57 protein-coding genes, 1 tRNA gene and 1 pseudogene (2 of these 59 running past the window's edge) are annotated in these 55,131 nt (G+C 67.4%); 28 read left to right on the top strand and 31 right to left on the bottom strand.

All coding sequences use genetic code 11. From position 1 onward, the window contains the following. The 3 genes in view from AC0662_RS08910 to AC0662_RS08900 are tightly spaced (each overlapping or abutting the next) and all read left to right on the top strand, a layout consistent with a single transcriptional unit that may run on beyond the window. Positions 1–123, top strand: the 3' portion of a protein-coding gene (locus tag AC0662_RS08910; protein ID WP_478299488.1) for a NucA/NucB deoxyribonuclease domain-containing protein. 1,191 nt of this gene lie to the left of the window's left edge; the window shows 123 of its 1,314 coding nt (coding positions 1,192–1,314); the start codon falls outside the window, past its left edge; the stop codon is at positions 121–123. Beyond that, positions 120–650: an SMI1/KNR4 family protein gene (locus AC0662_RS08905; RefSeq protein ID WP_452196742.1), complete on the top strand. Its 531-nt coding sequence runs from the start codon at positions 120–122 to the stop codon at positions 648–650. The genes AC0662_RS08910 and AC0662_RS08905 overlap by 4 nt, the downstream gene beginning before the upstream one ends. Then, positions 647–1,435: a hypothetical protein gene (locus AC0662_RS08900; RefSeq protein ID WP_478299485.1), complete on the top strand. Its 789-nt coding sequence runs from the start codon at positions 647–649 to the stop codon at positions 1,433–1,435. The genes AC0662_RS08905 and AC0662_RS08900 overlap by 4 nt, the downstream gene beginning before the upstream one ends. Positions 1,436–1,631: 196 nt before the next feature. On the opposite strand, the gene AC0662_RS08895 is transcribed toward AC0662_RS08900, so the two are convergent. The 3 genes from AC0662_RS08895 to AC0662_RS08885 form a co-directional block, all read right to left on the bottom strand. Then, complete coding sequence (locus AC0662_RS08895; RefSeq protein ID WP_478299483.1) at positions 1,632–2,510, bottom strand: PIN domain-containing protein; 879 nt, start codon at positions 2,508–2,510, stop codon at positions 1,632–1,634. A gap of 721 nt (positions 2,511–3,231) precedes the next feature. After that, entirely contained in the window at positions 3,232–3,789 is a 558-nt protein-coding gene (locus AC0662_RS08890; RefSeq protein WP_478299481.1) for a hemerythrin domain-containing protein, read from the bottom strand. A 12-nt stretch (positions 3,790–3,801) separates the two neighbouring features. Next, complete coding sequence (locus AC0662_RS08885; RefSeq protein WP_452196738.1) at positions 3,802–4,026, bottom strand: DUF7218 family protein; 225 nt, start codon at positions 4,024–4,026, stop codon at positions 3,802–3,804. A 155-nt stretch (positions 4,027–4,181) separates the two neighbouring features. Between AC0662_RS08885 and AC0662_RS08880 the strand changes: the two genes are divergently transcribed. Continuing rightward, positions 4,182–5,402: a serine/threonine-protein kinase gene (locus AC0662_RS08880; protein ID WP_478299479.1), complete on the top strand. Its 1,221-nt coding sequence runs from the start codon at positions 4,182–4,184 to the stop codon at positions 5,400–5,402. Between the two features lie 20 nt (positions 5,403–5,422). Here the strand turns inward: AC0662_RS08880 and AC0662_RS08875 are convergent, their stop codons facing one another. Then, on the bottom strand, positions 5,423–5,842 hold the full coding sequence (locus AC0662_RS08875) for a hypothetical protein (RefSeq protein ID WP_478299477.1): 420 nt from the start codon (positions 5,840–5,842) through the stop codon (positions 5,423–5,425). Between the two features lie 60 nt (positions 5,843–5,902). Then, entirely contained in the window at positions 5,903–6,277 is a 375-nt protein-coding gene (locus tag AC0662_RS08870) for a VOC family protein (RefSeq protein ID WP_452196735.1), read from the bottom strand. Between the two features lie 137 nt (positions 6,278–6,414). On the opposite strand from AC0662_RS08870, the gene ku reads away from it, so the two are divergent. Further along, complete coding sequence (gene ku, locus AC0662_RS08865) at positions 6,415–7,320, top strand: non-homologous end joining protein Ku (RefSeq protein WP_452196734.1); 906 nt, start codon at positions 6,415–6,417, stop codon at positions 7,318–7,320. Positions 7,321–7,404: 84 nt separating this feature from the next. On the opposite strand, the gene AC0662_RS08860 is transcribed toward ku, so the two are convergent. Further along, complete coding sequence (locus AC0662_RS08860) at positions 7,405–8,184, bottom strand: sigma-70 family RNA polymerase sigma factor (RefSeq protein WP_478299475.1); 780 nt, start codon at positions 8,182–8,184, stop codon at positions 7,405–7,407. 269 nt (positions 8,185–8,453) lie between these two features. On the opposite strand from AC0662_RS08860, the gene AC0662_RS08855 reads away from it, so the two are divergent. Beyond that, positions 8,454–9,275 carry a SigB/SigF/SigG family RNA polymerase sigma factor gene (locus tag AC0662_RS08855; RefSeq protein WP_478299473.1) on the top strand — a complete coding sequence of 274 codons (822 nt, stop codon included), beginning with the start codon at positions 8,454–8,456 and terminating at the stop codon, positions 9,273–9,275. A gap of 73 nt (positions 9,276–9,348) precedes the next feature. On the opposite strand, the gene AC0662_RS08850 is transcribed toward AC0662_RS08855, so the two are convergent. From AC0662_RS08850 to AC0662_RS08840, 3 genes are all read right to left on the bottom strand, one after another. Further along, positions 9,349–10,659 carry an NAD(P)/FAD-dependent oxidoreductase gene (locus AC0662_RS08850; protein WP_452196731.1) on the bottom strand — a complete coding sequence of 437 codons (1,311 nt, stop codon included), beginning with the start codon at positions 10,657–10,659 and terminating at the stop codon, positions 9,349–9,351. A 193-nt stretch (positions 10,660–10,852) separates the two neighbouring features. Continuing rightward, positions 10,853–11,548 carry a GAF and ANTAR domain-containing protein gene (locus tag AC0662_RS08845; RefSeq protein ID WP_452196730.1) on the bottom strand — a complete coding sequence of 232 codons (696 nt, stop codon included), beginning with the start codon at positions 11,546–11,548 and terminating at the stop codon, positions 10,853–10,855. A gap of 243 nt (positions 11,549–11,791) precedes the next feature. Further along, positions 11,792–12,763 carry a TIGR03557 family F420-dependent LLM class oxidoreductase gene (locus tag AC0662_RS08840; RefSeq protein WP_478299471.1) on the bottom strand — a complete coding sequence of 324 codons (972 nt, stop codon included), beginning with the start codon at positions 12,761–12,763 and terminating at the stop codon, positions 11,792–11,794. 220 nt (positions 12,764–12,983) lie between these two features. Between AC0662_RS08840 and AC0662_RS08835 the strand changes: the two genes are divergently transcribed. Further along, on the top strand, positions 12,984–14,087 hold the full coding sequence (locus tag AC0662_RS08835; RefSeq protein WP_478299469.1) for a carboxylate-amine ligase: 1,104 nt from the start codon (positions 12,984–12,986) through the stop codon (positions 14,085–14,087). Positions 14,088–14,120: 33 nt separating this feature from the next. Here the strand turns inward: AC0662_RS08835 and AC0662_RS08830 are convergent, their stop codons facing one another. Next, positions 14,121–14,324, bottom strand: coding sequence for a CDGSH iron-sulfur domain-containing protein (locus AC0662_RS08830; RefSeq protein WP_478299467.1), 204 nt, complete (start codon positions 14,322–14,324; stop codon positions 14,121–14,123). A gap of 314 nt (positions 14,325–14,638) precedes the next feature. Between AC0662_RS08830 and AC0662_RS08825 the strand changes: the two genes are divergently transcribed. Then, complete coding sequence (locus tag AC0662_RS08825; protein ID WP_478299465.1) at positions 14,639–15,655, top strand: DNA topoisomerase IB; 1,017 nt, start codon at positions 14,639–14,641, stop codon at positions 15,653–15,655. 24 nt (positions 15,656–15,679) lie between these two features. On the opposite strand, the gene AC0662_RS08820 is transcribed toward AC0662_RS08825, so the two are convergent. Both AC0662_RS08820 and AC0662_RS08815 read right to left on the bottom strand, forming a co-directional pair. Next, entirely contained in the window at positions 15,680–16,636 is a 957-nt protein-coding gene (locus tag AC0662_RS08820; protein WP_478299463.1) for an iron-containing redox enzyme family protein, read from the bottom strand. Positions 16,637–16,775: 139 nt separating this feature from the next. Then, entirely contained in the window at positions 16,776–17,294 is a 519-nt protein-coding gene (locus AC0662_RS08815) for a GAF domain-containing protein (RefSeq protein WP_452196724.1), read from the bottom strand. A gap of 148 nt (positions 17,295–17,442) precedes the next feature. On the opposite strand from AC0662_RS08815, the gene AC0662_RS08810 reads away from it, so the two are divergent. The 4 genes from AC0662_RS08810 (at position 17,443) to AC0662_RS08795 (ending at position 19,796) form a co-directional block, all read left to right on the top strand. Continuing rightward, the gene (locus tag AC0662_RS08810; RefSeq protein WP_452196723.1) at positions 17,443–18,222 is read left to right on the top strand and encodes a hypothetical protein; all 780 of its coding nucleotides are present in this window, start codon (positions 17,443–17,445) and stop codon (positions 18,220–18,222) included. 47 nt (positions 18,223–18,269) lie between these two features. Next, the gene (locus AC0662_RS08805) at positions 18,270–18,722 is read left to right on the top strand and encodes an SRPBCC family protein (protein ID WP_452196722.1); all 453 of its coding nucleotides are present in this window, start codon (positions 18,270–18,272) and stop codon (positions 18,720–18,722) included. Between the two features lie 17 nt (positions 18,723–18,739). Beyond that, on the top strand, positions 18,740–19,024 hold the full coding sequence (locus tag AC0662_RS08800; protein ID WP_478299460.1) for an LLM class flavin-dependent oxidoreductase: 285 nt from the start codon (positions 18,740–18,742) through the stop codon (positions 19,022–19,024). 67 nt (positions 19,025–19,091) lie between these two features. Then, positions 19,092–19,796, top strand: a complete 705-nt coding sequence (locus tag AC0662_RS08795) for a GAF and ANTAR domain-containing protein (RefSeq protein ID WP_452196720.1) — start codon at positions 19,092–19,094, stop codon at positions 19,794–19,796. 19 nt (positions 19,797–19,815) lie between these two features. Here AC0662_RS08795 and AC0662_RS08790 read toward each other — a convergent pair whose 3' ends face one another. Beyond that, positions 19,816–20,169 carry a hypothetical protein gene (locus AC0662_RS08790; protein ID WP_452196719.1) on the bottom strand — a complete coding sequence of 118 codons (354 nt, stop codon included), beginning with the start codon at positions 20,167–20,169 and terminating at the stop codon, positions 19,816–19,818. Between the two features lie 100 nt (positions 20,170–20,269). Between AC0662_RS08790 and AC0662_RS08785 the strand changes: the two genes are divergently transcribed. The 3 genes from AC0662_RS08785 (at position 20,270) to AC0662_RS08775 (ending at position 22,593) form a co-directional block, all read left to right on the top strand. After that, the gene (locus tag AC0662_RS08785) at positions 20,270–20,998 is read left to right on the top strand and encodes an endonuclease/exonuclease/phosphatase family protein (protein ID WP_478299458.1); all 729 of its coding nucleotides are present in this window, start codon (positions 20,270–20,272) and stop codon (positions 20,996–20,998) included. A gap of 80 nt (positions 20,999–21,078) precedes the next feature. Continuing rightward, the gene (locus AC0662_RS08780) at positions 21,079–21,519 is read left to right on the top strand and encodes an SRPBCC family protein (protein ID WP_452196717.1); all 441 of its coding nucleotides are present in this window, start codon (positions 21,079–21,081) and stop codon (positions 21,517–21,519) included. Between the two features lie 498 nt (positions 21,520–22,017). Next, complete coding sequence (locus AC0662_RS08775) at positions 22,018–22,593, top strand: helix-turn-helix domain-containing protein (protein WP_478299455.1); 576 nt, start codon at positions 22,018–22,020, stop codon at positions 22,591–22,593. A gap of 87 nt (positions 22,594–22,680) precedes the next feature. Here AC0662_RS08775 and AC0662_RS08770 read toward each other — a convergent pair whose 3' ends face one another. The 4 genes from AC0662_RS08770 to AC0662_RS08755 form a co-directional block, all read right to left on the bottom strand. Then, complete coding sequence (locus AC0662_RS08770) at positions 22,681–22,905, bottom strand: hypothetical protein (RefSeq protein ID WP_452196715.1); 225 nt, start codon at positions 22,903–22,905, stop codon at positions 22,681–22,683. 412 nt (positions 22,906–23,317) lie between these two features. Continuing rightward, on the bottom strand, positions 23,318–25,105 hold the full coding sequence (locus AC0662_RS08765; RefSeq protein WP_478299453.1) for a SelB domain-containing protein: 1,788 nt from the start codon (positions 25,103–25,105) through the stop codon (positions 23,318–23,320). After that, a complete protein-coding gene (gene selA, locus AC0662_RS08760) occupies positions 25,096–26,427 on the bottom strand; it encodes an L-seryl-tRNA(Sec) selenium transferase (RefSeq protein WP_478299451.1) in 1,332 nt (443 codons plus the stop codon). The genes AC0662_RS08765 and selA overlap by 10 nt, the downstream gene beginning before the upstream one ends. A 20-nt stretch (positions 26,428–26,447) precedes the next feature. Continuing rightward, positions 26,448–26,542, bottom strand: a tRNA-Sec gene (locus AC0662_RS08755). 83 nt (positions 26,543–26,625) lie between these two features. Here AC0662_RS08755 and AC0662_RS08750 point away from each other — a divergent pair. The 5 genes and pseudogenes from AC0662_RS08750 (at position 26,626) to selD (ending at position 32,609) form a co-directional block, all read left to right on the top strand. Then, positions 26,626–27,186, top strand: a complete 561-nt coding sequence (locus AC0662_RS08750) for a hypothetical protein (protein ID WP_478299449.1) — start codon at positions 26,626–26,628, stop codon at positions 27,184–27,186. Between the two features lie 12 nt (positions 27,187–27,198). Continuing rightward, positions 27,199–29,853, top strand: a pseudogene (gene fdh / locus AC0662_RS08745) (formate dehydrogenase); the annotation flags it as partial. Beyond that, a complete protein-coding gene (locus AC0662_RS08740; protein WP_452196711.1) occupies positions 29,840–30,721 on the top strand; it encodes a 4Fe-4S dicluster domain-containing protein in 882 nt (293 codons plus the stop codon). The pseudogene fdh and the gene AC0662_RS08740, both read left to right, overlap by 14 nt. Before the next feature lie 11 nt (positions 30,722–30,732). Beyond that, entirely contained in the window at positions 30,733–31,620 is an 888-nt protein-coding gene (gene nrfD, locus AC0662_RS08735; RefSeq protein WP_452196710.1) for an NrfD/PsrC family molybdoenzyme membrane anchor subunit, read from the top strand. Beyond that, complete coding sequence (selD, locus tag AC0662_RS08730; RefSeq protein ID WP_478299447.1) at positions 31,617–32,609, top strand: selenide, water dikinase SelD; 993 nt, start codon at positions 31,617–31,619, stop codon at positions 32,607–32,609. The genes nrfD and selD overlap by 4 nt, the downstream gene beginning before the upstream one ends. A gap of 53 nt (positions 32,610–32,662) precedes the next feature. Here selD and AC0662_RS08725 read toward each other — a convergent pair whose 3' ends face one another. Continuing rightward, positions 32,663–32,857, bottom strand: a complete 195-nt coding sequence (locus AC0662_RS08725; RefSeq protein WP_478299445.1) for a CDGSH iron-sulfur domain-containing protein — start codon at positions 32,855–32,857, stop codon at positions 32,663–32,665. Positions 32,858–32,879: 22 nt separating this feature from the next. On the opposite strand from AC0662_RS08725, the gene AC0662_RS08720 reads away from it, so the two are divergent. Next, positions 32,880–33,953 (top strand): iron-containing redox enzyme family protein, encoded by a 1,074-nt coding sequence (locus AC0662_RS08720; protein ID WP_478299443.1) that lies wholly within the window; start codon positions 32,880–32,882, stop codon positions 33,951–33,953. A gap of 5 nt (positions 33,954–33,958) precedes the next feature. Continuing rightward, positions 33,959–35,044 carry a carboxylate-amine ligase gene (locus AC0662_RS08715; protein WP_478299441.1) on the top strand — a complete coding sequence of 362 codons (1,086 nt, stop codon included), beginning with the start codon at positions 33,959–33,961 and terminating at the stop codon, positions 35,042–35,044. Between the two features lie 21 nt (positions 35,045–35,065). Here AC0662_RS08715 and AC0662_RS08710 read toward each other — a convergent pair whose 3' ends face one another. Continuing rightward, a complete protein-coding gene (locus AC0662_RS08710) occupies positions 35,066–35,557 on the bottom strand; it encodes a DUF6328 family protein (RefSeq protein WP_452196705.1) in 492 nt (163 codons plus the stop codon). A 189-nt stretch (positions 35,558–35,746) separates the two neighbouring features. Between AC0662_RS08710 and AC0662_RS08705 the strand changes: the two genes are divergently transcribed. Beyond that, on the top strand, positions 35,747–36,412 hold the full coding sequence (locus AC0662_RS08705; protein ID WP_478299439.1) for an HAD family hydrolase: 666 nt from the start codon (positions 35,747–35,749) through the stop codon (positions 36,410–36,412). A gap of 72 nt (positions 36,413–36,484) precedes the next feature. Here the strand turns inward: AC0662_RS08705 and AC0662_RS08700 are convergent, their stop codons facing one another. Next, on the bottom strand, positions 36,485–37,216 hold the full coding sequence (locus AC0662_RS08700) for a GAF and ANTAR domain-containing protein (protein WP_452196703.1): 732 nt from the start codon (positions 37,214–37,216) through the stop codon (positions 36,485–36,487). 130 nt (positions 37,217–37,346) lie between these two features. Between AC0662_RS08700 and AC0662_RS08695 the strand changes: the two genes are divergently transcribed. Beyond that, positions 37,347–37,727, top strand: a complete 381-nt coding sequence (locus AC0662_RS08695) for a MerR family transcriptional regulator (RefSeq protein ID WP_452196702.1) — start codon at positions 37,347–37,349, stop codon at positions 37,725–37,727. 92 nt (positions 37,728–37,819) lie between these two features. Here the strand turns inward: AC0662_RS08695 and AC0662_RS08690 are convergent, their stop codons facing one another. The 4 genes from AC0662_RS08690 to AC0662_RS08675 all read right to left on the bottom strand — a co-directional run bounded on the left by AC0662_RS08690 (position 37,820) and on the right by AC0662_RS08675 (position 41,751). Continuing rightward, a complete protein-coding gene (locus AC0662_RS08690; RefSeq protein ID WP_478299437.1) occupies positions 37,820–38,758 on the bottom strand; it encodes an aldo/keto reductase in 939 nt (312 codons plus the stop codon). A gap of 62 nt (positions 38,759–38,820) precedes the next feature. Beyond that, positions 38,821–40,071 carry an amidohydrolase gene (locus AC0662_RS08685; RefSeq protein ID WP_478299435.1) on the bottom strand — a complete coding sequence of 417 codons (1,251 nt, stop codon included), beginning with the start codon at positions 40,069–40,071 and terminating at the stop codon, positions 38,821–38,823. Positions 40,072–40,079: 8 nt separating this feature from the next. Continuing rightward, the gene (locus AC0662_RS08680) at positions 40,080–40,715 is read right to left on the bottom strand and encodes a trimeric intracellular cation channel family protein (RefSeq protein WP_452196699.1); all 636 of its coding nucleotides are present in this window, start codon (positions 40,713–40,715) and stop codon (positions 40,080–40,082) included. A gap of 103 nt (positions 40,716–40,818) precedes the next feature. Beyond that, on the bottom strand, positions 40,819–41,751 hold the full coding sequence (locus tag AC0662_RS08675; RefSeq protein ID WP_478299433.1) for a lactate/malate family dehydrogenase: 933 nt from the start codon (positions 41,749–41,751) through the stop codon (positions 40,819–40,821). A gap of 141 nt (positions 41,752–41,892) precedes the next feature. On the opposite strand from AC0662_RS08675, the gene AC0662_RS08670 reads away from it, so the two are divergent. Next, complete coding sequence (locus tag AC0662_RS08670) at positions 41,893–43,314, top strand: META domain-containing protein (RefSeq protein ID WP_478299431.1); 1,422 nt, start codon at positions 41,893–41,895, stop codon at positions 43,312–43,314. Positions 43,315–43,367: 53 nt separating this feature from the next. Next, a complete protein-coding gene (locus tag AC0662_RS08665) occupies positions 43,368–44,270 on the top strand; it encodes an aminoglycoside phosphotransferase family protein (protein ID WP_478299429.1) in 903 nt (300 codons plus the stop codon). Positions 44,271–44,295: 25 nt separating this feature from the next. Here the strand turns inward: AC0662_RS08665 and AC0662_RS08660 are convergent, their stop codons facing one another. The 3 genes from AC0662_RS08660 to AC0662_RS08650 all read right to left on the bottom strand — a co-directional run bounded on the left by AC0662_RS08660 (position 44,296) and on the right by AC0662_RS08650 (position 47,703). Beyond that, positions 44,296–44,943 carry a response regulator gene (locus AC0662_RS08660; protein WP_452196695.1) on the bottom strand — a complete coding sequence of 216 codons (648 nt, stop codon included), beginning with the start codon at positions 44,941–44,943 and terminating at the stop codon, positions 44,296–44,298. Further along, positions 44,940–46,121 (bottom strand): sensor histidine kinase, encoded by a 1,182-nt coding sequence (locus AC0662_RS08655; RefSeq protein WP_478299427.1) that lies wholly within the window; start codon positions 46,119–46,121, stop codon positions 44,940–44,942. The genes AC0662_RS08660 and AC0662_RS08655 overlap by 4 nt, the downstream gene beginning before the upstream one ends. Before the next feature lie 91 nt (positions 46,122–46,212). Beyond that, positions 46,213–47,703: an alpha/beta hydrolase gene (locus AC0662_RS08650; RefSeq protein WP_452196693.1), complete on the bottom strand. Its 1,491-nt coding sequence runs from the start codon at positions 47,701–47,703 to the stop codon at positions 46,213–46,215. A 199-nt stretch (positions 47,704–47,902) separates the two neighbouring features. On the opposite strand from AC0662_RS08650, the gene AC0662_RS08645 reads away from it, so the two are divergent. Next, positions 47,903–49,198, top strand: a complete 1,296-nt coding sequence (locus AC0662_RS08645; protein WP_478299424.1) for an adenylate/guanylate cyclase domain-containing protein — start codon at positions 47,903–47,905, stop codon at positions 49,196–49,198. Between the two features lie 106 nt (positions 49,199–49,304). Here the strand turns inward: AC0662_RS08645 and AC0662_RS08640 are convergent, their stop codons facing one another. The 3 genes from AC0662_RS08640 to AC0662_RS08630 are packed head-to-tail and all read right to left on the bottom strand — an operon-like array spanning position 49,305 to position 52,702. Further along, positions 49,305–49,814, bottom strand: coding sequence for a hypothetical protein (locus AC0662_RS08640; RefSeq protein WP_478299422.1), 510 nt, complete (start codon positions 49,812–49,814; stop codon positions 49,305–49,307). Between the two features lie 39 nt (positions 49,815–49,853). Continuing rightward, the gene (locus AC0662_RS08635; protein ID WP_478299420.1) at positions 49,854–52,283 is read right to left on the bottom strand and encodes a DUF4132 domain-containing protein; all 2,430 of its coding nucleotides are present in this window, start codon (positions 52,281–52,283) and stop codon (positions 49,854–49,856) included. Between the two features lie 23 nt (positions 52,284–52,306). Further along, positions 52,307–52,702 (bottom strand): hypothetical protein, encoded by a 396-nt coding sequence (locus tag AC0662_RS08630; RefSeq protein WP_452196689.1) that lies wholly within the window; start codon positions 52,700–52,702, stop codon positions 52,307–52,309. An 82-nt stretch (positions 52,703–52,784) separates the two neighbouring features. Between AC0662_RS08630 and AC0662_RS08625 the strand changes: the two genes are divergently transcribed. After that, positions 52,785–53,696, top strand: a complete 912-nt coding sequence (locus AC0662_RS08625) for a LysR family transcriptional regulator (protein ID WP_452196688.1) — start codon at positions 52,785–52,787, stop codon at positions 53,694–53,696. Here the strand turns inward: AC0662_RS08625 and AC0662_RS08620 are convergent. Beyond that, positions 53,686–55,131, bottom strand: partial view of an aldehyde dehydrogenase family protein gene (locus tag AC0662_RS08620; RefSeq protein ID WP_452196687.1) — the 3' portion only. Its footprint extends 18 nt past the window's final position; 1,446 of the gene's 1,464 nt are visible here — the last part of the coding sequence; the start codon falls outside the window, past its right edge; the stop codon is at positions 53,686–53,688. The two genes, AC0662_RS08625 and AC0662_RS08620, sit on opposite strands and share 11 nt — an antisense overlap.

Genomic DNA, 55,131 nt, shown 5'->3' with positions numbered 1-55,131 from the left:
GTCGGGGCCTGGTACGCAAAGGACCGGCTGCTGCCGGACGATACCTTCAGGGTCGAGATCTTCGATGGGCCCCACGTGCCCGACCAGAACCCCCCACCACCGAAGGCGCAGGCGAATCGATGAGCCAGAACACCCTGATCGGCGCACTGAGTGAGCTCGAAGCGCTGCTGTCCCAGCATCCGCTGCTCAGCGATCAGCTCCTCCCACCTGCGGACTCGGACAAGCTCGCAGCGATCGCTGAGGCCGCGGAGATTCCACTTCCTGACAGCCTTAAGATCCTCTACTCCTGGCATGACGGTGCCCGTAACAGCGACGATGCGTTACCGACCATGTATCTGTTTCCGGACGACTTCCACTTCATGTTCACGGATTGGATCTCCCAGGAGTGGAGGTTCCCGGTGACCTGGTCACGCGATGCCGGCCACCCCGGCCTGCCGTTCGCGAAGCACGACACTGGCATGTTTTTGGTCAACTGCCCGGATGGCACCGTCTGGCGGACCTCGTGGGACCTCATGGTGCCCGGATGGCCGGACGGAACGATGCGCGGCCTCATCAACGGCGTCTGCAACGTCCTCCGCGCCGAAGACGACGACTACGCGGTCGAGATCTCCGATAGCGGACTCAACTGGATAGAGCTGGAGCAGGAATGAACCGCATCCGTACACGAATGACGATCGGCGCCTGCGCCCTGGCAGGTCTGCTGGTAGCCGGAATCGGCCTCCATGCCTCGCAAACACCGGCCGAGGCCACGACCGCGGCCACAATCACTTGTGCTCTCACCTGGAGTACCGGAACTAATCCCGTCAAATCCGCATCCCAGGCGGCGGCGAATTTGCCGCCGCTCACTGTGGTCGGCGGCAAGGGGTACATCAACGCGCCAGCCGTTACCTTGCCCGCACACAAGACCTGCAGCGGAGGCAGTCCGTTCGAAGCCACCTGGACCGCCTATGCCGGAACCACGCCACTGGGCGACATCTGGTTCCTCGACGAGTCACAGGTGACGGAGTACGTGCTCGACGGCGACCCGCTCGGAGTGCGCTCCTGGAAGGGCCATCTTGAGCCTGACGCCGCACAAACCGACGTCACCTTCGTGAACCCACCCGACATCGACTTCCGACTGTCGTCCACCGGCCAACTCGCATCTTGGGCGTTCGGCACCGGCTGCGCAACCATCACCTTCAATGCCGTATCAACGCGCTACGCTGCCAAGTGGAACGGATACGTCTCCAATACCAGCGCCACCGGCTCCATCCAGTACCGCACCGTCGGAAGCAGCACCTGGACCAACGTGGCCACCTTCACCACCGACGCCGCGGGTAAGGCGGCCGTCAGTCGGTCCTTCCCCGGTATCGGCGACTACCGCGTGTGGATGAATGACACTGCCATCACATGGGCGGGGAGCAGCGCCTGGAAGCGGATTCAAAGCACCTGCTAGGCCACCCACGCGACTCCGTGCGCGAGTAGATGTCTTCCGCCAATCCTCATCACGTCTATCTGCGGCGGTTGTCAGCCTTTTATCTTGGTGTTGGGGCTGGCAACCGCCGGGCCGCTCAGACATCTGTCAGGCTGGCGTTCGTTTCGCCGTGGCCGTCCGCCGGCACCGTCTGTACCGGCAGCTCCCTGGAGCCGTGTCAACGCGCAGCTGACGGACGTTTGACTGGCTCTGGCGCGGGGAGGAGTTGGGCGTCGCACCCGTGATGCTGCGCGCGCAGTTTCATGCCGAAATCTCTCGTTACCAAACGGCACGGCAAGCGAGTGATGGGAGCGAGTCGACGGGCGAAATCGATAATGACGCCGTCGGCGTCGGACGGACGCGTTGGGCCAGGGTGGACATAAACCTCGATCGTGGTGTCTCGCCTGCCGGAGCTAGGAAGCCGCTGCGACGGCTTGTCTGGGTTCCCGGGGAGATGCTCGAGCAGCCATTGAATCGACTTGCGGGCCGCAGTCCCGGTGGTCGAGTTCCCTTGCCGCTCGAGGCGGTCGAGTTCGTGAATGGTGACGAGAGGAACCACCAGTGCTACGCCCGCCTCTGTGGCGTCGAGCGAGGTCTGCCAGTCGATGTCGCCGATAGGCAGGTCCTTCGTCAGGAACATGGTTGTGTCGGGCACAGCCAGTATGCAGCTACGGCGGCCCCAGCGAGCGTCTTCAGCGCGCATCCGGTCACGGAGCTGCGCGAACCGATGTTCCAGAGCCTCGGCCTCTTCATGGATGAAGGCAACAAGCCGAGGCATCGCGATATCGGCACCACGGATGCGCCAGTACTCGTCCGTACGGACGTAATCAGACGTTGGGAGTGCTTCACCGTTGGCGTCTGGAGACTTGTAGTCGAATACCTGGGCGAGACGACGGCTCAGGTCGTCCGTATGTCGCAGGTAGTCGTCGCGGAATCCATCAAGGCCCTGGCCCGGACTCATACTTCTGATGTTGGACGCGATAGCCGCTCCCTCGTCCAGAAGTTGTGCGGCGCGTTGCGCACCGAGTCCGTCGCGCAGAGGGGGCAGATCCAGCATACGTAGATTGAAGCGGATCCGGGAGTTGGACGCGACTCGAATACTGCGTTGGGCCGCTGGCGAGCTCTGGACCGTGACGAACGTGCCCGACGTCCACCCCCGGTACGCGGTTCGTGGGCCGACCGCGAAACCAAGCGAAACCGCGCTGCAAAGTTGCTGGAGGCAAGTTCTAGCTCCGTGACAGCTCCGTCCGAGGTTGGTGAACGGTGGTCATCGTCGAGACGCAGTGCGACATTAGATCGCAGGCCAGAGGACACAATCGACATCCGTTCGGTGGTCGACCGCGAACCTGGAACAGATCTACACCATCTTCGAAGGCACGTCGGAGATCCAGCGGCTGGTGGTCGCACGGGCGATTTCGGGCATGCGAATCCGCTGACGTTTCCGCAGGTCAGAGGTCGATTCCAGGACCGTCGAGGTCCGGGCCGCCGTCCGCCTCCCAGTAGGTTGCTGGGGCGTGGTCGGCAGTCTGTTCCGTGGGAGAAAGTGGAGAAGAGACGAGCTAGTCGTCGACAGCGACCTCCAAGGTCCCGTGCAAACGATGAACGCGGGAGGCGCGGTCGACGATCTACATCGAGCGTCCAGGTCAGCGATCCAGCCGGCGATCTCGGACGGCCTGATGCTCCCCAACTGGTCAAGGTGTCCGCGGTGTGGAAATGAGTCTGGAATGCAATCCCTAAGAGGAATGTGAACGGGCTCTGCCGGCGGCGGCGGAGGAGGTCTAGAGGTCGCCGTGTTTGCGTACTTCCTTCTCCAGTTCGTCCTTGGACAGGCCCGAGGTACCGGAGAGGTCGGCGTTGTTCGCTTGCTGGGCGAGTTCGCTGCGGGTCATGTCGCCGGGCTGGTCGCCGAGATGTTGTTTGCGGCTGGCGATGAAGGCTTCGCCGAGTTGGGAGCGGCGCTGGTCCGAAAGGTTCGACCGCATGCCGGGCAGGACTTTGGTCTCTTCCTCTTCGACGTGGTGCGAGACGGCGTCGATGAGGTTCTGGAGGACTTTGTCGAACTTGTTCGAGGTTGGGTCGGTCTCGGCGAGCTTGGCCAGCAGTTGGTCCGCCTCGATGTGTTCCTGCTGGCTGTGGGACACCTCTTCCTTCTCGCCGGCTTCGGACGCGGCGACCGGGTACACCTCGGCTTCCTCGGCCCGGCTGTGGGCCGTCAGCAGAGTAGTCAGGACCGGTAGCAGGTTCGGTCGCTTCTCCGGGTTGTCCTTCAGTTCGTCGAACAGCCTCTCGACTTCGCGGTGGTCCTGCATGATCAGGTCGACAACGTCGGTACTCATCACGTCTCCTCCTCAGCTCTTGTCTGCTGCGGCCTTTCCACCCTTCCGGCCGGCCTTCTTTTTCTGCGCGGTCGTGCCACCCTGCTTGCTGTCGCCGCCTTTGCCGCTCTGCTGGCCGCCGTGTTTGCTCGACTGTGGCGAGTTGGCGATCTTCGCGGCGCGCTCCTTGGACATCCCCTTGTCCTTCAGCGCTTCGTACTGCTTCTCGTTCTTCACGTTCGCCGACTTCCCGGGCATGACAACCTCCAACGGACTCGACAGGATCGTGCGAGCGGAAACGCGCCGTTCCGGTACCCGCGGGGAATTCGGGCTAACGCTCGGTCGTACGACGGAGGCCCGTTGACGGCTGAACACAGCGAATGGTGCGGTGTGCGCGAGGGTACTGACGTGCCGTGGGGAACACAGATCAGGAGCTGGTTGCCGGCCGCTATCGGCTTCACGATGTGCTTGGACGTGGCGGGATGGGCGAGGTGTACCGGGCCACGGACGAGGTACTCGATCGCCCGGTAGCGCTTAAACTGATGAGGCCGGTTCCAGGTCTGGATTCGTTGGTCCGACCGGACAGATTTCTGCGGGAAGCGCGTGTCACAGCGCGGATCCAGGATCCGCATGTCGTCGCCACCTACGACTTCGGCCGCGAGCAGGACCGCTACTACATTGCGATGGAACTCGTGAACGGCCGGTCCGTGGCCGAGGAGCTGAAACGGAACGGTCCGTTCTCGGTGGAGATGGCGCTCAGCGTCGTCAGGCAAGCTGCGGCCGGTCTCGCTGCCGCTCACGATCTCGGCATCGTGCACCGCGACGTCAAGGCGGGGAACCTGGTGCTGGCTGCGGACGGGACCGTCAAGCTCGCTGATTTCGGGATCGTCAGAGTCTTGGACGACGAGACGACGACAATGACGTCCAAGGGCCAGATCGTGGGTACGAGTCATTGCCTCGCGCCGGAGCGCGCGCTGGGGCACCCGGCCGAACCTCCGGCGGACGTCTACGCGCTCGGGTGCGTGCTCTATCAACTGGTGACAGGTCATCCGCCGTTCATGGCGGAGTCACCAGCCTCGATCATGTACCAGCACGTGCAGGCCGCACCTTCGCTGCCGAGCGAGCTTCGGCCGCATCTCAGCGGCGAGGTCGACGAGCTGATCCTCTGGATGCTCGACAAGGACCCGAGCCGGCGACCGACCGCGCGTCAGGTCGCGAACGGCGTACCTCCGACGACCTTCGCGGACGCGACGACGGCATGTCTGCCGGTACGTCGAAGCGGGTCGAAGCCGAGGCTTGTCGGGGCGGCTGCACTCCTCGCCTTGGTCTTCGTGGCAACCGCGGGGCTCGTCGTGGGAACCCGAGGCGGCGAGCTGCCGGCAACGAACCAGCTCGCGCCCGCCGACGCCGCCGAGCCGCAGAGGGTCCCACCTTCGACACCGACACCAACACCGACCCCGACGCGTGCATCGACGCGGTCGACACCGGAGGCTGAGCGCAGCGCGCGCACGCACGTTCCAACCACCGTTCCGTCCACGGGCAAGTCGCAGGATCGCGGCACGGGAGTGAACGGAGCCAAGCAGCACAAGGCAAAGGCGCCGAAATCCAAGAAGGCCAAGAAGCCGACGAGCTGAGCTCTCCAGAGACTGGATGGTCAGAAGCCGTGATGGGGTTCGCCGGGCGTCGCGCGTTCCCGCTTCATCTCCGCCTCGAGTTGGTGTGGGTGATCTCCGGTCAGCTCGCGCCGGATCGTGCGGTGATGTGCGGCCCAGGGTTCGTAGTACGTCTGCTCGTAGTCCTCGACGATCTGGAACGTCCACCGCCCGTCGTTGACGTTGCGTCCGACGAGTTCCTTCTCCAGGTCGTCGGCTACCTGCTCGTGACCGGCCTCGCGGAGCAGTCGGACTGCCTCGACCAGTTCGTTGTCTGCCTTGCCCGTCAGCTGATGGAACTCGTACAGCGCCCCGCGTGCCCTGATCACGGTCTCCATCGCCGACGTGAAGGCGCCGACCGCCGCGACCGTCGCGTCGTCCACCCCATCGGGCCGAGCGAATACCCCCGGTAGTTCAGTCATACCTCTGCGGTACCCCGACCGGCCGACCGAGATTCTGCGACACTGAGCTCCTGTGAGCCTCTAGTGGCCCGGTAAGAAGAGGCAGAACGGGTGTCCGTCGGGATCGCGCATGACTCGGACGCCTTGTTGCGGCTGGTGTGCGTCGATGGTGGCGCCGAGGTTCTGGGCGCGCTCGACCTCCCGGTCGAGGTCGTCGACCTGGATGTCGAGATGGGTCTGCATTTGCTGGGTTCCTGGACCTTGCGGCCAGACGGGCGGCACATGGTCGGCTTCGAGCTGGAAGCTCAGTCCGGGGCGCTCCGAGTCGGGGTGGCGCAGACGAACCCATTCGGGCTCTCTGCTGACTTCGATCCAGCCGAGCAGGTCGCGATAGAAGTCGGCGAGCGCCGGCGGATCGGGCGTTCCGAGGACGGTGGCGGCGAGGTTCGCTGTCATGTGCGGTGGCCTTTCGCGTGTTCAGGTCCACGCTGTGCCCAGACAGGCCGCAAATATGCTGTGCCTCTGCGGCGTGTGAGCTCGTGCTACCGGGGCGGGTGGGTACTGGTGGGGTCGACACGGAGAGGGGTCGAGGGATGGCGCGGGCGAACTGGAGTGGATACATCAACTTCGGGCTGGTCTCGGTTCCGGTCGGGCTGTACAGCGCGACCCAGGAGCACGAGATCGACTTCCATCAGTTCCAGAAGGGGACCTCGGACAGGGTCCGGTACAAACGGGTCAATGAGCGGACCGGGCGCGAGGTTCCGTACGACAAGATTGTGAAGGGTCACGACGTCGGTGGCGGGGAGTACGTGATCGTCGAGCCGGACGAATTGGACGACATCGCGCCGGGTAAGTCCCGCTCGCTCGAGATCGACACCTTCGTCGACCTCGACGAGATCGATCCGATGCATTTCCAGAAGAGCTACTACCTCGGACCGTCGGATGCCGAGAACGCGTCGTCGTACGCCTTGCTCCGGGACGCGCTGGCGAAGACGAACCGGGCCGGGATCGCGAAGTTCGTGATGCGCGGCAAGGAGTACCTGGCGACGATCCGCGCCGACGGCAAGGTGCTGGTTCTCGAGACAATGTTCTTCGCCGACGAGATCCGCGACCCGGACGACGAGCTCGGCGACCTGCCGCGCAAGAGTGGCGCCGGCAAGCAGTTGTCGATGGCCGTCGACCTGGTCGAGGCGATGAGCGGTGAATGGAAGCCGGCGGCCTACCAGGACACCTACACCGAGCGGGTGAAAGACCTGGTCAAGGCCAAGCACCAGGGCAAGGATGTCGTGTATTCCGAGGAAGAGCCGCAGGCCACCAACCCAACGGATCTGGTCGCCGCCCTGCGAGCGAGCGTCGATTCCGCCCGCAAGGCCCGCTCAGCCCAGAAGAAGACGCCGCAGAAGAAGACGCCGGCGAAGAAGACATCAGCGAAGAAGACGGCAAAGAAGGCGGCCGCGAAGAAGACGGCCGCGAAGAAGAGTGGGAAGAAAGCGGCCTGAGCGCCCTGACCGTGCCTCGCCACCGTCCTCAAGCAAACCATGCTGAGAGTCGCCCACAAGGCGGGCGGGAGGCAGGGATGAAGGTCAGGCGGTGAGGGCGAGTTGCAGGCGTCCCAGGATGGCGCGGAGCAGCCGGGAGACGTGCATTTGGCTGAGTCCGAGTTCGGCGCCGATCTGCGCCTGGGTGAAGTGCTCGACGAAGCGCATCCGCAAGATGGCGCGATCCCGATCGGGTAGTCCGTCGACGACCGGACGAAGTGAGTGGACTTGGTCGACCAGTTCGTAGGTGTTGCTCGGGTCGGCCGTTTCGCGGATGTGCCGAGCTCCGGTGTCCGAGGGGCGCTCGGCGTCCAACGAGGTCGGATGGAAGCAGCCGCGGGCCTGCTCGGCCTCGGTGATTTCGTCGATGTCGATACCAGTGGCGGCGGCGAGTTCCTGGAGGCTCGGCCAATGGCAGAGGTCGGCCGCCAAACCGGTCTGGGCGGCGTTGATGTGGGACTGGATCTCTTGCAGACGGCGCGGGAGCTTGATGGCCCAGGCGCGGTCTCGGAAGTGGTGCCGGATCCCACCGCGGATCGTTGGCAGCGCGTACGACCTGAAGTCCGAGTCGCCGCTCGGCCGATAGTTGCGTACGGCTTTGATCAGATGTTCGAACGCCACCTGTTCGAGGTCCTCGTCGTCGACACCGCGTCCGCGGTAGCGGCTCGCCAGTGTCCGGGCGAGCGGAAGGCCTGCGAGGATCGCTTCGCTGAGGAGCTCTTCGCGCCGGGGCCCGTCGGCGGCGTACGCGGTTCGAAGGAGAGATTCCAGTTTCGCCGACTCCGCGCGGCGTGCGGAGAGGGAGGCCGGCTTGCCAACTGCCATGGATTTGTCCTGGGGGTGTCAGCTCCGGACCATCGCGGCAGGTAGTTGTACCGCCGTCCGGCGCCTGTCGGGTACCCACACCTGAAACGTGAGTCGCAGCCCAAGCCCGCCGAATGGGCTCCTGCAACAGGTGGCGGAGAGCAAGCACTAGCTGGGTTCGCGTGCAGCTCGGTGTCGGTGTGGTGCGGATGGGGTATGTTCCTGTCTGCAGGCATGACCGTGGTCCAGATAAGTGCCACGCCGTGACGACAGTCGCGAGGTCATCCAAAATGGTTATCAGCATCATGGAGCGGGCATCTGCCCGTCGTTCCGCCCCGGCCGATCGGGCCGCACGCGAAGCAGCCACCAGAGAACTCATGCAACGCCGGGCTGCCAGCATCGACGAATCCGAGCGTCAGCAGCTGCTCGAAGAGATCGTCGAGCTCAATCTCGAGATGGCCAAGGGCATCGCGCGCCGCTTCCGCGGCCGGGGTGCGGAGGCCGACGACCTCGAGCAGGTCGCCTACCTGGGGCTGGTCAAGGCAGCCCATCACTACCGCCTGGAGGCGGAGACGCCGTTCATCGGCTTCGCCGTCCCGACGATCCGGGGCGAGGTGAAACGGTACTTCCGCGACTGCGCGTGGACCGTTCGGATCCCGCGCCGGCTGCAGGAGCTGCAGGGCACGATCGCGCAGAAAGTGCCGGAATTGGAGCAGCGACTGAACCGCGAGCCGACGCGTGCGGAGCTGGCCGAGTACCTCGAGGTCGAGGTGGCCGAGGTCGATCAGGCGCTGGCGGCGCGGGGGTGTTTCAACGTGCTCTCGCTGGATCGTCCCGCGGAGGCGGACGCGGACCTGACGCTGGCCGATGTGGTCGCCGATGACGACGACGGCGGGGTCGACCGGTTGGAGACGGTCGAGATGCTGCAGCCGGTGCTTGCCGGTCTCAGCGACCGCGACCGGCGAATCCTGCACCTGCGGTTCGTCGAGAGCCGCACGCAGGCCGAGATCGGTCGTGAGATCGGCGTCAGCCAGATGCAGGTTTCCCGGGTGCTCCGGAGCATCCTCGACCGCCTGCGCGACCAGCTCGACCCGGAGCCGATCGCCGCCTAGCCCGATTCCCCTGAACTCGATTCCGGAGCCTGCTCGTTCAAACCCTGCGTGCGGGCGGGCTCCGGATCGCAGCTCAGGCGGGTCGGCGGGTCGTGACGTGCTCGGGTGACGCGGTTTCGAGGGGGATGTTGTCGGCCGGGATGACGCCGAGCTGGGTGGTTCGGCGCCCGAGGGCAGCGTCGAACAGCCACTCGGTCGCGGTGCGGACGCGGTTCCCGGGCATCGAGAGCAGGTGGTACCCGCGGGTGACGGCCTTGGCAGGAAGCCCCGCAATGGGGAGGTGGAAGGGGTCCGCTGCCGCCTGACCGCCGCCGAGGTCGACGACGAAGCCGAGGTCGTTGTGCTTGTAGGGCCTGAGCTCGCCGGTGCCGAACGTGGCGGCGATGTTGTCCGCGACGTGCTTGCCCTGCCGCTGAGCGTGCTGTGCTGTCATCGGCGTCACCTCGCCTGGCCGGGTCAGATCCGGTACGGCGGCCGCGTCTCCACACGCGAAAACGTCCGGGTGCCCGGGTACGCGCAGGTACTCGTCGACGACAAGTCGCCCCTTCTCGGTCTTCAGACCAAGTCCGTCGACCACGGGGTCCGGACGCACGCCGACGCACCAGATCAGCGAACGCGTCGGGATGCTGGTCTTGTCGGTGAGCCGCACACACTGCTCTTCGGCCTCCTCGACCGACACGCCCATCCGGACGTCGACGTCGCGCCGGCGCAGGACCGAGTCCGCCGTCCGCGAGAGTCGCTCGTCGAGCTCGGGGAGGACCCGATCGGCAACATCGAGCAGCATCCAGCGCACCCGCTGCGAGCGCAGCCGCGGATGGCGCTTCTGCAGCAGGGCGGTGTAGAGGACGCCGTGCGCGGCGACCTCGGTTCCGGTGTAGCCGGCACCGACCACGACGAAGGTACACAACGCGTCGCGCAGCGCCTGGTCGTCGGTCGCGTCCGCGAGTTCGATCTGCTGAGTCAGGTGATCGCGAAGGAACACGGCCTCCGGGATGCCGCGGAACCCGTGCGCGTGCTCGGCGACGCCGGGGATCGGGAGCAGCTTGTTCACGCTTCCGGCCGCGATCACCAGCCGGTCGCACCCGAGCTCACCACGGTTGCCCTCGGGATCGGCGTACCGGACTGTCTTGCGCTCGAGGTCGAGGCCGTCGACCTCGCCGAGGACCAGCCGTACGTCGGGCAGCGTGTCGGCGATCGACACAGTCACCTGCCGGGGTTCGAGAAGGCCGGTAGCCACCTCTGGCAGCAGCGGCACATAGAGGAAGTAGTCGGTCGGGTTGACGACCACGATCTCGGCACGTCCTCCGGCCAGCTTGGACAGCCGCCGGGCGGCATGAAACCCGGCGAACCCTGCTCCGACGATCACCACTCTCGGCAAGCTCATACCTGCTCAGTACCAGCTCGTCCATACCCCAAACCCCCAATGACCATCGGCCGTCGGCACCTCGCGCGCCCGATGGCTGTGCAGCAGGAGGCCGAGTCAACGGTGGCCGTTGACATGCCTCGGTCTCGCGTAAGTTCGTGGCGCCCGTCCGCTCAAGTACGGCACCGCACGTCGCGCGGTCGATTGGCACGAATCAGGCTGATCTGCGTGTGGCGATGATCTTCTGGGCGGTGGCACTGGGTTCGAGGTGGGCGTCTTGTGCGTAGCGGCGCATCACGTCGGAGGCCTGGTCGCTGGTGAGGTCGTTGCGTTCCATCAGGATCCCGATCGCCTGTCCGACGAGTTTGCGGGTGTCCATTGCCTGGATGAGGTATGCCTTGTGACGGACGTCCGCGATGGCGATCGAGGCGTGCGACGCGAGGATGTGCGCGATCTCTTCGTCCTCGTGCCCGAAGGCATGGGGTTTGTCGTGGTAGAGCGACAAGGCGCCGATGGGGAAGGGCCCGGTGGCCAGGGGCACGTGCAGCATCGCGTTGATCGGGTGCTCGGCGACGAGCCGGCTCCACAACGGCCACCGGGTGTCGGTGGCGGGATCTGCGACATGCACAGCGACCGCTGAGGTCACAGCGTGCAGCATCGGTCCGTCGCCGACTTCGAGCTGCCAGTTCAGGACGTACGCCACGATGGGGTCGGTCGCGTGGGCGACCTCGATACCGCCGTCGGGGGCCACCACCGAGATTCCTGCGTGTTCACACAGGTCGAGAACCTGTACGGCGTACCGGCCGATGGTCTCGGCGGTTGCCTCGAGTCCCTCGACGGACTCCAGGTCCAGCGCCAGGCGTCCGAACGTTTCGGCCGGGCCTTCGAGTGCGGTGTTCGCACCGGACATTTGACGTCACCTCCGCAGGGTCTGGACGGACGTGTGCCGCTGGTGTCGCCGGGCGAGGACGTAGCAGGTCGCTACGGTTGCCCGACTATCGGCCCCGTACCCGATCGCGCGCGATGTAAGCCACAACGGCAGAAAGTAGCCGGATTCGCGGTGTCGATACCCCCTGTGACGGGCGGTTGCACTCGGCTCCCGGGCGGCAGCCTGCGCCGCCGCCGGACTCAGTCGTCGGGGTCCCGACCTGAGTCACCTGTCAGTGCGGTGCTTCCGAAGTTCCGGGAGAACCTCGGTGCGGTAGAGATTCATCATGTCGGTGGTGTGCGGGCCCATGTTCGCGACGTACACCTCGTCGAAGCCGGCATCGGCGTACGGCGTGAAGGCGTCGAGGTGCACGTCCGCCTTGGGTCCGCAGGCGACGGACCGTGCTGTGGACGCCTCGGTCACCAATTGGCTGGCCTGTTCGAAGTGTCGCGGTGAGGGCAGCACCTGGGCGAGTTCGCCGGGGAGTCCGGAGTTGGCCCAGATCCGGTGTGCCTGCTCGACACCTTCGTCGGCCGTCGGTGCGTAGCTGACCTTGAACCCGGCCTGCGCCGGCTTGCCGCCACCGCCGTGATCGCGGAACCGCCGCAGCAGCCCACGATCGGGTGACGTGGTCAGATACCCGTCGGCGATCCGCGCTGCCACATCTGTTGCCTCCGGCCCGAATCCGGACATGTAGATCGGCAGTGGTCCCTCCGGCCGCGTGTAGATCCGTGCGGTGTCGACCGTGTAGTGCTTGCCGTGGTGGCTGACGAATCCGTCCTCGGTCCACAGCCGCCGCATGATCTCGACGGCCTCTTCCAGCATTTCCAGCCGGATGTCGACCGTCGGCCACACCGTACCGAGGATGTGCTCGTTCAATGCCTCGCCGGTTCCGACGCCGAGCCGGAACCGCCCGTCCAGCAGTACGGCGCTGGTAGCGGCCGCCTGCGCGATGACCGCCGGGTGGATACGCACGGTAGGGCAGGTGACCGCAGTGGTCACCGGGAGCTCACACACCCGGGAGATCGCGCCGATCACCGACCAGACGAACCCGCTCTGTCCCTGCTCGTCGTTCCACGGATGGAAGTGGTCGCTGATCCACAGCCCGTCGAATCCGGACTCCTCGGCCATCCGGGCCTGCTCGACCAACTCGCCCGGCGAGTACTCCTCGCTGGACAGGAAGTATCCGATCTTCACGCGGTCCCTCCGCTCATGGTGATGACGCAGAACTCGTCGTCTCCCGCACCGGGCGCTGGGGTGTGGGAACCGTGGACATGGCTGCCTTCTACGCGGCTAGAAGCCCTCGTACGCAACGGTGCCCGGCGAGCCGCGCTCCATGCGGACCGCGGCGAATGTGGGTCGGTGGGCCGGGCACCGGCTGGAGCACAGACGGCGCGATCCAGCGAGGTGATCGAAGATGACGACCGCGGATGAGTTGATGACAGTCGACATCGACCAGCTCCGGTCGAGATTCTCCGACACCGAGGCGGGGACCGTCGGTTTCGAGGAAGAGCTCCTGCTGGTGCACCGTGATACGTGGCTGCCGGCAGCGGCGGCGGCCGTCGTCGCGGGCATCGACGATCCTCGCGTGAAGCTGGAACTTCCGGCGTGCCAGCTCGAGATCGCGACGACGGTGCATGCCGGCGTTGTGGGTGCAGTCGACGAGCTGAAGGTCTGTCGAGCGTTGGTCGCCGACGCCTGTGATCCCCACCTGATGCCGATTGCGGCGCCCGTGCACCCGCTCTTCGACGGGCCTGCGCCGCTCTCGCACACGGAGCGGGCGTCCGGACTCGCGGCGCGGTACCGCGAGGTGATCGGTCGGCAGCTGGTCTCTTCGTTCCAGGTCCACCTCGCTTTCGGCGACCCCGACTGCACGCTGGCCGTGTATCACTGGTTGCGGAACGTGCTTCCGGAGTTGGCCGCGCTGGCCGGCGCCGCTCCGTTCGTGGGCGGCCGCGACACGGGATTGTGTTCGGCACGTCCGGTGGTCGCTGCCCAACTGCCGCGCCAGGGGGTGCCACCGATCATCCACTCCTGGGAGGAATTCGCCGCGGACCTTGCCTGGGCGGTGCGAGGAGGATCCTTGCGGGACGCGTCGGAGTGGTGGTGGGAGCTTCGGCCGCATCTCGGCTACGGCACGCTCGAGCTGCGAGTTCTCGACGTACAGCCGACCGTGAAGCAGAACGGCGCGATCGCGCGCCTCGTTTATGCACTCGGTGCGAGGTTCGCGGACCTGTACCGGACGGGTGAGCTCCCAGCGGCGGCGCCGGCGTGGAGGATCGCGGAGAACCGCTGGGTCGCGCTGCGTGACGGCGTCCGTGGAGAGCTGCTCGATCTGCACACCGGTGAGGCTCGATCGACCCGGCGCTGCTTGCACGAGCTCATCGATGCCGCGGAGCCGTACCTGACGGGCGGTCTGGACGAGGCGCGGAGCATGGTCGAGGATCCGCCGGTGGAACACCTCAGGGCGCTCGGTGCCGCGGGCGTCGTTCCGTGGCTTGCAGAAGTGTTCCTCGCGTGAGGCTGGTGAGGTTCGCCGAGGCCTTCGCGCACCTCAGGCGGCGCCGTGGTGGGGAAGGGTGTGGGTGCCGTCGCAGAACGGTGGGATGGCGGTGCGGCCACAGCGGCACAGCGCCACGGTACGGCGGACTGTCGGGATCGGATCGCCGTCCTCGTCCAGTAGCTGGAAGTCGCCGCGGACCAGGATCGGACCCTGCGGGTAGGCGCGGATCTGGGTCGCGCTGTCGTCGTTGGCCATGACCGTTCGGTACCCAGGCTTCGTGTGAACTCACCGGAGTTCCTGAGGTATCGACCGGGCCACGATTCGATGCCTCCGGCCCGGGTACCTGGTTGATCGGCGCGCAGGCAGCAGATCCCGAGCTTCTTGCGACGCAAGCGCACAGGAGTTGGTAGCCATGCAACAGTTGCGGATCCGGCGGCGACCGCGAGTCGCCGCGAGACGGAGGCTGACCGAGGTGCTCGATCTGCGAACCCCTTCAGGTCGGCGCTTGCCGTACTGACGCCTGAACGCGTCTACGGCCGGTCCGGGTGTGGTGGTGGGTACTGGAGGGCATGAGGCTTCGCCGGAGCCGTCCTGAGGAGGATGGATTCACCCGCCGCAAACGTGGGCGCGGGTTCAGCTATCTCGACGTCGATGGTGACCCGATCCGGGACACCGATGTCGTGGAGCGGATCCGGACGCTGGCGATTCCGCCGGCTTGGACCGACGTGTGGATCTGCCCGTATCCGAACGGACACATCCAAGCCACCGGCAACGATGAGGCGGACCGGCGGCAGTACCTTTACCACGACGACTGGCGCTCGGCACAGGATGCTGACAAGCACGACCGCGTCCGGATGCTCGCGCGGAAGTTACCGGCGTTCCGGGAAGCAGTGGACGACGATCTCTCCACCCGCGGACTCGATCGGCGACGGGTGCTGGCGGTTGCGCTGCGGATGCTCGACCACGGCGTCTTCCGGACCGGCAACACGAAGTACGCCGACGAGAACGGAAGTCACGGTGCGGCGACCATGCGGCGGGGCGACGTACGGGTGAGCAAGGGCAGGCTGGTGTTCGACTTCGTGGCGAAAGGTGGTCAGCGGCGGCGGGTCGAACTGGACGACGATCGGCTGGTCGCGGCCGTGCGCTCGCTGAAACGTGGTCGGCATCGGACCAACCGTTTGCTCGTCTTCCGCGACGGCGACGGCTATCACGAGCTTGATGCCGCGATGATCAACGAGCGGTTTCAGGAACTGGTCGGCGACGACTACACGGTCAAGGATCTGCGCACGTGGACCGCTACGGTGCACGCCGCGGTCGAGCTCGCGGAGGCCGATCCGCCGTCGACGAAGAAGGCCTTGAACGCCGCGGTGAAGGACATGCTCGACGAGGTGTCGGATCACCTCGGGAACACACCTACGGTGGCGCGGAGCTCGTACGTCGACCCGCGAATCGTCGACCAGTACGAACACGGCCGCACGATCGCGGGCACGGTCGGCCGGGTCGGCACCGACCTGGACGACGAGCAGGCCCGCGGGGCACTCGAACGAGCCGTGAACCAGGTCCTGGACCAGGCCACGCGACACTGACGGCTGACGCAGGCTGAGCGGGGCTCACCCCGCGGCGGTGTCAGGGCGGCGCAGGTGGCGTCCGGAGGCCTGCCATGCGGTCAGCAGGTGCTCGGCGAAATAGTTGTCCACAGCAAGGGAGCACTGTGCGCCGAACAGCACGTCGCCGACCGCCTCCGGGTGTTGCCGCACGTAGCTGCCGCAGAGGTCGTGCGCCGCGACCTGTTCGTGAACAGCGTCCGCCTCGACATGTTCGGTGAAGTAGCGCGCTTGCTCCTCCGACGCGCCGAGTCTGGTGGCGCCGGCGGCGTACTGGCGATTGGGCAGCGTGGACGTCATCTCGAGCGCTGCGAGGTGGCCGAGGAGCGCTCCGGTCCACCGGCAGTGGACCGCGAACAGTGACATCACGTTCGACACCGCAAGCGTCACGGCCGGGACCGCCGGCACGTAGCGACCGTAGGTGTCGTCGAGGCCGAGCCAGCGCATCGTCGCACGGAAGAGCTCGGAGTGCATGCGTTCCGCGCGGCCGCCGCCGTACTCGTCGGCCTCGATCTCGACCAGTGCGGCCTTCGCTGCGCCGTCGAGGCGCGGGATGCCGAAGCTGTGCGGGTCGGCTTCCTTGAGCTGATAGATGGACCGATTGAGCAGGAACTCGCGGAACTGATCTCTCGTCGCATGCCGACGCAGGTACGGCGCGAGTCGCGGGCCGTCGTCGCTTTCGGTCAGTGCTCGCAACTGCTCCGCGACCGGATGATCCGTTGGACGAACCCGGCAGGCGGCTTCCAGCCAGTTGATCCAGGGCCGCTCCAGGCGGGAGCGGAAGGCAATCACGTCAGGATCCCACTGCCGGTCGGGTTCGACATCGTCGAACCCGCGGTACTGCAGCTCGTACGCGATCCAGAGCGCCAGTTGCAGGTCCTCGTCAGCGAAGGCGCGCGGGTGATCGCCGACCTCGATGCGGTGGTGGTCGGCGGTGGCGGCGCGCGCGAGCCGTTCTGTCAACCAGGCGCTCAGTGGTCCACGTGGCGGTGGCAGGTGCATGCAGCTCCCTCGGGCATCGGACGACGATCCGGTACCCGCGCCAAGACCGTGAATTCGCCGGGGAAGCACCAGGGCTGTCGGCGTGTTGGCTGCCGCCGGGTCAGCCTGGGAGTTTGCGCGTGTCGACCAGCTGTTGCGCGACGGCTTCGTCGTCGGCATCGAAGCCATCGGGTTCGGTGCTGTAGAGCCCGAGGACACCGACGGTGTCGGTGGCCGTGGACAGAGGCACGTCGAGCACGCTGCGGACGCCGAGGTCGAGGACCCTCTCGGCCCACTCCGGCCAGCGGTGCTCGTGGAAGGTGTCGCGCACCATGACGGGGGAGTGGTGTTGCATGCACTCCACGAGCGGTCCGTCGACGCCGTCGAGCTGGAACCGGTAAATCTCGGCGACGATGGGCGCGGTGACGGCTGGAATCTCTGTCGTGCTGTTGCGGGCGAGCGCGACGCCGGCGAAGCGGCAGTTCAGGGCCTGCAGCGCGAAGTCGACCACGCCCTGGATGGTCTCCTCGACACTGTCGGTGGCGTGCAGTTCGAGCGCCAGCTGTGCGAACTTCTCTGGGGCTACGGCCGGGGGCGATATCCCGTCGCCACCCGGGTCGGGTACCTGCGTCAGGTCCATGACTCAATTTTGCCTTCGAATGCAAGGGACAGCCATGTCGCGCCCGCGTTGGTTCACCCCCGTTCTTGGGTACCGGTAGTCACGTGATCTCAGCTTGAGCGGCACCCCATTGCTTCTGGGGCCGCGCACCAGGGAAGGACCGACCGGCATGACGACCGAGCCCGGCCAGACGACGGCCGAGCGCGAAACCGCCCCGGCCGCCCAGCGGCGGTTGGAACGTACGGCGCCCTTGTCCGTGGACGAGTGCCCGCCGCCGCCCTCGGAGTACCTGACGGGCGGACAAGGGGTGAATCAACCCTGGACCGCGTTGGGAATCAGGGCACGTCTGCGGATGGCCTTGGAGCGCCGGCATGAGAAGCCCGGCTTGAGCGCGATGATCAGGAACGCGCGGATCCTGCGGTCGCTCAGCGATCGGCTCCTGCGCACAGCGGCCCTGATTCTCCGCAAGGAGGGCGCCCGCCGAGACGAGATCTCCGAACTGACCGGCCGCTCGGCCGACTCGATCCGCGACGATGCTGTGCGGGAACACAAGACGCAGTCCCGTCGGGACTACTCGATCGCGTACTACGAGCGTCACCCCGGCCGGATCCCCGGACAGTGGTATGCCGTCGAGGACGACGACCCGGACCTCCCGGACAACCCGATCGGCGTACGCACGCGGCAGACAGCCCTTGAGGCCGCCCGCTGGTCCGCTCAGGAAGCACCGACGAGCAGCTTGCGCGTGGCCTCTGTCGCCAGGTGGCCGGTGGCGCGTCAGGTCTTGCGTGGGAGTTGTTTGTCGGGGTCTTGGTCGGGGGCGGGTTCGGGAGCTGGGTATGGCGAGGTGTCTGGGTCGTCGTTCGGTGCCCGGCAGTGCGTGGTACATGCACGTGGCGTGAGTCATCACGATTGGGCCGGATGCGTCGCCGGTCACTGGGTACCGCAGTGAGATGTCCGATCCGAACGATTGAGCGACATCTTCTGGAGGTAGCGGATATGAGCACCATCACGCAATCGATCGACGTCGACGTTCCGGTGACGACGGCGTACAACCAGTGGACGCAGTTCGAGACGTTCCCGCAGTTCATGGAGGGCGTGGAGGAGATCCGGCAGTTGGATGCCACGCACAACCATTGGGTGGTGAAGGTCGGCGGGGCGACGCGGGAGTTCGATGCGACCGTGACCGAGCAGCACGCTGATGAGCGCGTGGCATGGAAGTCGGACTCGGGTCCGCGGCATGCCGGTGTCGTGACCTTTCACAAGCTGTCCGACGAGACGAGCCGGGTAACCGCGCAGATGGACATCGACCCTGAAGGCTTCCTGGAGAAGGCCGGCGACAAGCTCGGTGTCGTCGAGGGCCGGGTGAAGGGGGACCTGCAGCGGTTCAAGGCGTTCATCGAGAGCCGTGGCACCGAGACCGGCACGTGGCGGGGCGACGTACCGCGGTAGAGCCAGGGAGGCGAGCGATGAAGGTCGGGTTCAAGCTGATTGCCGAGGCCTACGGGCCGGTCGAGATCGTCGAGCAGGCGGTGCGGGCCGAGGAGGCCGGGTTCGACTTCGTCGAGTTCAGCGATCACTTTCGTCTGTGGGTGAGCGAGCACGACCACTCCGGCTTCGCGTTCTCGATGCTCGCGGCGATCGCCGCGCGGACCTCGTCCGTCGGCCTTGCGACCGGCGTCACCTGTCCCTTGATCCGGTATCACCCGGCCGTTGCCGGCTCGCGGGCGACCTGGGTGATGCCTTGTCCGTGACCGAGCCGGACCTGGTCGCAGCGTACGAGCACGCCGGTGGGAAATCGGCAGTTCTTGGAGGTAAGTGATGACTGAGCATCATCTGCCGACGGCTGAGATGTTGGAGCAGTTGGCGACCGAGATGCATGACGCGGAGGGCGTGGAGCAGACCGTCGACACGGTCGTCGAGTTCGCCTGCCGGGCGGTGGGATGCGACTACGCCTCGATGGTGATGATCGACGGTCGGCAGCGCCTCTCGATCCTGGCGCTGAGCGACCCGAAGCTGGCGGAGCTCTACCACGAACAGGTCCACTTCGGTGAGGGGCCGCTCATCACCGCCATCCGACAGGGCAAGGAGTTGCTCATTCCGGACGTCTTGATCGAGACGCGCTGGTCGCAGACGTGGACCAACGCGGCTCTCGTGGTGGGGATCCGGAGTGCCATTCACGTTCCGGTGCGGGTACGGCGTGATCCGTCGGCGGTACTGAGCCTGTACTCCGGAACGCAGGACGGCTTCGATGGCGACGACCTTGCGGTGGCGCACCTGCTGGCCGGCCAGGCGGCGGTGGCGATCGCGGCGGCGCGTGACGACCGCAACCCGGCCGTGGCGACCGATGTTCGCAGGCTGATCGGGCAGGCGCTCGGCATCCTGATGGAGCGTTACCACCTGGATGAAGAACGCGCGCTCGAGGTGCTCAGGCGGTATTCGAAGAACTCGAACCGCAAACTGCGCGAGGTCGCCCAGGAGCTGATCGACTCCCGGCAGCCGGCCCCGTTGCCGGAGAAGGCCTGACGACCGGGTTCCTTGCGGTTCAGGCGTGTTCGCCGTCCAGCAGTCGATGGATCTCCTCCAGGGCGTGCTGGATCTCCGGATGGTGGTACTGCGCGGCGCGTGACTCGGCACTGATCACACCGCAGCGGTGCAGGCGGCGGAAGTCGCCGTACGGGAACTCGTAGTGGCCCTTGGTCTCCTCGCCTTCCTCGGTGTCGACACCGAGGAACCACAGGCCGTAGTCCTGCCAGCCGTGCTTGTCCAGGTAGGTGTTCTGCTCCGCCGGGGTCGGTGCGTGCTCGCTCCAGTCGTCCCGTTCATCCTTGGCGGTCTGCCCCTTCCCGATCAGGTATTTCGCGTGCTCGAACGCCTTCTCGTTCAGCTTCACAGTCATGCAAAGCCGGTGCCCGATCGGTTGCGGGTCTAACTGTGACGGTGTCGACGTGGGTACCGGTAGGTCCGGACACAAGGAAGGTGAGACTGCGGTGCGGTTCATGACGTGGAACGTCTGGGGACGGTTCGGTGGCTCGTGGTTGCGCAGGCAGCGGGCGATCGTCAACACGATGCGCGCACAGCGACCTGACTTCGTTGCGCTGCAGGAGACATGGAGCAGCGACGGGCAGGCCCAGGCCGATCTGCTGGGGTACGAGCTCGGGATGACGGCGGCGTTCGCGCCGTCCCGGATGCCGAAGGACCCGGATCCCGACGTACAGCTCGGTCTTGGCATCCTGAGTCGCTATCCACTGAAGCGGATCGAGCATCACACGTTGTCGTCCGGTACCGTCGCGCTCCGGGCAGAGATCGCGTTGGGAAGAGGCAACCTGCACTTCATCACCAGCTGTCTGGACTGGGAGGAAGACCATCAGCGCGAGCGTTTCGCGCAGGCGAGTGCGCTGGCCGCGGTGGTCGCCGAGCTCAGGACGACCGGCGATGAGGTGATCGTGGCCGGTGAGCTGAATGCGCCGCCCGATCGGCCTGAACTTGCACCGTTGCTCGCCGTACTGGATGACTGTTGGCAACCGCAGGCGTACGACGGTGCGACCTACTGCTCGCGCAATCCGTACCTGCTTCAGGGCGAATGGCTCGAAGACCGTCGCATCGACTGCATTCTCGCCGACGACCGCCGGACTCCGACGGCGTCACGGCTGGCCGGCCTCGACGAGGACCACGGCAGGCCACCGTCGGACCACTACGCCGTGATCACAGACGTCCCGGTCGCCTGAGGACCCGGCTGATCCAGGGAGCCGAGCGAGTCGTTTCGCCTGACAGCAACCATGCGTACGAGTGGGGTACCGGACTGTGCGTGAGTGAGAACGAGTGCCTGATCGAAGCGAGTGTTGAGGACGTGTTCGCGATCCTCACCGACGGCTGGTCGTACGCCGCTTGGGTGGTCGGCGCGTCTCGGATCCGGGATGTGGATCCGCCGTGGCCGGAACCGGGTGGGCGGATTCACCACTCGGTGGGGGCGTGGCCGTTCTTGGTGGACGACACGACGACGTCGCTGGAGTACGAACCCGCGCACCTGCTGCGGTTGCGAGTGCGGGTCTGGCCGGTCGGCCACGGCGAGGTGGGGTTCCGTGCCACTGAGACAGCGGACGGGTGCCGTCTCGTGATGACCGAGACGGCGGTCAGCGGGCCGGCCACGCTGCTGCCGTCGGCGGTGAGCGACCTGATGCTGCACCCGCGGAACGCCGAGGCCCTCCGCCGTCTCAAGCTCCTCGCCGAGAAGAACGCGTCCTCCTGATCGCGCATCTCCGCGTTGTAGCGCTCTCGGGCCAAAACCCCGCTGCGCTCAGGCACAGATGATCCGTGTGACTCAGGTTGTGTCCTCTGCCGGGGCGAGGAGATCGGCGAGAACGGCAGCTTCGCTGATCTCGCTGTGTTTTGTTGCGGTGAGCAACCCTCAACTGGCCGCGCTTCGCCAAGTTCCGGAGCTGGTCGAGTGCGGTGGCGCGCGGCGGGTCCTGAAGCTCTACGCGGTACCTTCGGGCGAACCTGCACTCGAGACGGTGCCATGATCCAACCTCCCGTTCAACCGGCACCTTTGTACCCGAACACCTCCGGTTCAACCCGGAGTCGCAGCCGGAAACGCGACAGCTGGTTCGCGGAAATTTCTGGGTGGGGCTAAACCTGATCTGGCGTCGACCCGGGCGGTCATGCGTCAATGGGATCCAGACGGTACGACCGGCCGGTGCGGGTTGATCCGTCGGTGCTCGCGTTGGGGACGTGGGGGAGGGGCCGGATGGCCGACGAGGCGTTGGGGCGGGAGTTTCGGGCTCGGTTGGAGGAATTGCTCGGTGAGCCGTTGATGGTCGACGATCCGTTGATCACGACCGCGCAGGCAGCCGTTTTGCTGGGGGTGTCGTCGATCCGTGTTGCGAGGCTCGTGCGTGCAGGGCATCTGCCGGCAGTCGCGCGTACCCATCGCCGGGTGCGGTTGTCCGATGTGATTCAGGTGGGTCACGATCAGTGGATGTCGGTGGGTGAGGCTGCCGACCTGCTGACCATGGGGCGGGCAGGCGTCGGGCGGATGATCACGGCCGGGCTCCTGCCGGCACGCGGCACGGAACTCCCGCTGCGGCGTAACGATGTGGAGATTCTCGCTCGCCTCCGTGAGGGATGGCTGACGCTGTCAGCTGCTGCATCGGCGCTCGATGTGGACATCGAGGAGATCCGCCGGATGCTGCGGAGTCGCGTTCTCACTCATACTCGCGACGGCGCGAGACCGGTCCACGGTCATGAAGTTGCCCGCCAGTTGATCATGCGCTCGGGCGGACTGTCCGAGCCAACGCCCGCCTCGCGCGGCTCAACCCCCTGACGACGCCGAGGCGGTCAGCTGACGGCGACGAAGCAGAACTCGTTGCCTTCGGCGACCAGACAACGCATTGAGCGAGCTGGTAGTAGCTCATGTCCCCGGGCTGTACGCCGATGTGTTGCTTGCGGCTGGCAACGAATGCATGTCCAGGCTGCGGTAGTACCGGCGGATCCGGGCGATCGCCTGTTGGTACATCAGTCCTTGGAGTCCGGTTTCGACGAGCCGGATCGTGGTGACGACGCCCAGGCCGAAGATCAGTGGCAGCACCGCAGAGATGAAGGGCCAGAAGACCGGTCGTCGTCCTTCACTGTCCATGCTTCCCTGGTACCCGCTGTCCGGGCGAAGATGATGAAACAAGCGCAGCTCAGCGTGGCGGTGGTGGTCTGAGCATGGATGGGGATACTGGAGGGCGAACAGCGGTCGCATCGAGAAGGTGAGCACGATGACCGTACCGTCCGCTCGGACACGCTCCGGTGCCGGGAGATCGGCGGATCCGGCGATGGATCGCTTCACTCCGTACAGATCTCCGTGCCTGGAGGGTTGAGCAGGCACCCGATAGACGAGCTGAGTCGTTGCGGCTACCCGGGATCTGGCATGTCGCGGATCTCGGGACGGGCTGCGGCACACCTGGCGCGATCCACTTGAGCAGAGTGACCAGGCCGAGCAGGCGTACGACTCTGGTCACGACGACCGTGACGCCTTGTGTCGTGTCCATGGGCATTCGCTCTCACTCCTGCCGTTCGACGGTTGGCTCCGGCACGGTGGTTCTTCGACCGTCGGGGAGCCGGCGGGTGAGTCCGCGGCGGTCGAGGTGTTCGAGCAGTGGTACGACGACGCGCCGGGTGCTGTCGAGGCAGCGTCGTGCCTCGCTGGCGGTGAAGGGCTGCGGCAGGTCCGCGAGTCGTCGTGCCGCGGTCTTGTCGGCGCCGGGGAGGAGCACGACAGTGTCGGCGAGGCGGAGCAGCAGGTGGGCTCGGTCCGCGGCCGCGATTGCACGCTTGTCGAGACCCGCAGCCTCGAGTTCGGCTGCCTCGGGCGCCCGGTACGGCTGCTGGCGGATGCGAGCGGTGAGCTTGGCGACTGCATCCAGCAGATCCGGCGGGAGGCTCGCGTCGCCGCTGAGTACACGTCCGCCAGTGACACGAAGGGGAGGTCCGACCAGGGCCCTGACGAGGTCGGCGGACGGGAGGGCGAGGAGCTGGGCGGCTGTGGTCAGCGGCAGTCCGGGATCGAGCGGTTGCTCTGCGGACCGTGTCGCCACCAGGTTCGTGAGGTCGGTTCGCAGAGTCGCGGCATGCTCCGGGGCGAGCAGCCAGTCGCCGACCCGGACAGCGGCCGCGGTATCCGGGTCCACGCCGATCCGGCGGAGTAGCGAGGCCCGGACCGGACTGCGTCGCTGAACCTCGGCAGCGGGCTCGCCGCCGGCCGTCGCCAGTTCGGAGGCTCGTCGGCGCGCGGCGCCGCGGCGGTCGATCGCGGGCGGAATCGGGTCGACCACGGTGACTCCCCACAGTCGCCGGCTGCCTGGATCCCGGAGGATGGCGCGATCGCCGATCCGGAGTGGGAGCGGGCGGCGGAACAGCAGCCGGGCGTGATGTGCGCCGAGCGCGCGGAACTGAACATGCTCGGCCACAGCACCGATGTGCAGCACTAGGTCGGCCCGTCCTGGTATGTCGGCCGATCGGGCTGAGTCGGGATTTGCTGGTTGCAGGACGACGTCCGCCGAGGTCGTCCACTGCCATGCGTCCGGGGTCACGAGCACGCTGTCCCGACCGAGCGCGTCGGGGACCTTGCTGCCGAGGTTGAGTGCGACCCGGGCGACGCCGCTCACCTGGTCGCGGGAGCGGCCGAGTGCCTCGATCCCGCGGACCCTGACCTCGCTGTCCCCGAGCGCGAGCCGGTCACCGCGCGCGATGGTTCCCGCGGTCAAGGTGCCGGTGACGACCGTTCCGGCGCCGTGCACGGTGAAGCTCCGGTCGACCCACAGCCGGACGTCGGCGCGTGGATCGGCGACCGGTAGCGCGGCCGCCAGCGTTGTCAGGGCATCGCGGAGTTCGTCGAGGCCGTGTCCGGTCCGGCCGCTCACGGAGACGACCGGCGCTCCGCGCAACGACGTCCGGGCGAGCTCCGCACGGGTTCGGGCTGCGATCGGTTCAGGATCGGCCAGATCCGAACGTGTCACGGCAACCACGCCGTGCCGGACCCCGAAGGCGTCCAGGGCCGCGAGATGTTCGGCGGCCTGCGGCATCCAGCCGTCGTCGGCGGCGACCACGAACAGAACGGCCGGCACCGGGCCGACCCCGGACAGCATGGTGGCGAGGAACCGTTCGTGCCCCGGTACGTCGACGAACGCGACCTCACCCACGCCGGGGAGCTCGGTCCAGCAGTAGCCGAGACTGATCGTCAGTCCGCGCCGTTGCTCTTCCTCGAGCCGGTCCGGGTCCGATCCGGTGAGCGCCCGGACGAGCGTCGACTTCCCGTGGTCGACATGCCCGGCGGTGGCGATCACGTGCATCGCCGAACCACCCGTCGCACAGCCTCCACGAGTACGTCGTCCTGCGCCGGCGGTACCGCGATCAGATCGAGCAGCAACCGTCCGCGCACGACATGGCCGACGACCGCCGGGTCGAGCATTCGCAACGGTTCGGCCCACCGCGGATCGAGTGCGACGGCCGCACTCTCCAGTTCGACGCCGGGTGCGCCTCCGCCGCCGACCGCAGCCGTCGATCGAACCGCCTCCGCACCCAGCGCGCTCGCCAGGTGCTTCGCCCGCGCGAAGAGCTCGTCGGGCTCGGTGGCCAGCGCCTCGGCAACCGGCGTCGGGGGACCGGTCAGCGTCGCCTCCAGAGCGGCCAGGGTGAGCTTGTCGACCCGAAGCGCCCGGGCGAACGGGAAGCGGCGCAGCCGCTCGACCAGTGCGCGGTCGCCGAGGAGGAGTCCGCACTGCGGCCCGCCGAGGAGTTTGTCGCCGGAGGCCGTGACGAGCGCTGCCCCGGCACGCAGCGCGGAGGTCGCGTCGGGCTCCTCGGGGAGACGAGGGTGCGGCTGCAGTAGCCCGGAGCCGAGATCGGCGACCACGGGGACCGGCAGGGTGGACAACTCGGCGATCGAGACGGTGGAGGTGAAGCCCTCGACGCGGAAGTTGGACGGGTGAACCTTGAGGACGAACGCGGTCGAGTCGTCGACAGCCGCCTGGTAGTCGGCGAGCCGGACGCGGTTCGTCGTACCGACCTCGCGGAGGGTGGCGCCGACCGAGGAGAGCAGTTCAGGGATGCGGAAACCGTCGCCGATCTCGACCAGTTCACCCCGGGCGATCACGATCGAGCGTGCCGCGGCGAGTGCGCAGGCGGCGAGCGCCAGGGCCGCGGCGCCGTTGTTGACCACGTGCACGCCGCCCGCGTCGGGGACGGCCGCAGCCAGTGCGGCGAGTGCCGGCGCGCCCCGCTTCCCGCGTGCACCGGTCCGCAGATCGAGCTCGACGTCGGTCGGTCCAGCAGCCAGTGCGAGCGCCTGCTGTGCCGCCTCGGACAGGGGCGCGCGCCCGAGGTTCGTGTGGACGACGACTCCTGTCGCGTTGATGACCTGCCGCAGAGAGGTGGGCGCGCTGGGGAGTGCGGCGAGGACCGCGGGTACGACGTCGGCGGGGGAGATCGCGCCGGAGCGGCAGCGGGCGAGTGCGTCGACGACCGTCTGCTTGACCGCCGCCCGACCGAGGCGCGTGATTGCGTCGGTCAGCTGAGGATCGGCCAGCACCCGGTCGGTGCGCGGTGTCGCGCGGCGCGGATCGTCACCAGCGACGCGCTGGGCACGGTCGCCGTCACGATCGGCTGCGGACACCGGCACCTCCGGGACGTGGTTGGCGGAGGCGGACGGGAATCGAACCCGCCTGGCCGGGATGCCCGGCCACAACGGCTTTGAAGACCGCGCCCGTCACCAGACGAGGTACGCCTCCACGAGTCGCTGGTGCAGTGCCCATTCGGACCTTTTTCCACGCATGAACGTTTGCGGCGGGCCACTTCGGCGTACTGGGGGGTCATGTCCGTCGAAGGTCTCCCTTGGCCGGTGCTGCGGCAGCTCCGCGGCCCGGACCGGCTCGGGCGTGGCAAAGCGGCGAGATCGAAGCGGACGGCGGCCTTGCGCGGGCGCATCGCGGACGCGGACCGGGTCGTCGACTCGATCTGCCCGTACTGCGCGGTGGGCTGCGGGCAACGGGTGTTCGTCAAGGACGAGCGGGTCATCCAGATCGAGGGTGATCCGAAGAGCCCGGTGTCGCGCGGCCGGCTGTGTCCGAAGGGCAGCGCCAGCAAGCAGCTCGTCACCTCGTCGTTGCGTGAGACGAAGGTGCGCTACCGGCGCCCGCACGGAACCGACTGGGAGGAACTGGACCTCGACACCGCGATGGAGATGATCGCGGACCGCGTGCTGAAGACCCGGGACGAGACCTGGCAGTGGGAGCAGCACGGCAATCGGGTCCGTCGCACGATGGGCATCGCCAGCCTCGGAGGAGCGACCCTCGACAACGAGGAGAACTACCTCATGAAGAAGCTCTACACGGCGATGGGCGCGATCCAGATCGAGAACCAGGCGCGTATTTGACACTCCTCGACGGTCCCCGGTCTGGGGGCCTCGTTCGGGCGCGGCGGCGCCACCGGATTCCAGCAGGATCTGGCCAACGCGGATGTGATCCTCATCGAGGGCTCGAACATGGCCGAGTGCCATCCGGTCGGGTTCCAGTGGGTGATGGAGGCCAAAGCACGGGGTGCGACGGTGATTCACGTCGACCCGCGGTTCACCCGGACGTCGGCGGTCGCCGACCTGCACCTGCCGATCCGGGCCGGAACCGATATCGCGTTCCTCGGCGCGCTCGTCAACCACGTGCTGAGCAACGAGCTCGACTTCCGTGAGTACGTCGTCCCGTACACGAACGCGGCGGCGATCATCAGTGCGGACTTCCGCGACACCGACGACCTGGACGGCTTGTTCTCCGGATTCGACCCGGAGACGGGGTCGTACGACGCGGTCTCGTGGCACTACGAGGGCGCCGAGGCGGACGCCGCGGCCGGGACGAAGCGCGGGCAGAAGGGCCACCGCAGCAGCGACGACGCCGGTGCCCACAAGGCGGCGCGGTCCGAAGCGGCAGGTTCTGGCGGTCCGGCGGTCGAGTTCAAGCCCGAGCGTGACGAGACGCTGCAGCATCCGCGGTGCGTCTACCAGATTCTGAAGCGGCACTTCGCCCGCTACACGCCGGAGATGGTGGAGCAGGTTTGTGGGATCAGCCCCGACAAGTTCCGCCAGGTCGCCGATGCGCTGACCTCGGCCAGTGGACGCGACAAGACCGGCGCGTTCGTGTACTCGGTCGGATGGACGCATCACAGCACCGGCGTACAGAACATCCGGACTGCCGCGATCCTGCAGTTGCTGCTGGGCAACATCGGCCGTCCCGGCGGCGGCATCATGGCGCTGCGCGGACATGCCAGCATCCAGGGCTCCACGGACATCCCGACGCTGTTCAACCTGCTCCCCGGGTACCTCCCGATGCCCCACGCCGAGCACCACCTGAACCTCCAGGAATACGTCGCGGAGGATGCGGGCAAGACCGGCTTCTGGGGCAACATGGACGCGTACACGATCAGCCTGCTCAAGTCCTGGTGGGGCGATGCGGCGACGGCGGACAACGACTACTGCTTCGACTATCTGCCGCGGCTGACCGGCCACCACTCGACGTACGAGACCGTGATCGGGCAGATCGAGGGCCAGGTCAAGGGCTACTTCGTGATCGGCGAGAACCCGGCGGTCGGTTCCGCGAACGGCAAGATGCAGCGTCTCGGCCTGGCGAACCTGGATTGGCTGGTGGTGCGCGACCTGGCGATGATCGAGACGGCGACATTCTGGAAGGACGGGCCGGAGCTCGGCACCGGTGAGATGAGCACCGAGGAGATCGGTACCGAGGTGTTCTTCCTGCCCGCGGCCGCGCACACCGAGAAGTCAGGTTCGTTCACCAACACGCAGCGGATGTTGCAGTGGCACCACAAGGCGGTAGAGCCGCCGGACGACGCCCGCAGCGACCTGCAGTTCTACTACGAGCTCGGCCAGCGGCTGCGGGCGAAGCTGGCCGGATCCACTGACGAGCGGGACCGCCCGTTGCTGGATCTCACCTGGGACTACGGGCAGGAAGGCCCGCTGCGGGAGCCCCGAGCGGAAGCGGTGCTGCGTGAGATCAACGGGACGCAGGACGATCACGCGTTGTCGGCGTACACGGAGCTGAAGGCCGACGGCAGCACCCGGTGCGGCTGCTGGATCTATTGCGGTGTGTACGCCGACGAGGTGAACCAGGCGGCCCGGCGCAAACCCGGGACCGACCAGTCGTGGGTCGCGCCCGAGTGGGGCTGGGCGTGGCCGGCGAACCGGCGGATCTTGTACAACCGGGCGTCCGCGGATCCGGACGGGAAGCCGTGGAGCGAGCGGAAGGCGTACGTCTGGTGGGATGCCGAGAACGGGAAGTGGACCGGTCACGACGTACCGGACTTCATTCCGGACCGGGCGCCGGATCATGTGCCGGATGACGACGCACAGGGGCCGGATGCGATCGGTGGCCGGGATCCGTTCGTGATGCAGACCGACGGGAAGGGCTGGTTGTTCGCTCCTGTCGGGCTGGCCGACGGACCGATGCCGGCGTTCTACGAGCCGCCCGAGTCGCCGGTCCGCAACCCGCTGTACGACCGGCAGAACAACCCGGCCAGGTTCCGGCTGGAGCATGCCGCGAACCCGTTGAACCCGTCGTTGTCGGAGGTGTTCCCGTACGTCTTCACCAGCTACCGGTTGACCGAGCACCACACGGCCGGCGGTATGAGTCGCACGCTGCCGTACCTGTCGGAGCTGCAACCGGCGATGTTCTGTGAGGTCTCACCGCGGCTGGCCGCCGAGCGCGGGCTGACCAACGGTGGCTGGGCGACGATCGTCACCACCCGGAGCGCGATCGAGGCGCGGGTGCTGGTGACCGACCGCATGCGGTCGTTGCGGCTCGGCGACCAGACCGTCGAGCAGGTCGGCCTGCCGTACCACTGGGGCGGCCGCGGTCTGACCACCGGCGACTCGCAGAACGATCTGGTGAACGTGACGCTCGATCCCAATGTGTACATCCAGGACAAGGTGGGCACCTGCGACGTACGACCGGGACGGCGCCCACGCGGCGCGGACCTGCTCGCGTACGTCGAGGCCTACCGCAGGCGGCTCGACGGAGGGAGTCCCGATGGCGCTGGCTGACCGATTCTTCGGACCGCTCGCGGACGTCTCTGCCGACGCGGGCTACGACGAGGACCATCCACCGCGGGTCGGGTTCTTCACCGACACCTCGATCTGCATCGGCTGCAAGGCGTGCGAGGTCGCGTGCAAGGAGTGGAACGAGCTGTCCGACGACGGCATCGAGTTCACCGGGACGTCGTACGACAACACCACCCAGCTGAGCGCGGACACCTGGCGGCACGTCGCCTTCGTCGAGAAACCGGCCCCGGTGACGACCGTCGATCTCGGACTGCCCGGAGTGGGTCCACCGGAGGAGCAGAAGGACGTCGCGTGGCTGATGTCGTCCGACGTCTGCAAGCACTGCACGCACGCGGCCTGCCTGGATGTCTGCCCGACCGGCGCGCTGTTCCGCACCGAGTACGGCACCGTGGTCGTGCAGGAGGACATCTGCAACGGCTGTGGGTACTGCGTTCCGGCCTGCCCGTACGGCGTGATCGACCAGCGCAAGAACGACGGCCGCGTGTTCAAGTGCACGATGTGCTACGACCGCCTGACGGTCGGCGAGGAACCCGCGTGCGCGAAGGCCTGCCCGACGGACTCGATCCAGTTCGGACCCCTGGACGAACTGCGCGAGCGGGCGGACAAACGCGTCGAGGACCTGCACGACCAAGGCGTCGACGTGGCCCGGCTGTACGGCGCCGACCCGGACGACGGTGTCGGCGGCGACGGCGCGTTCTTCCTGCTGCTCGACGAGCCGGAGGTGTACGGCATGCCGCCGGACCCGGTCGTCACCACCCACGATCTCGAATCGATGTGGAAGCATGCCGCGGCCGCGGCCGGTGCCCTGCTCGGTGTCGCGGTCGCGGTGTTCGCGGGAGGTCGGCGGTGAAGGAACGCCGGATGGTCCCGGAGCCAGAGTTCGACTCGTACTACGGACGGCCGATCCTGAAGGAGCCGGTGTGGAAACAGCCGGACGTCCCGCTGTACCTGTTCGCCGGTGGCGTGGCCGGTGCGTCGGCGCTGCTCGCCGAGGGCGCCGCGCTGACCGGACGTCCAGGACTGTTGCGCGTGGCAAGGACTGCGGCGGCGGCCGGGTCCGCGCTCGGCTCCGGTCTGCTGGTCCACGATCTCGGACGTCCGGAACGTTTCCTGAACATGCTGCGGGTCCTGAAGATCACCTCACCGCTGTCGGTCGGGTCATGGGTCCTTGCACCGTTCAGCGGGTTGTCGGCGGCTGCGGCCGCGACCGAGTACAGCGGCAGGCTGCGGTTCGTGGGTCGAGTGGCCGGCGTCGGCGCCGGGGTGCTGGGGCCCGCGCTGGCGACGTACACCGCGGTGCTGATCGCCGACACGGCGGTGCCGGCCTGGCACGAGGCGCATCGGGAGTTGCCGTTCGTGTTCGCGGGCAGCGCGGCGGCGGCCGCGGGCGGTCTCGCGATGGTCGCCGCACCGAAGGCCGAAGCCGGGCCGGCCCGCCGGATGGCGATCATCGGCGGCGTCACGGAGCTCGCGGCATCGGAGGTGATGATCCGCCGACTGGGGATCCATGCGGAGGTCTACCGCGACGGACGTCCCGGAACGCTGCTGAAGATCGCACGGGGACTGACGGCGGCTGGTGCCGCGCTGACGCCCTTCGGCCGCCGATCCCGTGTCGTGTCCGCGCTGGCCGGTACGGCGTACCTCGCCGGCTCTGTGCTCACGAGATTCGGCGTGTTCCAGGCGGGGCTGGCGTCCGCGCGCGATCCGAAGTACACCGTCGTTCCGCAACGTGAACGGAGCGGGCAGTGACTGACCTGGCGGCATCTGTACGGCTGACGCAGTACGCCGCCGGTGGCGGGTGCGCCTGCAAGATCCCGCCAGGTGAACTGGAACGGCTCGTGGACGGGTTGCCGGCCGGTCGGGCCGACGGCGAGTTGGTGGTCGGTCTGGAGCACGGGGACGACGCTGCTGTCGTGCGGATCGACGGCCATCGTGCGGTGGTGACGACCGCGGACTTCTTCACGCCGGTCGTCGACGACCCTTACGACTGGGGGCGGATCGCCGCGGCGAACGCACTGTCGGACGTGTTCGCGATGGGGGGCGAACCGGTCGTCGCGGTGAACCTGCTGGCGTGGCCGCGCGACCGCCTTCCGTTCGCGCTCGCGGGCGACGTACTGCGAGGTGCTGCCGACGTCTGCGCGGAGGCCGGGACGTACCTGGCCGGTGGGCACAGCATCGATGATCCCGAGCCGAAGTACGGTCTCGCGGTCACCGGGATCGCCGACCCCGATCGCTTGCTGCGCAACGATGCCGGGCGCCCCGGGACGCCGTTGACGTTGACGAAGCCGCTCGGGCTGGGCGTGCTGAACAACCGGCACAAGGCGACCGGTGAGGTGTTCGCGCAGGCGGTGGCGACGATGACCACACTGAACCGCGATGCCTCGCGTGCTGCGCTTGCGGCGGGGGCGGTCTGCGCGACCGACGTCACCGGGTTCGGGCTGCTCGGTCACCTGCTGAAGCTGGTCCGGGCGAGTGAGGTCGGTGCGGTGGTCGAGGCTGCCGCCGTACCGTGCCTCGAGGGTTCCCGTGAGGCGTTGGCAGCGGGGTTCGTTCCGGGTGGGAGTCGCCGGAATCTCGACTGGGTCCGGAATTCGCTGGACTCGTCGCTGTCCGAGGAGGAGTTGCTTCTGCTGGCCGATGCCCAGACCTCGGGCGGCCTGCTCGTGGCGGGGGAGATCCCGGGCTGTCCGGTGGTGGGCGAACTGATCCCTGGGCCGCCGCGCATCCGGGTCGCGTGACGTAGCCGGCGGCATGGTCCGGCATGGTGAAGGTGCTGCTGGATCGCTGACGCCTACTCCGAGGAGCGCGCGGTACGACGGGGGAGGGCATGGGTGCCGTCGCAGAGCGGCGGGATCGCGGTGCGGCCGCAGCGACAGAGCGCGATCGTACGGCGCGACGCGGGGATCGGATCGCCGTTCTCGTCGATGAGCTCGAACTCGCCCCGCACCAGCAGCGGTCCTTCCGGGTACGCACGAATCTCGGTCATAACTTGGCGGTACCCACGGGAGATGCGTTCACGACTGCGTGGCGGGTACCGGATGTGCATGCAGCTACCAGCACCCCGCGGGCCTCTCAGCCGCTGGATGACCCATCGGTTCCAGGGCTGCGAGACCGCGGCCCCGAGGGTCGCGTCGTGCGCCGATCCGTGCTTCGACGACGATCTCCAGTTGGCCCTCTGGGTCGCCTACGAGCTGCAGTACCGCGGGTTCGACGGTGTGGATCCGGACCTGCAGTGGGATCCGGACGTCATCGCGTTCCGCTCCCGTCTGGAGGACCCGTGGACGGGGTGGCTGGAGGCGAACTGCCGCGTCGAGCCGGGTTCACAGCCGGTCGCGGAACAGTTGCGATCCCTGGTCGAGAGCGCCGACGGTCCGCGCTTCGCGCCGTACCTGCGCCGGCATGCGACGAAGGAACAGTTCCGTGAGTTCGTGCTGAACCGGTCGATCTACCAGCTGAAGGAGGCCGACCCGCACAGCTTCGGCATCCCGCGGCTGGACGGCGCGGCGAAGGCGGCACTGGTCGAGATCGAGGCCGACGAGTACGGCGGTGGCCGCCCGGACCGCATGCACTCGGAGCTCTTCCGTACGACGATGCGGTGGCTCGGCCTCGACGACAGCTACGGGTACTACGTTCCCGACGTACCGGCGGTCACTCTCGCCGTGTCGAACGTGATGTCGCTGTTCGCGATCCACCGTCGGTGGACCGGTGCTCTGCTCGGTCATCTCGCCGCGCTCGAGATGACGTCCACGGTGCCCAACCGGCAGTACGCGACGGGAGCGATCCGGCTGGGTGCCTCGGAGGAGGAGGCCCGCTACTTCACCGAGCACGTCGAAGCCGACGCGGTGCACGAGCAGATCGCGGCGCACGACCTGTGCGGCAACTACATCCGCCGGCATCCCGAGGCGATCGGCGACGTATTGTTCGGTGCACGCTGCGCACTGACTGTCGACGACCTCTTCGCCGAACAGCTACTGACCTCGTGGTCTGCGGATCAGCCGGACCGCACACGACAGCTGAGTTCCACAGCGCCATCGGCGGATACGTCCACCGTCGTCGCGAAGACCCCGCACGTGCAGAGTTGACTCGCGTGGCGATCACCGATGCCGAGCTACTTCGGTCGCGATTCTCTGCGACCGAGGCCGGAACCGTCGGGTTCGAAGAGGAACTACTCCTCGTGGACCGCGCGACCTGGCTGCCGGCAGCGGCAGCCGCCGTGATCGGGGATGTCGACGACCCTCGTGTGAAGCAGGAACTGCCCGCGTGCCAACTCGAGATCGCGACCTCGGTGCACACCTGCGTCGCAGATGCTGTCGACGAGCTCAGGGCCTGTCGAGCGCTGATCTCCAAGGCCTGCGACGCCACGGTGGCCGCGATCGCGACGCCCGTTCACCCGCTGCTCGACGGACCTGCCGCGTTGTCGCACACGGAACGATCGGCCGCGCTCGCTGCCCGTTACCGTGAGGTGATCGGCCGGCAGCTGGTCTCTTCGTTGCAGGTCCATCTGGCCTTCGGCGACGCCGACTGCACGCTGGACGTCTACCACAGGCTGCGGAACGTCCTGCCCGAGTTGGCGGCGTTGGCCGGCGCCGCGCCGTACGCGGGCGGACGCGACACCGGATTGTGCTCGGTGCGGCCGGTGATCGCGGCGCAGTTGCCGCGCCAAGGCGTGCCTCCGATCATCGCCTCCTGGGAGCAGTACGCCGCTGATCTTGCCTGGACGGTACGAGGAGGAGCCGTGGGCGATGCGTCGGAGTGGTGGTGGGAGCTTCGGCCGCACGTTGGCTACGGCACGCTCGAACTGCGGGTTCTCGACGTCCAGGCGACGGTGCGGCAGACCAGCGCAATCACGCGGCTCGTGTACGCGCTCGGTGCCAGGTTCGCCGACCTGCACCGCAGCGGTGAGCCCGCATCGCCGGCGCCGAGCTGGAGGATCGCAGAGAACCGTTGGGCGGCGCTGCGCGACGGCGTACGGGGCGAGCTGCTCGATCTGCGCACCGGTGAGGCGCGAGCGACCCGGCGTCGTCTGCACGAGCTCATCGATGCCGCCGAGCCGTACGCGACGGACAGTCTCGACGATGTACGGCTCATGTTCGAGGAGCCGCCGGTCGAACATCTGCGAGCCCTCGGCGCCGACGGCGTCGTCCCGTGGCTGGCCGAGACTTTCAACCGCTGAAGTTGCCGGGTGAACCGTGGATCAGCGGGGTACGTCGCGCTTGTGCCGGACGTAGGCCGGCAACGCCAGCCACAGCACGCAGAACCACGCCAGAAGCCCGATGACCAGGGCGGTTGCGGCGAGCCGGGGAAGGACGACGTTCAAAGCGATCAGCACTCCGCCACCGACTGATGCGACGAGGAAGACCATGCCGACCCGCACCAGGCGGTCGGTGATGATGATCAGGCGGTCGCGCAGGCCTTCCCGGTACAAGAAGCGATGGAACGCCACTGGGGCGAGGAACAAGGAGACGGCTACCGCCGCGGCCAGCAGCGTGCAGGCATAGACGGCGTGGGTGAACCTGTCCGCGGTGTGGAACTGATTCTGGAACGCGATCCCCAGCAGGAAGGCCAACAGGATCTGTGTTCCGGTCTGGACAAGCCGCAGTTCTTGCAGGAGCTCGTTCCAGTGCCGGTCGAGTCGCTCGCCGGAGCTCTCGTCACCACGCCGGTAGCTCAGCCGCTCGGAAGTCATGCCGTCAGCCCTTGCTCCTCATGACCTGGCCGGTGCCCGCAATCAGACCTGAATACGCGTCGGGTCTGGAAGGGGTGTCGTCGTCGGCCGGGCCGATCGGCGCGTCGAGTCCATGACTCCCATCATGCCCCGGACCGCAGTCTGAGACCGGGCGGGTTGAGGCCCGGAATGTCGGGTACCGCAACGAGTGTGACCGATTCAGGTATCGCCATCCTCGACATCGATGGGACGCTCATCGACTCGAACTACCAGCATGCTTTGGCTTGGTACCGGGCGCTGCGGTCGGTGGGGGAGACCTATCCGGTCTGGCGGCTGCACCGGCTGATCGGGATGGGCGGGGATCAGTTGCTCGCGGCGCTCGGTGGAGACGAGTTGGAGGACCGCGTCGGCGACGAGGTTCGCGAACAGCAGCGGAACGAGGTCGACCCGCTGCTGGACGAGATGGCGCCACTTCCCGGCGCCCGTGACCTGCTTCTGGCGATCAAGGAGCGTCATCACCGGTTGGTACTGGCGAGTTCCGCGCAGCAGGACCACGTGGACGTGTTCCTGGACAAGTTGGACGCGCGCGACATCGTGGACGACTGGACGAGCAGCGCCGACGTCGAAGAATCGAAACCGGCGCCGGACCTGCTCCACGTGGCGCTGAAGAAGCTCGGCGCGTCGTCCGATGCATCCAGCGTCATGGTCGGGGACTCTGTGTGGGACGTGCAGGCCGCCCAGAAGATCGGCATGCCCTCAGTCGTGGTCCGTTCCGGCGGCTTCGGAGACGACGAACTCCGCGAGGCGGGCGCTGTAGCCATCTACGACACCCCACGCGATCTCTTGAACGCGATAGACGACACCCCACTCGCCTGAGATCTTGCACGACCGACCTGCTACCCCAATGCCGTCCGTCCGCTTCCCGTAAAAAGGGGTTTGGGCGCAGGCTCAGTTTGTTGCTCGGGTGGCGATGATTTCCTGGGCAGTGGCACGGTGGGTGAGGTGGGCATGCTGCGAACGACGGCGGAGTTCGTCGAAGGCCTGATCGCTGGTGAGGTCATTGCGTTCGATCAGGATCCCCATCGCCTGGCCGACCAGTTTGTGGGTGTCCATCGCCTCCGCGAGCTGCTCTTCGTGACGGAGCTGGGTCATGGCCAGCGAGGCGTGCAGCGCGAGGATACGAGCCAACTCTTCGTCGTCACGTCCGAAGGCGTGCGGCCTGTCGTGGTAGAGCGACAGGGCCCCGATCGCAGCGCGGCCGTTGGTCAGGGGAACGTGCATGATCGCGTTCATCGGGAGCTCGGCGACAAGCCGGCTCCACAGCGGCCACCGGGTGTCGGTGGCGGGATCTGTGATGTGCACCGCGACCGCAGAGGTGAACGCGTGCAGCATCGGACCATCACCGACTTCGAGCTGCCATCGCAGCACCCGCGCCACGATCGCGTCGGTTGTGTGCGCGACGGCGATACCACCGCTTGCGGCCGCGAGCGAGATTCCTACGCGGTCACATGCGAGGACCCGGAGGGCGTACCGGCTGATGGTCTCGACCGTCGCCTCGGTCCCTTCGGCGGACTCCAGTTCCAGCGCAAACCGGCCGAAAGTTTCGGCCAAGTCCTCAGGAACAGTAAGTTCAGCCAACATTGACGTCACCTCCGCGGGGTCTGGACGGACGCGTGTCATTCTCTTGGCGGGCTGTGGCGTAGCGGGTTGAGAGCATGTCACCACTACGACTGCCCAACACTTCGCCCGTACCCGATAGCGCGCGATGTATGCCATGACCGCAGGGGACCTGGGCTGTTAGGTTTTTGTGATGACGACCTACTCGCCGGCCGAGGCGGCCGCACAGTCTGGGTTCAGCATCGATACGTTGCGGTATTACGAGCGCGAAGGCATTCTGCCGCCTATTGAGCGGAGTGCTGGTGGGCGGCGGGTGTACAGCGAGGGCGATCTGTGGATGCTCGGGTTCCTGCATTGCCTGCGGGATACAGGGATGTCCATCGAGCAGTTGCGTCGGTACGGCGAGCTGAGCCGGGACGACGCCACGATGCCGGAGCGGGTCGCTCTGCTCGAGGAGCACGCGGCCTCGATCCGGGCGAGGATCACCGAGTTGGACGCGACCCTCGCCCGGGTTGAGGAGAAGACGGACTGGTACCGCGCGGAACTCCGCCGGACGGAACACGCGACGTCCTGAACCACTCCGTCATCGGGACTGTCCGGCCTGCTACGGCCGCGCCCGCGACGGACGCTGCGCCCGCGATTGATCCGGCGGCTCGGTGTGCTCGGCTATGCGGCGTTCAGCGCAGCTAGTTCGTCCTCGGTGAGGATGGTGGATGCGCCCACCACGGCCTGTTCGACCTGGTCGACGCTGCTGACTCCGACGATTGGGGTCAGTGCCGGGGCGCCGGAGGCTAGCCACGCGAGCACCACCTGGCCGGGGCGGAGTCCGCGGGCGGTGGCGATACGGGTCAGTGCTGCTAGTCGGCTGTCGGTGCCGGGGTGGCGGTACTCGGGCTCGAGTGGGCGGTCGTCGCGGTCGTATCGGCCCAGCAGGGTGGCGGTGTAGACCCAGCCGTCGAACGACGGGTTGCGCCGTAGGAAGTCGAGGCCGTCCGCTGACAGCATTCCCAGCGGGATCGGCTGGCCCTCCACGGGCATGCCGCCGGCGGGCTGAAGGTAGGAGTAGCGCTGCTGATAGGCAGTTGGTTGCGGTTGGTCGGCGCGTTCGGCAGCGGCCCGGATCCGCTCGAGCAGCCAGGACGGGTGGTTGGACAGCCCCCAGCGAGCGGTCAGTCCGTCACGGACCAGGCCGCCGAACGTCTCGACAAGGTCCTCCACCGGTACGGTCGGGTCTTCGACGTGTGCCCAGTACAGATCCACGCTGTCCACGCCGAGCCGCTCCAAGCTCTGTTTCATGGCGCCGCGTACGACGTCCCCGCTCAGCCCTTCGAGGTGGTCGGGGAACCCGCCGACCCGCGTGGGCTGGGCGCCGACCTTGGTACTGAGGCGGACGCGGACCCCGGGGTTGGACGCGAGCCAACGACCTAGCAGGGCCTCGCTCTGGCCGCCGAACCCGGTCTCGGAGGTCCAGAAGCTGTAGTTGTCGGAGGTATCGATGAAGGTTCCGCCCAGTTCGGCGTACCGGTCGAGGATCGAGAAGGCGGTCCGTTCGTCCACCCTCGTGCCGAAGTACATCGTCCCGAGGGCCATCGTGGGTGTGTTCATGCCACCACCCTCATTGCTGGAGCGCACTCCAGGTCAAGCCGCCTTCCGACGAGAGCAGAAAGTCAGCGGTGACCGAGCCAGGCGATCGCGGCGACGACGAGTGCTTGGGTGCCGGTGTCGAGGGTCGGCTGGATCACGGGTGCGAAGGCGGCGGAGTGGTTGACGGGGATGTCCTGTGCGATCCGGTCGGCTTGTTCGGCCTTGTGGTAAGTGTCGGGGTCGATGCCGCCGATTCCCCAGTATGTGTACGGCGTGTCGAGGGCGTTCGGTATGTCGCTGAAGTCCTCGCTGGCGCTCTGCTGTGGCAGCTGGTCGGCGCGGTTGCCGAAGTAGTCCGCGAACGCTGACGCGACGCGGTCGGTGGTGTCGGTGTCGTTGCTGGTGAGAGGGTAGTGGTCCAGCAGGTGGAACTCGGGTTCCTTCGGTGATCCGGAGGCGTCGCATTCGGCGCGGACTATCCGCTCGATCGCGGCGAGGACGGTGGTTCGGGCGTGGTCGTCGTACGTGCGAACGTTCAGTTGGAGTACGGCGTGGTCGGGGATGACGTTGCTCTTCGTACCGGCCTGGATGCTGCCGACGGTCAGGACCGCGGTGTCTCCGGGTGCGACCTCGCGGGCCACGACGGTTTGCAGGCGGATGACGATCATCGCCGCGAGTACTACGGGGTCGACGGCGGCCTGTGGCATGGATCCATGGGCGCCGCGTCCGTGGACCGTGATCCGCAGGCTGTCGGCGGCGGACAGTACCGGGCCTGGCCGGGTTCCGATCGTGCCGGACGGGAACGGCAGGACGTGCTGGGCCAACGCCGCGTCGACGGGTCCCACCAGTTCGACCAGGCCGTCGTCGACCATCGCCTTGGCGCCGTCCCCGGTCTCCTCGGCCGGTTGGAACACCGCGACCAGGGTCCCCGACCAGCGGTCGGTTGAGTCTGACATCAACGCCATCGCGCCGAGCAAGCAGATCACGTGGACGTCGTGACCACAGGCATGCATCACTGCGGTGCCGTCCGCGGAGGTTTCGGTGCTGGCATACGACAGGCCGGTCTGCTCACGAACCGGGAGGGCATCCATGTCGGCGCGTAACAGCAGGCTGGGGCCGTCGCCATTACGCAGGATGCCGACCACACCGGTCGCACCCACGTTTTCGTGGACCTCGCAGCCTGCGGCGCGTAGCCGGGCAGCCACGGTGCCGGCGGTACGGCGCTCTTCGTGCGAGAGCTCGGGGTGGGCGTGCAGGTTGCGGTAGAAGTCCTCCTGCCAGGGGCGGACAGCATCGAGACGGTCGATGATTGCGGCGACTGCTTGGCTGTCCATGTCGTCCATCATGCTCCGCGTTTGGTGCCCGGAGCCTTCGGTGCGTTGAGGTCGTAGCGGACACCGAGCATCCGTACGACGAAACAGACGGCGGCTGCGACGATCGCGGCCGGGAGACCCGTCGCCCCGAACCTGTCCGCGGCGACCACCACCACCGCGCCCAGCAGCGCAGGGATCGCGTACAGGCCGCTGGTCAGCACCGACGGGATCTCGCGGATGAGGACGTCACGCAGCGTTCCGCCGCCGACCGCGGTGATCGTGCCCAGGATGATCGCCTGGCCGAAGCCGACCCCGAACTGGAGTCCCTTGAGCGCCCCGCTGACCGCGAACAGGCTCAGTCCGGCAGCATCCAGTAGCAGGATCGGTTTCGCGAGCCGGTCGAGGTGGCGGCCGAACACGAACGCCACCAGGCCGCCGACGGCCGCCACCGTGAGGTACCGCCAGTCGCTGAAGGTCGCCGGCGGCAGCGCGTTCAGCAGGATGTCGCGGATGATGCCACCACCCAGGGCGGTGAGCATGCCGAGCGTGACCACCCCGACGATGTCGACCCGAGCAACCCGCAGCGCCGTCAGCGCGCCGTTCAGAGCGAACGCGAACGTGCCGGTCAGGTCAAGAACCAGAAAGGTCGACGACGCGGTGCTCACCAACCCTGTCTACCGGACTCACGACCGGCGAACCAGCACCATCGCACTGTCCACCCTTTGTTGTACGCAGCAATTAATTCCACACGGCGAAGGGCATCGCAGCCTAGGTGATGCTTCGCGTGGCTTGTCTGAGGATCTCGGCGCTGCGCTCGAGCGCCTCCTGCTCGTCGTCCGTCATGGCAGGTACGTACGTGTGCGCGACCCCGTGGGACCCGAGCGCTGACAGCAAGGACAGCGTGACCTGGCGATCGGGGTCATGTGCGGCCACTGTGTACAACGCTTGTTCGTCCCGTAGGACCGCCTCGGCCAGACGCGCCACGACGAGCCCGATGCCGTACTGGCTCGCGCCGATGCCTTCGATGATGCTGATGTTCGCGTATCGGATCTCCGACTCGACCTCCGCCCGCGCCTGGTCCACCGGCTCACCCCGCCGGGACAAGATGTCCAGCACCGGTACGCCGCCTACGCTCGCGGATGACCACAACATGACCTCGCTCGTACCGTGTTCACCGACGACGAGGGCCTGTACGTCGTCTGCGCGCACCTGCAGCCGCAGACTGAGGTGGCGGCGGAAACGCAGGCTGTCCAGCACGGTGCCCGTTGAGAACACCCGGTTGTGCCCGGCCAGAGTTCGAGTCAGTTCCGCCAGCGGGTCGGGCGGGTCCGTGACCACCATGATCGTGGCGTCCGGCGCGGTGCTCGTCAGCTGAGGCACGAGGTCGCGGTAGATCGCGGCGTTGCGATTCAGCAGGCGCAGACGCCCCGTCGGGTCGTTGCGGTCGGTGGCACCGCCAGTCGCCTCGTTGACCCCCGCGGTGATGATCAACAGGTCGGCGCCGGCAAGGTCGGTCGCTTCGCCGTCGGTGACATCGACCGGCGGCACGAACGGCAGCCCGTAATCGATGTCCCGCGCCACCCCCGTGGCGCGAGCACGATTCTGGTCGACTAGGACGATCTCGCGAGCGCATCCTCGGGTCAGGAGTGCCATCGTCACGGCCGCTCCGACGGCGCCCACGCCGATCACGCCAACTTTCATCGGGCCTCCTCGGTTCGCACCGCGCCGTACAGGAACCTGTCTGTTCGATCATGGATCGTGACCAGGTTGGGGTCCACAGATCGGCCGGTGCCGGAGATGGTCGGCATGGCGAAACCGGCTGATACTTGGGGAATGTCGGTGATGGATCTGCCTGAGTTCGATCGCGCGCAGATGTATGCGGTCGAGGCGCTGCGAGAGGGCTCGGCGGTCGTCGTGGCCACTCCCGGCCCGATGACGTACGTCGTGGTGGCCCGGGATCCCCGTGCGGTGAATGCTCTGAAAGGTCGCCCCGTCGACCAGCCGGTCGGAATCTCGGTCCATTCGGAAGCCGCGCACGATCAGCTGTTCCGGTACCTCGATCTTCGCGCCGATGCCCTGGCGATGGTCGACTTCGCGCTCGCCGAGCGCATCACCGTACTGGCGCCGATCCGGTCGGACCCGGCGATGCCCGAGTGGTTGGCGCCGGCTGTCCAGGACGGCTGGGTGCTGTTCTTCGACGGCTACTGGGGTCCGCTGGCGTTCTTGTGGGACAGCCATCCCTTCTTGTACGGAAGCAGCGCCAACCGCACCGGCGAAGCTCCGGCCGCGTCAGCCGCCGAAGCCCGTTCGCAGTTTCCGGACCGCACGATGATCATCGACGCCGACCACCTCCGCACGCCGGCCGCCACGCACGCAGCGAGCACAGTGATCCGGGTCGACACGGACGGCCAACCGACACTTCATCGCTCGGGCTTCAGGGACCAGGCGGCGGGAGGACCCGACGTACTCCTGGACCGACTGCGCGAGTTCAGATCCACGGTCGCCGAACTCGACGGGTCGAGTCCTACGCCGCTGGGCAAGACCTACCTGTCGACCGCGGTGGTCGAGCACGGCGAACCCAAGCACCTACAGCCGAACACGCGAATCCGGCTGCAGTTCGAGCGCGTGCCCAACAAGAACGCGGACGGTCCGCGCGTGTACGACGTCGTACGCGCGCACGTCGGCTGCAACCGCATCGGTGCGGCCGTCGCGGCCGGCGAACTGCTGACCGACGGCAGCCTGTGGATCGACGGCGTCGGCGGTACTGCGGTCGGCTGCAGACCGCCGTTGCGAGACCAGGAGGAATGGTTGAAGACGTTCCTGATGAGCAGGCCGTCCTGGCGGCTGGACGGTGACGAGCTCACTCTCGCCTCAGGTGGTACGACGATCACGCTGCTCGACCGCAAGCTCGCCGAACCAGACTTCCCGCTCGACGGGACCAGGTGGAACGTCGTCACCTCCATCACGAACGCCGACCTGCGCCAGTACCACCACAAGGCCGAGCAGGCGTGGATTGCCTTCAACGACGGCCACCTGACCGGCTGGACCGGATGCAGCCACATCACCGGCACTGTCACCCGCGACAACACCGAACTGCACTTCAGCGACGTCGCCGTCACCGACGAGGCCTGCACAGCCGCGACCGCCGCGCTGCAGACCGCAATTCTCGCGAGCCTTGGGCGCGCGGTCGCGTACACCATCGATCACAACCAGCTGACCCTCATAGCCCCGTCCGGCATCGGCCTCGACCTGAGAGTCGAGTAGAGCGGCCGGGGAAATCGGGTGCTGTGGTTGGTGATTGGTGTGAGACTGCGGGAGTGATCGACGTACCCGACGACTTGCGCAACAAGCTTCGCGCGGCCGGGGTCGAGGACTGGCTCGAGCGACTGCCTGCGCTTGTCGCGAGTCTTGAGGCTGACTGGTCGATCAGCGTGGGCCGCGCGTATGCGGGCGGGTCCGAGGCCTTCGTGGCCGATGCGACGCGGGCGGACGGAACCTCAGCGATTCTCAAAGTACTGATGCCGAGCCTGGGGAACGCCGCCTCCAACGAGGCGACGGTGCTGCGCATTGTTGATGGGGAAGGATGCCCGGCGCTCTACGAGTACGACGCCGACCGGGGTGCCCTGCTCATGGAACGACTGGGGCGGCCGATGTTCGAGCTCGGCCTACCGCTCTCGCGCCGTCTCGAGATTCTGTGCGATACCGCGGCGCGGATCTGGCGGCCGGCGCCGGACTCGGGACTGCCTACCGGTGCCGAGAAGGCGCGGTGGCTCGCCGACTTCATTGCGCGATTGTGGGAGGAACTCGATCACCCCTGTTCCGAGAAGGTGATCGAGCACGCCCTTGCCTCGGCGGTACGGCGGGAGCGCGCGCACCGCGACGAGACAGCCGTCTTGGTCCACGGCGACGTACACCAGCTGAACGCGCTCGAGAGTGATGGCGGCTTCAAGCTGGTCGATCCGGATGGGCTGCTTGCGGAGGCCGAGTACGACCTGGGCGTCCTGATGCGTGGAGACCCGGTCGAACTGCTCGCTGGCGACCCGTTGGACCGGGCTCGTTGGCTGGCCGCTCGGACGGGACTCGATCCCGTGGCGACCTGGGAGTGGGGCGTGATCGAGCGGGTGTCGACAGGACTGCTCTGCACGCAGATTGATCTCCAACCTCTCGGCAGGAACTCGCTCCGCACAGCTGAAGCAGTCGCTGGCTTGTCGATGACGTAGCCGTCGATGGGTCGCAGGTCGTCACCTAATGGACGAGGCCTGATTCCCAGGCCCAGACGGCGATTTCGGTGCGGTTGCGGGCGGTGGTCTTGCGTTGGATCGAGGCCAGGTGGGACTTGACGGTGGACAGGGAGATCGTCAGCTCTTCGGTGATCTCGGCGTTGGTTCGGCCGCGGGCGATGGCTTTGGTGACGTCCAGTTCGCGTTGGGTCAGGGGCGGGTTGGCTTTGCGGGTGCGGGCTGTCGACGTCGTGAAATGAGCCAATAGGCGCGTGGTGATCGAGGGGGAGACCAGGGACTCGCCGTTCGCTGCCGCGTGCACCGCTTCCACCAGGAGTCGTGGGCCGGCGTCCTTGAGGAGGAAGCCACACGCACCGGAGCGAAGCGCTTCGTGCACCAGTTCGTCCAGGTCGAAGGTCGTGACGACGAGGACGCGTAGTGGGTCGGCGACGTCGGGGCCGGCCAGGAGGCGAGTGGCCGTCAGACCGTCCATGAGGGGCATGCGGATGTCCATCAGGGTGACGTCGGGGCGGAGCTCCTGCGCCAAGGCGACGGCTTGTTTGCCGTCCTCGGCCTCGCCGACCACCTCGATGCCGGGTTCCCGTTCGAGGATCAGCCGGAAGCCGGTACGGACGAGCGCCTGGTCGTCGGCGAGCAAGACCCGCAGTGTCACGATGCTGGTTCCTCCTGTGTAGTACGGGTCGCGGCCACACCGCCCGGCAGCGGTAGCTCGGCGAGAACACGCCATCCGTGGTCGCCGTGTTCGCCGGCCGACAGCTTGCCATCGAGCGCGTCGATGCGCTCACCCATCCCGATCAGCCCGTAGCCGCCGGCCGAACGCCGGTGCCGGACCCCGTCGTTCCGTACGTCGACGCGCAGCCACCGCTGATCCGGCGTGGCAGTCACCGCGACTGTCACCCGGCGAGCCTGCGGAGCGTGCTTGCGGACGTTGACCAGCGACTCGAGTACGACGCGATGCACGGTCGACACGGTCTCCGGCGCAACGCCGAGCTCCGCCAGCCCGGGCGCCAACTCCAGGGCAACGGCCGGATCATCACCGACAGCTGCCTCGATCGTCTCCACCAGGTCCCCGCTGGTGAGCGGCAGCGTCTGCTCCGGGCTGCGCAGCATCATGACGAGCCGTCGTACGGCGCCCAAGGCTTCGGCGCCTGCTCGCTCGATGTCGCGGAGGAGGTCCTGTTCGGGGCCGTCGGCAACCACTAGCTGAGCTGCCTGGGTGCGCACCACCACCCCCGTGATGTGGTGCGCGACCAGGTCGTGCAGCTCGCGGGCGAGCGCCAGTCGCTCCCGGTTCCGGGCGATGGCGAGCGCGGCCTCGCGGCGGGCGTCGCCGTCGCGCAGCATCAACCCGATCGCGACGCTGGCGCCCCACAACATCGCCCACAACGCGGCTACCGCGAGAGTCGTCGAGTTGACGTCGTACCGCAGTACCGGACCGGAGACGATCGCCAGCCCGCCGAGGACCGCGATCCCACCGGCATAGCGCGGCCGCACGCGATGGCAGCTCGCCCCGACCAGGAGCAGCAGACCCAAGGTTTCGCAGTCGTCGGTGATCTTCGCAGCGGGATGTGCCAGGTAGCCGATGAGGCTGACCACCGCCGAGATCGCGATCCCAGAGGCCGCGAGCTGGGCGACCCGTTCGGGGTACCGGCGACGCGCCACCGCAAGCACCGACAGCACCAGCCCGGCCGCGAAGTAGAGCAACTCGCCGACGGACGGGGACCGGCCGACGATCATCCGGACCGCCTGCTCGCCGTTCAGGCCCGCGAGCAGCGCGAACTCGAGGACCACCAGGCCTAGGCGCAGCGGGCGGTTGGCGGTACGGATCACCGGGGGAGCCGTCCTTCCTGAGGTTCGTGTCGTACCGACGCTACTGTGACGGGCGCGCCGGACAATCCGGCACGCCCGTCAACCAGCAGAATCAGCGTGGTGCAGCGTCAGCCGTGCAGTGATAATCCTGAGCCGGCAACTTCCCGGTGGTCAGGTACGACGTCACCGCGTTGTTGGCGCACCGGTTCTTGCCCATCGGGTAGACGCCGTGACCGCCCTGGTCGGCCGTGACCATGCGCGCCCGATCACCGAACGCCTGTCGCATCTCCTTCGCGCCCACCAACGGTGTCGCCGGGTCGCGGAGGTTCTGCACCATGAGCACGTTCGACGGACCGTTGTCGTTCACCTGGACCGGCTTCTCGATCGCGTCCGGCCAGAACGCACACGGCTGGATGTTGGCCCCGGCCGCCCCGAACATCGGGAACCGGATCCGGTCGATCGCCACGTTCCGCTGGTACGTCGACACCGTCGTCGGCCAGCGTGAGTCGTTGCACATGATGTAGGACCGCCCGGAGATCAGGTTGTCCGCGTCCTTCGCGCCGCCCTCGCCACCGGGGAACGGCGGCGGTGGCTGGTTCGCGTCGAGCGCCTTCATCGCCTGCGCGAACCATGGGCTCAGAGCCGCGCCGTAGAGGCTGACGAACGCGATCATCCGGAACCCCGGGCCGTCGTACTCCGCGTCCGGCCCCTTCACCGGCTTCTTGTCCAGGCGAGCGGCGATGTCGAAGTACTTCGCCGTCACCTGCGCCGGCGTCCGGCCGAGACCGTACTCGCGGTAGTTGGCGGCGGCGTACTTCGCGAAGCCGGGGAACGTGTCCTGGAACCCCTGCGCGAACCGCCGGTCGCCCTTGTAGTCCCAGCCGCCGGGCGCCTCGTTGCTGTCGAGCACGATCCGGTCGCTGCGCTCCGGGAACAGCGTGGTGTACACAGCACCGAGATGCGTACCCCACGACGCGCCGTCGTACGAGATCTTCTGCTCGCCGAGCGCGGCCCGGATCTGATCCATGTCGCGGGCAACATTCGCCGTGCTCGTGTACGGGAGCATCCACGCGGACTTCGACGTAGCGCACTGCTTCGCGATCTGCTGCACTTCCGCGGCGCGCTTCGTGACGTCGGCCGCGTTCCGCGCGTACGGCGGGACGCTGCCGGCCGCCTGCTGCGCCGCGGTGAGGTTACACGTCACCGGCGTACTCCGGCCGATGCCGCGTGGGTCGAAGCCGATCACGTCGTACTGGTCCTTGACCTCTTGCGGCAGACCGCCGGCGGCGAGGAAGGCCGGATACCCCAGCCCCGCGCTCGGGCCGCCGGGGTTCGTGAGGAGGACCCCGCGCCGTTTGTCGGCGTTCTTGCTGGGCAGCCGCGAGACTGCGATCTCGATCTTCTGCCCGTCCGGCTTCCGGTAGTCCAGGGGCACCTTGACGGTGCCGCACTGCATCCCCTCCGGCACGGGGACTCCGTCGCCGATATCCGCCGGGCACTTCTCCCAACTGATGGCCTTCGGCGTGTCCGCCTGCGAAACCCCCGGGACCGTCACCGCTGCCAACGCAGCAACCGCAACGGCGATGGACAACGTCCTTCGCATCCGCTTTCCCTCCAGCCGGTACCTCGACGGCACCGTGGACGATGGTCTGTGAACAAGCACCATCCTTGTCGCGCCCACGCCCCAGCACATCCAGCCCGCGACTGGTTTCCCCACCCCTCGACCCCGGCCAAAAGTACGACACCTACCACCACCCAACGCGGGGGATGCCGACAGCGGATGACGGGCCTACGATGCGATCGTGACAGGGTCCTGGCTCCCGGCCGGCGGCCGCGGGCGGGGCTCGGGGCGGCCTGTTGTCCGGCGGCTGGAGCGACTGGCGGATCTGGGCGCTCGGCGGGAAGATTCCCACGACGAGCGGCTCCGCCAGGGCACTCTGATCTTCTCGGCACTGCTGATCACGGCGATCGCGACGATCTGGGTGACGACGTTCCTCACTTACGGCGACCCGGTCTCGGCGGCGATCCCAGGCTTCTACCAGGCGATCACCCTGATCGGCCTCGCCGTACTGGCCCGGACGCGGCGTTTCGGCATCTTCCGCAGCACGCAACTGGTGGCGTTCCTGGTGCTGCCGGCTTTGCTGCAGGTGTCGCTCGGCGGCTTCGTCGCCTCGAGCGCGATGATCCTGTGGGCGACGATCACGCCACTGGCTGCACTCGCGCTGCTCGGGATCCGGCGCTCGGTGCCCTGGCTCGCGGCGTTCTTCGTCGAGCTGGTCGCCCTCACCCTCCTCGATTCCTGGCTCGCCCAGTCCCCGTCGGCCCTGCCGCCCGGTTTCGTGGTCACGTTCCTGGTGCTGAACATCGCGGGCGTCATGGTGAGCGCGTACGTGATGCTGGGGTACTTCGTGGAGCAGCGGGAGCGGGCCCATCGAGACCTCCAGGCCGAGCGGGAGCGCTCGGAGCGGCTGCTGCTCAACGTGCTCCCGGAGCCGATTGCCGAGCGTTTGAAGGCACAACCGGGAGTGATCGCGGAACACTACGACGCGGTGAGCGTGCTCTTCGCTGACATCGTCGGCTTCACGGCACGATCGGCGGTGATGGCGGCGGCTGACGTCGTGACGATGCTGGACCAGGTGTTTTCCGCGTTCGACCGGATCGCGGACGCCGAGGGGGTCGAGAAGATCAAGACGATCGGCGACGCGTACATGCTGGTCGGCGGTCTCCCGAACCCGCGGCCTGATCACCTCGCGGCGGTGGCCCGTGCGGCGCTCGCCCTGCGCGACGAGGTCGCCCGGATCGCGGCCCTGCCGGGCCAGGACTGGCTCGCGGTACGGATCGGGATCGACTCGGGACCGGTCGTGGCCGGCGTGATCGGCCGGCGCAAGTTCATCTACGACCTCTGGGGCGACACCGTAAACACCGCAAGCCGGATGGAGTCCCACGGCCGCCCGGGCGAGATCCAGCTCACCGGCCGCGTAGCCGCCGCGCTCGGCCCGGAATTCGCCGTACGCCGCCGCGGCATCATCGAGGTCAAAGGCAAAGGCCAAATGCAAACCTTCTACCTCGACCGACCCAAACCACCCCAGTCACACTAGAACGAGCGGTAGCTGTCTGGGGAGGGGGACGTTTACTGGCCGCGCTGCAGGTTGGTCTGGCGGCCGGTATGTCTGTTGCCGTCGCCGTGGCGGGGACCGATCGCGATCACGTCGCGCGCTCCTGGCGGATTTCTTCGAGCATTTGCTGGGTGAACGGGTCGTCCTTTGCCCACTCGTCCACGCTGAACGGGGTGCTGCCCGGCATCGGCGCCGAGTCGTAGCTGCGGACAGTCGGGTCGTCGATGACGCCCGGCGGTGGCTCGTCGTCACCGCGCAGGGTGCGGTACTGCTGTGTCGACAGCACCACGAGGAGAGGTTCGGCCGCGCTGCCCACGAGTACTGGAGGGCCGAATGTCCCGCGGCGCATCGCCTCGACCATCTCGGGCAGTTGCCGGACAAGTACGTCGGGAGCGACCACGGTCCGGAACTTACCGAGGGTGTCGTCGCCGCGGAGATCGTCGTACTGGTCGTAGCTCGCGATCACTGCCTCGGGTACGCCGCCGTCGCCGAAGGCGAACGTATGGGTCTCGCCTTCCGCGAATCGCTCGACCACACCGGCGATCCCGGCGGCGACGTCGGCAACGGACGGCAGGTCAGGGTACGGCGACGTGGACATCTTTCGATGATAGCGGCGCCCCAGGATCGGCTCGGTGAGTCAGTGGCGGTTGATTTGGGTGGTGATGGTGGGGTCTTTGATGGTGGTGTCGTTGGCCAGGAGGAAGGCCTTGCTGAGGATCAGGCTGAGGACCGGGTCGTCGTCGAAGGGGAGGAAGAGTTTGCCGGCGCGGGTGTCGCGGGCGGCGACGATGCAGAGGTACTGGTCGTTGGGGGACATGAGGATGTTGCCGCTGCCGAGATGGATGCGGTACGTGCGGAGGTCGCCGCGGACGCTGAGGTAGCGGTCCTCGAGCTCACAACGGTCGGCGATGGCGAGACGCGGTACGAGTTGTTCCAGGACGTCGCGGCGGACGTCGCCGGCGGCGGACAGTTGGCCGAAGCCGTAGGTGTGCCAGTACGTCTCGAAGCGGCGCTCCGTCCCGCGGTCGAGCCACTCCGGATCGGCTCCGATCGATGTCACTCCGACGAACAGGTCGACGTCACGCATCGCTTCGGTGAGGACGAGCGGCGGTACGTCGGCGAGTTCGATCGCCTCGTCGCTGTCGATGTCGACGAATCGGACCTGATCGCTCGTGCAGTAGGGGTAGAGATCGCTCGCGGTCGGGTGGATGTCGAGGATCGGGTCGAAGAAGAACTCGGCACGGATCCCCGCGGTGTCGAAGGTTCGCCGGGCGACACCGTGGTCGACGCCGTCGTCCCACCACGCGACGGGAACGGGTGCCCAGCCACGCCCTTTCATCAGCGCGCGGGCCTGGACCTGACCGAAGACGTGGCCGGCGAAGCGGTTGGAGTACACCCGGGTCAGTTCCTCGGCGGGCGTGAGCACGTACAGCTCGCGGTACGCCTGCTTGAGCGGCTGAACGACCTGCTGCTCGAGCAGATAGGCCCGCCAGGCGCGAACCTCGTCAGCCGTCGCCTGGATCGGGTGCCAGAGCCGCACCTCCGCATCGAGCGGAATCGCGACCTGCTGGCCCGAACTCGTGACCGCGGTCGCGGCGTCCTGCGGGATTCCGACGACGCGGTGTCCTTGCGGCGTACCGAAGGACCAGATCAGCGTGCGTGTCAGCCGGCCGGTGATCGGATGATCCAGGTACCAGCGGCGCCAGTCGTCGAGGGGCAAGCGACGGTCGAGGGACATCAGACCGTCGAGCCGCAGACGCTCGCCGGCGATCGTCTTGCGGATCGCCTTGAGGTCGCCGCGGATCGCAGCAAGGGTCTCGGCATCGGCCTGCTTCACATCCGCCGGAAAGGACTTCCGCGGCGTCTGGTTCTCATCGACATAGGCGAGTGATACCGCCCGTCCGTCCACGACGACCAGAGCGGACCCCCGCGAGAGGGGCACAAGACGTTCGCCGTCCTTGTCGAGATCATGCGTCTCGACGGCGCGCTCGAGCAGTTCGTCGCGCGTCATTCCCTGCGCCGTGGCCAGCGCGTCGATGGCCTTCCGGATCTGTTTCAGCAAGGTCCCGTGCCGAACGGAGCGCTCGAGCGCGAGCAGTTCGGTGATCGACGCCGGGGCGCCGATATCGGCCATCGCCTGCGCTGATCCGTTGGCGAGTCGAAGGCTTCGTGGGTTACCGAACTGATCTCCTATCACGGTCACACTTTTGAGGGCAAGGCGCCGTAGCTGTGGAAGAAGCGCCGGATCTCCGAGGAGTCCCGCAACCGCGACCGCTCCCAGCAGGAAGGCCTCGTTGCCGGCGGTGACGTAGCGCGTCACGGTGTAGGACCGATCGCCGTGGTCGTACTCCGTGTCGGTGTCCCCCGCGTCGAGCGCAGCATCGAGGAGCGCCCCGATCAGAGCGCCGGGCCGCGTCAACTTCTCCCGTACGTCACCGGCGTCGGCGAGCCATTTCTTAGAAGGCCGGCCAGCAGTGCGAGCGGCAAGGAGATCAAGTGCGGACGCCCGCGCGTCGATCGATTCGTCCGCCGTCTCGAACGCGGCTCGGAGCCGAGCGCCGATGTCGTCACCCTCGTCGATCAGGTCGAGGCGGATCCCGTCACTGGGGCCGACGAGCTTGCGCAGCCTGGTCGCGGTAGCTGCGTCTCGGATCCCGTCTGCTGCTTGCCCGAGCAGTGGTTTCAGCCGGTTCTTGTCCGCCTCGGGCAGCGCGGGATAGGCGTGCTCGATCTGGCGGCTGACCAGGCGGAGGCACTCGCCGTACCACCACCATTGCGACTGGTCCTGCTGCGCGCGCGGCAGGACCAGCAACCGCTCGATGTGCTCCGCCGACAGCTCGACGCGCTTGCGTGCGATCACCGACAGCAGCTCGACGCAGCGATAGCTGTCTACTCGGTCGAAGACGCTGAGAATGCACTCCCGCCGCAGCGCATCCGAGCCCTGCAGGATCGCTTGGACCTGCGGCAGCGCCCGAGTGTCCCGTCCAGGGCTCCACGACAGTCCGTTGAGCGCCTGCAGCGCAGCCGCGACCATGGTGGCGGCTCCGACATCGCCCCGTTCAGGCACACCGTCTCCTGCGTGCTCCACGCTCAGCCACCGACCAACTGAACAAGGCGGACGAAACGGATATCAGAATCCACGGTCAACTCGAGTTCCTCGTCGAGCTCGGTCACCTGCCGGTCGTCGACCAGCACGAAGAACCCGTTGCGTTCGAAGGCCTCGATCGCCCGATCGGCCTGCCGCTCCCAATCGATCTTCCGCTTCTTCGGCAGCCGGAAGCCCTCGTTGGTGAGCACCCCTCCCTCCGGCATCACCAAGCCCGCGAACACCGGCTCAGGAGCAGCGTTGAAACGCGCCACCTCCTCCCGAACGCGTGTCCGCACAAGATCGCGCAGCGCGATCCTGTCCGAAATCCCCTCCAGCGTGGTCGTTGCACCGACCCGGCCGGTCCCCGACACATCGATGATCCTCACAGTGATCGACACGGGCGCAGCCTAAACGGACCGCCCGACAGTTTCGGTGCCCATGCAGGTGACCGTCCCCGCCTGATGCGTCAGGATGGGGGCCGTGCAGCTGAATCTTCATCGTCTGTGGATCTTTCTTCAGGTCGTCGAGGCCGGTGGCTTCTCGGCGGCGGCGCAGAAGTTGTACATGAGTCAGCCGTCGGTCTCCAACCAGGTGCGGCAGTTGGAGTCGTCGTTGAAGGCGACGCTGGTCGACCGGTCCGGCAGCCGGATTCGCGCGACCGCGGAGGGGGAGGTGCTGGTCGAGTACGCGAAGCGGATTTTCCGGCTCGCCGATGACGCCGCGAGTGCGATCGCTGCGGTCCAGGGGCTGCAGTCCGGTCGGCTGGTGGTCGGCGGCACCACGACGGTGGGAACCTATCTGCTGCCGCCGACACTGGCCCGCTTCCGTCAGCAGTTCCCCGAGGTGGAGTGCGATCTGTACGTCGGGAACGCGACCCAAATGGAGCGATGGGTACTCGATGGAGACGTCGGCTTGGGAGTGTTCGTCGGTACGCCGACTGCGCCGCAACTCGTGACTGCCGACGTACTGACCGACGACAGTGTTCTCGTTGTTGCGCCCGGCCACGAGTTGGCGGGCGAACGCATCACCCCGGAACGCCTGCTGGGGCAGCGTTTCCTGCTCCGGGAACGTGGCTCGTCAACCCGTGAGCTGCAGGAGAAGGTGCTCGCCGACTGGCATCTGGGCGATGTCAGCACCGTGGACATGGGAATGCCGGAGACGCTGAAGCAGGCGGTCCGCGCCGACCTCGGGGTGACCGTGGTGTCGAAGCACACCGTCGCGGAGGAGCTCCGCGACGGCCGCCTCGCCGAAGTGGTGGTCGACCCGGCGCCGCAGGGCCGGCCGGTCGTGGTCGCGCACCGCCGGGACCGCCTGCTGTCGCCGGCCGAGCAGGCCTTCGTCAGCGTCGTCCGGACTCTCGCCACGTGGCCCGACGAAGGCGTCAGTACCTGATGCAGGCCGACCGGAGGTCGGTGTAGAAGTTCCACACGTCGGGGGAGCACTCGGGTGCCCCGAGCTGGGAGGCCTTCGCGCCCATGTGCGGTAGGTGCGAGTAGGCGCCGACTCCCGGGCGGTTCACGTGCAGCATTCCGGCCTGGAAGTCCTGCAGGGCCTGGAACATCAGGGACGGGTTCTGGGTGAAGATCGTCCCGGACATGCCGTACTTCACCGAGTTGCTGATGCGCATGGCATCGTCGTACCCGTCGCAGACGATGACGGACAGGACCGGGCCGAAAACCTCTTCCTGGGCGAGGTGTGAGTCCCAGGCCACGTTGTCCAGCAGCGTGGGCTTGACGAAGTACCCGGGGGTTTCGAGGTGTGCTGCTTCGCCGCCGGCGAGGACGTCGGCGCCGTCGGCGACCGCCCGCTCGATGGCCGTCAGACAGGCTTGATGACGCTCGTCGTTGACGACCGGACCGATGTCGGCGTCGGGCTGCTCGCCGGGCCCGATCTTCATGGCGCGTACGCGCGGCGCCAGGCGATCGATCAGCTCATCGTGGACAGCGCGGTCGACGATCACGCGGCTCGTCGCCGAGCATCGCTGACCCGACTGGCCGTAGGCGCCGTGGATGATCGCGTCGCAGGCGGCGTCGAGGTCCGCATCGTCGAGCACGATGAGAGCGTTCTTGCCGCCGAGTTCCAGCTGTGTCCGCAGCAGACGGCCGGCACCAGCGCGGTTGATGGCTTGGCCGACGGGCAGCGAGCCGGTGAAGGAGATGCCGGCGACCCGTTCGTCGTTGACGAGCGTCTCACCGGCCTCCCGGTCGCCCTGTACGAGGTTCAGCACACCGCTCGGTACACCGGCGTCGTGGAAGGCCTGGACGAGCAACGCACAGGTCAACGGGGTGAGGGGAGAGGGCTTGAGGACGGCCGTGCACCCCGAGAGCAGCGCGGGCGCGACCTTCCAGATCGGGATGGTGAGGGGGAAGTTCCACGGGGTGATGAGACCGACGACCCCGATCGGACGGCGGAATGTCATCACGACGGTCCGCGGTTCCTCGGCGGCCGTGGTCTCACCGTTCATCCGGCGCGCCTCGCCGATGTGGAAGTCCAGGATCACCAGGCCGCGGGTGACCTCGCCGCGGGCCTCGATGAGCCGCTTGCCCTGCTCGCGGGTGATCGCCTCGCTGAAGTCCTCGATGCGTTCCTCGATGAGCCGGGCTGCCCGGGTGAGGACCTTGGCCCGCTCGATGGGGCCGATCGCGTCCCACTCGGCCTGCGCGGCTGCCGCTGCGTCGATCGCCGACGTGACGTCGGCCGCGGCGGACTCGGTGAACTCGCCGATCACGTCGCCGGTGTTGGCCGGGTTGAGGTTCGACCGGCTCTGTCCGCTGCTCCCTGGCGTCCAGGTCCCGCCGATGTAGTTGAGCAGGTGTTCCGGCCGGAC

This window comes from Kribbella sp. NPDC043289, from assembly GCF_056436705.1.
The sequence above is the reverse complement of the archived record's forward strand: the minus strand, read 5'-3'. Positions and strand labels throughout refer to the sequence as shown.

What these genes read in the sequence shown, in the direction of transcription:
- AC0662_RS08905 (WP_452196742.1), top strand. Translation starts at nt 120, where the DNA reads ATGAGCCAGAACACCCTGATCGGCGCACTGAGTGAGCTCGAAGCGCTG.
- AC0662_RS08900 (WP_478299485.1), top strand. Translation starts at nt 647, where the DNA reads ATGAACCGCATCCGTACACGAATGACGATCGGCGCCTGCGCCCTGGCA.
- AC0662_RS08895 (WP_478299483.1), bottom strand. Translation starts at nt 2,510, where the DNA reads ATGCTGGATCTGCCCCCTCTGCGCGACGGACTCGGTGCGCAACGCGCC.
- AC0662_RS08890 (WP_478299481.1), bottom strand. Translation starts at nt 3,789, where the DNA reads ATGAGTACCGACGTTGTCGACCTGATCATGCAGGACCACCGCGAAGTC.
- AC0662_RS08885 (WP_452196738.1), bottom strand. Translation starts at nt 4,026, where the DNA reads ATGCCCGGGAAGTCGGCGAACGTGAAGAACGAGAAGCAGTACGAAGCG.
- AC0662_RS08875 (WP_478299477.1), bottom strand. Translation starts at nt 5,842, where the DNA reads ATGACTGAACTACCGGGGGTATTCGCTCGGCCCGATGGGGTGGACGAC.
- AC0662_RS08870 (WP_452196735.1), bottom strand. Translation starts at nt 6,277, where the DNA reads ATGACAGCGAACCTCGCCGCCACCGTCCTCGGAACGCCCGATCCGCCG.
- ku (WP_452196734.1), top strand. Translation starts at nt 6,415, where the DNA reads ATGGCGCGGGCGAACTGGAGTGGATACATCAACTTCGGGCTGGTCTCG.
- AC0662_RS08860 (WP_478299475.1), bottom strand. Translation starts at nt 8,184, where the DNA reads ATGGCAGTTGGCAAGCCGGCCTCCCTCTCCGCACGCCGCGCGGAGTCG.
- AC0662_RS08855 (WP_478299473.1), top strand. Translation starts at nt 8,454, where the DNA reads ATGGTTATCAGCATCATGGAGCGGGCATCTGCCCGTCGTTCCGCCCCG.
- AC0662_RS08850 (WP_452196731.1), bottom strand. Translation starts at nt 10,659, where the DNA reads ATGAGCTTGCCGAGAGTGGTGATCGTCGGAGCAGGGTTCGCCGGGTTT.
- AC0662_RS08845 (WP_452196730.1), bottom strand. Translation starts at nt 11,548, where the DNA reads ATGTCCGGTGCGAACACCGCACTCGAAGGCCCGGCCGAAACGTTCGGA.
- AC0662_RS08835 (WP_478299469.1), top strand. Translation starts at nt 12,984, where the DNA reads ATGACGACCGCGGATGAGTTGATGACAGTCGACATCGACCAGCTCCGG.
- AC0662_RS08830 (WP_478299467.1), bottom strand. Translation starts at nt 14,324, where the DNA reads ATGGCCAACGACGACAGCGCGACCCAGATCCGCGCCTACCCGCAGGGT.
- AC0662_RS08825 (WP_478299465.1), top strand. Translation starts at nt 14,639, where the DNA reads ATGAGGCTTCGCCGGAGCCGTCCTGAGGAGGATGGATTCACCCGCCGC.
- AC0662_RS08815 (WP_452196724.1), bottom strand. Translation starts at nt 17,294, where the DNA reads ATGGACCTGACGCAGGTACCCGACCCGGGTGGCGACGGGATATCGCCC.
- AC0662_RS08810 (WP_452196723.1), top strand. Translation starts at nt 17,443, where the DNA reads ATGACGACCGAGCCCGGCCAGACGACGGCCGAGCGCGAAACCGCCCCG.
- AC0662_RS08805 (WP_452196722.1), top strand. Translation starts at nt 18,270, where the DNA reads ATGAGCACCATCACGCAATCGATCGACGTCGACGTTCCGGTGACGACG.
- AC0662_RS08800 (WP_478299460.1), top strand. Translation starts at nt 18,740, where the DNA reads ATGAAGGTCGGGTTCAAGCTGATTGCCGAGGCCTACGGGCCGGTCGAG.
- AC0662_RS08795 (WP_452196720.1), top strand. Translation starts at nt 19,092, where the DNA reads ATGACTGAGCATCATCTGCCGACGGCTGAGATGTTGGAGCAGTTGGCG.
- AC0662_RS08790 (WP_452196719.1), bottom strand. Translation starts at nt 20,169, where the DNA reads ATGACTGTGAAGCTGAACGAGAAGGCGTTCGAGCACGCGAAATACCTG.
- AC0662_RS08785 (WP_478299458.1), top strand. Translation starts at nt 20,270, where the DNA reads ATGACGTGGAACGTCTGGGGACGGTTCGGTGGCTCGTGGTTGCGCAGG.
- AC0662_RS08775 (WP_478299455.1), top strand. Translation starts at nt 22,018, where the DNA reads ATGGCCGACGAGGCGTTGGGGCGGGAGTTTCGGGCTCGGTTGGAGGAA.
- AC0662_RS08770 (WP_452196715.1), bottom strand. Translation starts at nt 22,905, where the DNA reads ATGGACAGTGAAGGACGACGACCGGTCTTCTGGCCCTTCATCTCTGCG.
- AC0662_RS08765 (WP_478299453.1), bottom strand. Translation starts at nt 25,105, where the DNA reads ATGCACGTGATCGCCACCGCCGGGCATGTCGACCACGGGAAGTCGACG.
- AC0662_RS08750 (WP_478299449.1), top strand. Translation starts at nt 26,626, where the DNA reads ATGTCCGTCGAAGGTCTCCCTTGGCCGGTGCTGCGGCAGCTCCGCGGC.
- AC0662_RS08740 (WP_452196711.1), top strand. Translation starts at nt 29,840, where the DNA reads ATGGCGCTGGCTGACCGATTCTTCGGACCGCTCGCGGACGTCTCTGCC.
- nrfD (WP_452196710.1), top strand. Translation starts at nt 30,733, where the DNA reads ATGGTCCCGGAGCCAGAGTTCGACTCGTACTACGGACGGCCGATCCTG.
- AC0662_RS08725 (WP_478299445.1), bottom strand. Translation starts at nt 32,857, where the DNA reads ATGACCGAGATTCGTGCGTACCCGGAAGGACCGCTGCTGGTGCGGGGC.
- AC0662_RS08720 (WP_478299443.1), top strand. Translation starts at nt 32,880, where the DNA reads ATGCGTTCACGACTGCGTGGCGGGTACCGGATGTGCATGCAGCTACCA.
- AC0662_RS08710 (WP_452196705.1), bottom strand. Translation starts at nt 35,557, where the DNA reads ATGACTTCCGAGCGGCTGAGCTACCGGCGTGGTGACGAGAGCTCCGGC.
- AC0662_RS08700 (WP_452196703.1), bottom strand. Translation starts at nt 37,216, where the DNA reads ATGACACGCGTCCGTCCAGACCCCGCGGAGGTGACGTCAATGTTGGCT.
- AC0662_RS08695 (WP_452196702.1), top strand. Translation starts at nt 37,347, where the DNA reads ATGACGACCTACTCGCCGGCCGAGGCGGCCGCACAGTCTGGGTTCAGC.
- AC0662_RS08690 (WP_478299437.1), bottom strand. Translation starts at nt 38,758, where the DNA reads ATGAACACACCCACGATGGCCCTCGGGACGATGTACTTCGGCACGAGG.
- AC0662_RS08685 (WP_478299435.1), bottom strand. Translation starts at nt 40,071, where the DNA reads ATGGACAGCCAAGCAGTCGCCGCAATCATCGACCGTCTCGATGCTGTC.
- AC0662_RS08675 (WP_478299433.1), bottom strand. Translation starts at nt 41,751, where the DNA reads ATGAAAGTTGGCGTGATCGGCGTGGGCGCCGTCGGAGCGGCCGTGACG.
- AC0662_RS08670 (WP_478299431.1), top strand. Translation starts at nt 41,893, where the DNA reads ATGGATCTGCCTGAGTTCGATCGCGCGCAGATGTATGCGGTCGAGGCG.
- AC0662_RS08650 (WP_452196693.1), bottom strand. Translation starts at nt 47,703, where the DNA reads ATGCGAAGGACGTTGTCCATCGCCGTTGCGGTTGCTGCGTTGGCAGCG.
- AC0662_RS08640 (WP_478299422.1), bottom strand. Translation starts at nt 49,814, where the DNA reads ATGTCCACGTCGCCGTACCCTGACCTGCCGTCCGTTGCCGACGTCGCC.